The organism is Chryseobacterium sp. CFS15 (assembly GCF_031118795.1).
Taxonomy (GTDB): domain Bacteria; phylum Bacteroidota; class Bacteroidia; order Flavobacteriales; family Weeksellaceae; genus Chryseobacterium; species Chryseobacterium indoltheticum.
Genome location: NZ_JAVHYL010000010.1, coordinates 115,343 through 173,013 on the forward strand (window position 1 = coordinate 115,343; position 57,671 = coordinate 173,013).

The window sequence follows — 57,671 nt, forward strand, 5'->3', positions numbered from 1 at the left end:
TTAAAAGTTTCAATCGTATCTGGTAAAGACGCCATTGATTTTCCACCTGCTGCATTGATGTGACCGCCACCGCTGAAATATTTTCTTGAAAACTGATTTACATCCACATCATCTTTACTTCTGAAAGAAATTTTAATAAAGTCCTCATAAAGATCCTCCATGAAAAACGCAGCCATTTTTACTCCGACAATACTTAATCCGTAATTTACAAAACCTTCCGTATCGCCTTTCTGGAAACCATATTCCTGAAGTTCTTTTCTCGTAAGATATAAAACCGCAACTTTCCCGTCGTTCACCACTTCTATTCTTCCTAAAATCAAGGCTAATAAATGCAAACGTGAAACGGTATTCGTATCCCAGGTACTTGAGGTAATTACAGACGGATCTGCGCCTTTTTCAATTAAATTAGCCACAATTCTATGCGTAGTCGCACTTGTAGAACGGAAACGGAAACCACCTGTATCAGTCATAATTCCGGTATAAAGACATTCTGCAATCTCTTTATTGACTAATTTTTCTTCATCCATTGCTTCTATAAAATGATAAATCATCTGACAAGTTGCAGGAATAATAGTATCTGAATAGACAAAATCGAAATCTTCGGGTTGCTGATGGTGATCGATAAGAATTTTCTTTGCTTTCGCTCTCATTAGCCAATCGCCCAAAATTCCGATTCTCGAAGGAGAATTAAAGTCAAGACAGAAAATGACATCGGCTTCATTAATAATATCAAAAGCTACTTTTCTTTTGTATTCACCAATAATATTTTTCTTTGCTTCCGGCATCCATTTCAGGAATTTTGGAAAATCGTTGGGAACCACAACTTCAGCCTCCAGACCTTTTGCTTTTAAGTAATGTTTTAAGCCTAAACTAGAGCCAATAGCATCTCCATCCGGATTGTAATGGGTAAGAATAACAATTTTATTTTCCGGTACAAGAAGCTGATTGATGTCTAAAAGTTCTGAAGGTGTAAACATTTTCTATAAATTTGAGTTTGCAAAGATAAAGGTTTTTAATCTACACGACATTTACAAATTTCTCAACATTTTCATTATTTTACGATAAACATTACCTACATTCACCAATCTTAATAAAAAAACACAACACAATCCACCAACTAATGATGAAAATTCAAAATTCCAGGATTCAGCTATTCTTTTATACAAATATTCGGTTAGTAAACTAACATTTAGTAATTATTATTTTTCAGCTTAAGTTGAAAAATGCATTTTAAAATTTAGCTAATATACATGTGATTCCAGCACAATATTATATTATTTCATACAATTTAATTCACACCATTCTATTATGATACAATCCCTTACAATTATTCTACTTTTATTTTTCAACAACATATATTCCCAAAATTTCCAAGGTTTTGTATACAATGAGAGATTATCAGGCCTTGAAGATGTAAATATCAGTATTGAAAATGAAATCATATCAAAAACAGATAAAAAAGGACACTTCGTTTTATACAAGCCCAAACAGTCAGAAAGAATTTCTTTTAGTAAACCAGGCTATTTAACGAAAGAAATATCGGTAAAGGATTTACAAGAAAAAAATTACAAAATAGTATTAGAAGAAGTACACGACATTGAAACTGTAACATTCAATGAAAAAGACTATAAAAAAATAAAGTATGATTTCGCTTTAAAAAAACAGGCAAACATTAGGTTTATCCCTTCTCCTAATTGGGAAATGGGTTTGAAATTTAAAAATGATCTAGAAAAAAAAGGTATTGTGAGCACCCTAACTTTATTTTTACACAAAACAGAATCTGATGTAAAAAATACAGATGTAGAAATAAATTTTTATACTGTAGATTCATTGACAGGCAAGCCTTATATCTTACTCAATAAAAACAAAATCATCTATACACCTACAAGCAAGAGCAGAAAACATGCAGTTATAAATGTTGAAAAACTTAAAATCCCATTCCCTCTAAATGGCATTTTTGTAAGTATTAAATGGCTCCCAAATGAATCAAATGACAGGAAAGTAGGACCTTCTATAAGATTAACCACATCTTCTGAGGAAGAACTTACATATAATCGATATAATAATAAAAAATGGAGTTTAAAAGGTGGGCAAAACCATCGAACTAAAAACTTTGTCAACGTGATGATGGGATTAGAAGTTTATATAAAAAAAACGAAGAATGAGTAAAAAATTTTTATACACTATTATAGCAATATTGATTTTTATAATTGTCGGATTTGTTACTCATGAAACAACAACTACTTTAATTATGAAAAAGAAAGAAGACGGTACTACCGTTGATTTTGGAATATTAAAGAAAAAAAATACTATATCTAAAAACTATTCTTTCAAATATATCAACCAAATGCATGATACTCTAAAAGTTTACGGTGTACTTGATGGATGCGATTGTACAACAAGCAAAGTAAAAGAAGGACTTTACTCAAAAAATGACACCATTATTGTAGAAACCAACTATAATCCTAGTAAATACAAGGACAAAGGTCTTATAGTAAAGCAAATCTTTTTAGTAACTAATAAAACCATTTCAAAATATGATACAATTTATCCATTTACTCTTAAAGGTATTGTTGAATAATTTTCAAAAAAAAGAAAGGTAATATTTGTATCTATTAAAAAAATTAATATCTTTGCAACCTGAAAATTAATAGATAATTACGACTTAAACATATAGTAATGAGTAAAAGAACATTCCAGCCATCAGAAAGAAAGAAAAGAAACAAACACGGTTTCAGAGAAAGAATGTCTACGCCAAACGGAAGAAGAGTTTTGGCAGCTAGAAGAGCTAAAGGCAGAAAAAGCCTTACAGTAAGTTCTGCAAGAGCTAAGAGATAATATTCTTTAGTCAAAAATATACAGATCATGCTTGAAAAGTACTTTTTCAGGCATTTTTTGTTGTTAAAATATATTAATTTTTAGGTTTATAGAATATCTTTTTTTATTTTTAAAATCTGAAAAAAGCGCTTTTCTGAAAAGCCTATAAAATTTGAATTTATGCCACATACAAATATCACCGGAGACAGTATTGTAAGTCTGCAACACGCAAAGATTGCTCAAAAAAGTTTCACGGTACTTTCTGACGTTAACCTTAATATAAAGAAAGGAAGGTTCTGCTATCTTATCGGAAAAACAGGTTCAGGGAAAAGTTCTCTTTTGAAGACTCTTTACGGACACATTCCGTTGGTTGCAGGAAAAGCTGAAGTGGTAGGCTTTGATCTGGCAAAATTAAAAGCGTCTGATGTTCCAAATCTCAGAAGAAAACTTGGGATTGTTTTCCAGGATTTCCAATTGCTTTCTGACAGAACAGTTGAGAAAAACTTAAAATTCGTTTTGGAAGCTACCGGATGGAGCGATAAAACAAAAATTGATGACCGTATCAATGAAGTTCTTTCCAGTGTTAACATGAAGGGCAAAAAACATAAAATGCCGCACGAATTATCGGGTGGAGAGCAGCAGCGTATCGCAATTGCAAGAGCACTTTTGAATCATCCTGACTTAATTTTAGCTGATGAGCCGACAGGAAATTTAGATCCTGAAACTTCTAATGAAATTATGACACTTCTGAAAAAAGTAGCTGAAGACAATCACGCCGCTGTTGTAATGGCAACGCACGATTATCATATGATTCAGAATTTTCCGGGAGAAGCAATAAGATGTGAAGATGGAAAGGTTTCTGTGCTAGATACGGCAGAATTGTTTGAATAAATTATAAGATTTAGAAATTACTAACTTCTATCATCTAATTTCCAACTTCTTTTTTAAAGACATGAAACTCTTTGGTGAGTTCAAGATATTGGTCCGAGTATTGTCTCGGACTTTTTTCTATAATAAGCTCAGATTCTATTATTTCTTTTTTGTTTAAAGAAAATTCCATCACCAATCGTTTTGCTTTTGAACTTTCAATTCCTTTGATATTGACTTGCCGAACCAAAAACAATTTGTTTTTATGAGCTGATTGTATAAAATCATTTCCAGCTTCAAACGGAATAACTACAGATAAAATGCCATTTTCAGAAAGTAATTCTGAGGATTTTGAAATCAACTGCAGGAAATTAAGCTCAACAGTCTGGCGCGCCAATTTATCTTTTCCCGAATCAGATTCTTCAAAATAAGGCGGATTTGAAACAACTAAATCATATTTTTCATCAGTTTGAAATGCTTTGAAATCCTGACAAATATTTTTTAACCTTAAATGAAATGGAGAATTCTTAAAATTATTTTGGGTAAGATTAGCAGCTTCTTCATTAATGTCAATTCCTAAAAAAACTGCTTTAGAATTTCTTTGAGCCAGCATTAATGAAATCAAGCCCGTTCCGGTTCCTATTTCCAAAACCTTTGAAGCGTTTTGAACATTTGCCAAAGCCCCCAACAAAACACCATCCGTTCCTACACGAAATACGTCTTTTGACTGCTCAATTTCGAACTGTTTAAACCTAAAAGACTTCACTATAAATTAGTTGGTAGCGTGATGATAAATGTGGAGCCTTTTCCAACTTTTGACTTTACAGAAATTTCCCCTTTGTAGTCTTCAATCATTTTCCTTACCATTGATAAACCAAGCCCCATTCCACTGTTTTTAGACGTGAAATTTGGCTCAAAAATTCTTTCGTACATATCTTCGGGAATTCCGACTCCGTTATCCTGAACCGATATCATAACTCTTCTTTGATGCTGCTCGATATCAACATTTACCAGCAAATCTCTATCATCACTTTTAGCCTGCTTGGCATTGGTTACCAAATTCGTAATAATTCTGGAAAGAAAAACACGATCGATCGTGATCATGATATTGCTTTTATTCGCATGCACAAATATCTGATCGTCGTTGAAAACTCTCAGAATATCTTCTATCTCATTATTAAGATTAATAACTTCATTATTTTTTTCGGGAAGCTTTGCAAATTCTGAGAAAGCTGAAGCCACTGTTGCAATAACATCGATTTGATCTACCATTGTTTTGCTCATCTGCTTCACTCTTTCTGTGACGTTTGGATCTTGTGGATCAAATTTTCTTTCAAAATTCTGAATGGTCAATTTCATGGGAGTCAGCGGGTTTTTAACCTCATGCGCTACCTGTTTTGCCATTTCACGCCAAGCTTCTTCGGACGCCTTAAAACGAAGCCTCTCTTTCTGATCCTGAATCTGAAGAATCATCCTGTTATAAGCCCTAGCCAAAGCATTCAGTTCATCATTTTTATAATACTTGATAGGACGCATTTCATTCTCAAACAAAGTGATACGAGTAATCATATCAGAGAATTTTGTAATATTTTTTGCTAAATTATTTGAAGTCACCCAACTTAGCCAAATACTGAAGGCAATGATCACTAAATCTATTAAAAGAATATAAACGACATACTTGTGAAGCACCTCCATGTAAGCAGATTCGTTATGATACAAGGGAATGTAAATGATCCCGATTGGCTCCCACATATTATTCTTCAGAACGAGATACGAAGAAGTATATACCGCATCTTTGGAAGCATCGTAGCCACGCACATCGTACCGGGTTTCTTTTGAAAGTATCTTATTAACAATATCCAGAGGTACTTTCTTACGGTCGACCAGATTCAGATCTTTATTTGAAAGTAGATAATTTCCTTTCAGATCATAAATAATAATATCGTGTTGATTAATATCTGCAATCTCAAATATTTTATTTCCCAGCACCTTTCTAAGGTCTTCGGTTTGCACAGAACTACGGCTCAGAGCATAATCAAAATATGCCATTACCGCATTGGTTTTTTCCTGCATATCGATCTTGCTTTGTTGCAGCGCATTATTTCGCAACACAAAATAAGGAACAAGAGAAGATGCAGCAACACTTAAAAGACATATTAACAAGAATCCGAAAAACACCCGGTTTCTTAAACTATATCCTTTATATTTATTAAATGCCATTCTGCCTGCTGATTAATTTTGAAATGTATTTACCAATAATATCAAATTCAAGATTGACTTTATCGCCAACCTTAAGTGTATTCATATTGGTAAATTCCCAAGTGTATGGGATAATAGCTACAGAAAACTGAAAATCTTCGCTTTTAGCAACCGTCAAACTAATTCCGTTCATCGTGATAGAGCCTTGAGGAACTGTAACAAAATTACCTTCTGAATTATATTGTACAGTAACAAAATAGCTGCCATCTTTGTTTTCGATGCTCACAATTTCTCCGGTTTTGTCTACATGACCTTGCACAATATGTCCATCAAGCCTTCCATCCATCTTCATACAGCGCTCTAAATTGACCACGCTGCCCTGTTTCCATTTGCCTAAATTTGTTTTTTCTAAAGTTTCATTAATTGCAGTAACTACATATTGATCATTTTTAATCTCTACAACCGTCAAACAACAGCCATTATGTGCAAGACTTTGATCAATCTTTAATTCGTTTGTGAAAGGACAACTTAGTGTAAAGTCTATATTCGTTCCGTTTTCCTGTATTTTCTCAATAACTCCTACTGCTTCAATAATTCCTGTGAACATATTATTTTTTGCTAAATTTGTAAAATTATAATCTTCAAAGATAATCAAAATGAGCCCAAAAAACCATAAAGTACGAGTAGGAATTTCAATTGGTGACTTCAACGGCATTGGCCCGGAAATCATCATGAAATCTCTGATTGACAAAACCATTACAGATTTTTTCACTCCAGTTATTTTTGGATCGGGCAAGCTTTTTACCTATCAAAAAAATCTTTTTAAACTCAATTTAAATTTCAATTACATCACCGAAGCTTCACAAGCCCAAAACGGAAAGCTCAATATGGTGAATCTCGTAAAGGAAAATTCTAATATAGAGCTGGGAAAACCTACCGAAGAATCCACAAAAATGGCAATAGACTCATTAGAAGCTGCAACTGAAGCTTTAATGAAAGGAGAAATTGACGTTTTGGTAACCGCACCGATCAACAAAGACGAAATGGTGAAGATGGGTTTCAAACACGCAGGTCACACCGGTTATTTTGAAGAGAAATTTAATAAAAAAGGATTAATGTTTTTGGTGTCGGAAGATTTGAAGGTAGCTGTATCTACGCATCACATTCCTATTTCTCAGGTTGCTGAAAACATTTCGAAAGAAAAAATAAAAAAACAAATTCGTGCTTTAAACCAGACTTTAATTGAAGACTTTTCGATTGCAAGACCAAAAATTGCTGTTTTAGGTTTAAATCCACATTCAGGCGACGGCGGAGTAATAGGAAACGAAGAAATAGAAATTATTTCTCCTGCTATAAAAGAGCTTGCAGACAACGGAATCCTTACTTTTGGTCCTTTTCCGGCAGACAGTTTTTTTCAGCCCGCAAAATATAAAAACTATGATGCCGTTTTAGCAATGTACCACGATCAGGGATTAGCTCCGTTTAAAACGTTAGCTTATGAAGAAGGCGTAAATTATACTGCCGCTCTACCTTTCATCAGAACATCTCCCGATCATGGTGTAGCCTACGATATTGCGGGACAAAACGTTGCTGATGAGCGCAGTTTTATGGAAGCAATTTTCACGGCGATCAAAATTTTCAATAACAGAAATGACTATAAAGATTTGATGAGCAACCGCCTTCAGCCAAGGAGAATGCCTTCGGATAACGGAATCGATGAAGACCTACCAATAGAAAGTGAAATGTAAAATCTGTAAACGAATTAAAATTAATTTGTTATGAATTTTATTTGTAATATTAAAAAAAATGCATATTTTTGCACACTCATTTTATGGACAAGTTAAGAAACTACGACGTAAGCTTTTCCGGACTAAAAACCGGCAAGCACGAGTTCAAGTTTGAGATAGATAAAGAGTTCTTTCAATTATTTGACACTGATCAGGAATTTACAGATCCTAAAATTGCAGTAGATGTTTTACTTGATAAACACACTACTTTTTTAGAATTTGAAATAAAAGTAAAGGGTACAGTAGAATTGGTTTGTGATATCACCAACGAAGATTTTACCTATCCTATAGAAAACCAAATCGGTATTTTGGTGAAATTCGGGGAAGAATACGATGACAGCGAAGAAGACGTTATCACCATTCCTGCAAACGATCATGCGTTTAATATTTCACAATTGATATATGAAAACGTGGCGCTATCAATACCCATGAAAAAAGTATCACCTAATGTAAGTGATGAAGATTTGGAAATCCTGGAAAAATTCAGTCCAAAAGAAATAGAAGAAGAGCAGGAAGAGAAAAGCGATCCACGATGGGACGCACTAAAAAATTTAAAGAATAAAAATTAAATAGTTTAATGATGAGATGATGAATCTCATCGCTCATCAATTAAAAAAGTTATTACAAAATGGCACATCCAAAGAGAAGACAATCGTCTACAAGAAGAGATAAGAGAAGAACTCATTATAAAGCTGTAGTTCCTCAATTAGCAAAAGATGCAACATCAGGAGAAATGCATTTATACCACAGAGCTCACTGGCATGAAGGAAAACTATATTACAGAGGTAAAATAGTTATGGAAAAAGAAGTAGCTACTACTGAAGAAAACTAAGAGTCGTTTTTCATCGAAAAACACCCGTTTTAATACAGAAACCGCCCAATTTTTATAAAATTTGGCGGTTTTTTGTTGTTTTTTGTGTTTTTTTGGTATCTTTGACGGCAAATCAAATATCAAATTTATGGACATTAAAGACATACAGAATCTTATTAAGTTTGTATCTAAAGCTGAGGTTTCAGAAGTAAAATATAAAACTAAAGATTTCGAAATTACTATTAAAACTCCGCTTGGAGGTAATGAAGTAAGCTATGTTGCTCAGCCTGCAATGTATCAGCAAGCTCCACAACAGGTGGCTCCGGGACATGCTCCGGCTTCGGTTTCTGCATCTCCGGAAAAAACAGAAGCAGCTTCTGACGATAGTAAATATGTAACTATTAAATCTCCAATGATCGGAACTTTCTACAGAAAACCATCTCCTGACAAAGATGTTTTCATCAACGTAGGTGACGAAGTTTCAAACGGAAAAGTAGTTTGTGTAATCGAAGCAATGAAGCTATTCAACCAAATCGAATCTGAAGTAAGCGGTAAAATCGTTAAGATTTTAGTGGACGATGCTACTCCGGTTGAATACGACCAACCATTATTCTTAGTAGATCCATCTTAATTAGAAGTTAGATGTTAGACATTAGATGTTAGATTAAATTCTACATTAAAATAACATTATCTAATTTTCAAATTATCTAATTTTCAAATTGAAGAAGATGTTCAAAAAAATATTAATTGCCAATCGTGGCGAAATTGCAATGCGTATTTTACGTACTTGTAAAGAAATGGGAATCAAAACCGTTGCGGTATATTCTACTGCCGACAAAGACAGTCTTCACGTAAGATTTGCTGACGAGGCTGTTTGTATTGGTCCTGCAATGAGTAAAGATTCCTATCTTAAAATCCCTAATATTATTGCTGCTGCAGAGATTACCAATGCAGATGCAATTCACCCAGGGTATGGTTTCTTATCTGAAAATGCTAATTTCTCAAGAATCTGCCAGAAAAACGGTATCAAATTTATTGGTGCAAGTCCTGAGCAAATCGAAAGAATGGGAGACAAAGCAAACGCTAAAGCAACCATGAAAGCTGCAAACGTACCTTGTGTACCAGGTTCTGAAGGTTTAATTGAATCTTATGAGCACGCAGTAAAAACAGCAGAAGAAACAGGTTATCCCGTAATGATCAAAGCTACCGCAGGTGGTGGAGGTAAAGGGATGAGAGCTGTTTGGAAAGCTGAAGATCTTAAAGAACATTGGGAGTCTGCAATTCAGGAAGCTGTTGCAGCCTTCGGAAACGGAGGTATGTACATGGAAAAACTGATTGAAGAGCCAAGACATATCGAGATTCAGGTTGCAGGTGACCAATTTGGTAAAGCTTGTCACCTTTCTGAAAGAGACTGTTCTGTACAAAGAAGAAATCAGAAATTAACTGAAGAAACTCCTTCTCCATTCATGACTGACGAACTTCGTGAGAAAATGGGTGAAGCAGCGGTAAAAGCAGCTGAATTTATCGGGTACGAAGGTGTAGGTACCATCGAATTCCTTGTAGACAAACACAGAAATTTCTATTTCATGGAAATGAATACGAGAATTCAGGTTGAGCACCCGATTACTGAGCAGGTAATAGATTATGATTTGATCAGAGAACAAATTCTTCTGGCAGCAGGAACTCCTATTTCAGGAATCAACCATTATCCAAAATTACATTCTATTGAGTGTAGAATCAATGCGGAAGATCCTTATGCTGATTTCAGACCTTCACCGGGGAAAATCACTGGATTAAACATTCCTGGCGGACACGGGATCAGAGTTGACACTCATGTATATTCAGGATACACGATTCCTTCGAACTATGATTCTATGATTGCAAAACTTATTACAACGGCTCAAACCCGTGAAGAAGCAATTGCAAAAATGAAACGTGCTTTAGAGGAGTTTTATATTGAAGGAGTAAAAACTACGATTCCTTTCCACAGACAATTAATGGAAGATGAAGATTATCTTTCAGGTAACTATACTACAAAATTCATGGAGAGTTTTGTAATGGATAAAAAATATGATAATCACTAAGATTATTTTAAAATACATATTTAAAACCGCTTCACTTGAGGCGGTTTTTTTATGTAAAATGACTTTTATCATAAAGTAAATTTTCCCGATCTAATGATTTAATTATATTTTAGAGAAATATTTATTATATGAAAAAACTTTTCTTTTTATCATTATCTACAATGATGATGATGTCTGTCATATCTTGTTCAACAGAAACAAATGACGAATTACCAAATGAAAAAACGATAGAAAATGTTGAACACTGGGATCACATTCAGCTTACAATTACAGATTCGTCAAAGCAACTTGGAAAATACAATGCATTAGGTTATGGTTATAATGTTTTAGGTGAATATGCAAACGAAAGCTCTACAACATTAAAAATAATCGATACAGATAAATTTAAAGCAGAACATCACCAGCGTTTATCTGAAGAGGATGTATTGTCTAATGAATATACCGAAAACTATGGAGAAGATGCAGCTGCTTATTTACAAATGATTTCAAAAAAAGTTTCAGCCACTCAGCAATTTAAGGTATATGGCAAAACCATCCCGTTTTCATCAGCTATTTTAAGTAGCAAAAAATATGATCCACATTTCATTTATGGAAATTACAGTCATATCATAAAACAAAAAAGATTTAGATTGAATGAGAGTCATGAACTTTTGAGCAATTATTTAACTGCAAATTTCTCAAAAGATCTTGAGGAAAAAACAGCTGAGCAAATTGTTAAAAAATATGGCACTCATGTGGCAGTAGATATATACACAGGGTCTATTATTGATATGATCTTCCAAGCCAAAACAACCAATCCTGACCGTGCAAGCGCAGCAAGAATTGGAATAAAAACTATTGTTGGTACAGATAACGAAATTGATACTCAAGCGGCTTCAAAAAATTACGAAAAAAAATTATTTTACAAAACAAGAGGAGGAGATAAATCATTGGCTATGGCGGGAATTTTTAATCTCAAAAAAATGACCCCAACCATTAATTTTTATAATTGGCAAAGCACCTCTACAACAGAAAATGCTGTGCTAGTAGATTTCGGTGATAACGGATTAATATTTTTATATGATCTAGTTAAAGATCCCTCTAAGAAAGCTGAACTAAAGTTGTATATTGACCAATATATAAATGAAAATCAAGTTGTTCTAGAATCTTAAATCTATTTTATCATCAAAATTATTTATAGATCCGTCAGTAAAATGGCGGATCATTTTAATGCAAAACATTTAAATTTAATTTCTAAAAGATATAAAAACTGCAAGTCATAATGAGTTTGAGCAATATCTTCTAAATGATTATTTCATATCAACAATACATACTTGAATATACCTAATATTCAGCATCATTATTCTGTTGAACCATCTTATTTATTATACTTAAATTTGTAAAAAAGGAAAAAGATATGTCAACAGCAGAACAAACAAAAAACTCACAATATTTCATAGAATTAGAAGAAAAACACGGTGCTCACAATTATCATCCGCTTCCAGTGGTTTTAGATAAAGGAGAAGGTGTTTTTGTTTGGGATGTTGAAGGTAAAAGATATTACGATTTCCTTTCCGCTTATTCGGCTGTCAACCAAGGACATTCTCATCCAAAAATTGTTGATGCTTTAGTTAATCAGGCTAAAAAGCTAGCTTTAACTTCAAGAGCTTTTTACAATTCAAATTTAGGAGAATACGAGAAAAAAATCACTACACTTTTCGGATTTGATAAGGTTTTACCAATGAATTCCGGAGCTGAAGCTGTGGAAACTGCAGTAAAATTAGCCAGAAAATGGAGCTATGAAGTAAAAGGAATTTCAGAAAATGCAGCAAAAATTGTAGTTTGTGAAAATAATTTCCATGGAAGAACGACAACAATTGTTTCTTTCTCAAACGATCCTGATGCCAATAAAAACTATGGTCCTTTCACACCTGGATTTGTGAAAATTCCTTATAATGACCTTTCAGCTTTAGAAGAAGTTCTAAAAAATGATGCGCAAAATATTGCTGCATTTTTGGTTGAACCCATTCAAGGTGAAGCAGGAGTTTACGTTCCGGATGAAAATTTCTTGAAAAATGCTTTAGAATTATGCAAAAAATACAACGTTCTTTTCATTGCAGACGAAGTACAGACAGGAGTTGCAAGAACAGGTAAGCTGATTGCATGTCATCACGAAGATGTGCAACCCGATATTTTAATTTTAGGAAAAGCACTTTCCGGTGGAATGTATCCCGTGTCAGCGGTTTTGGCGAATGACGAGATTATGAATGTAATCAAGCCAGGTCAGCACGGTTCTACTTTTGGAGGAAATCCTATCGCATGTGCCGTTGCAATTGCTGCACTGGATGTAGTAGAAGAAGAAAAACTTTCTGAAAGAGCTGAAGAATTAGGAAAGTTATTCAGAAGTGAAATTGAAAAGCTTATCGAGAAATCAGATTTGATTACCAAAGTAAGAGGAAAAGGTTTGCTTAATGCAATCTTAATCAATGATACACCTGAAAGTTCTACGGCATGGAATCTTTGTTTACAATTAAAAGAAAACGGTCTTTTAGCTAAACCAACCCACGGAAACATTATCAGGCTGGCACCGCCATTGGTAATCACAGAAGAGCAATTATTAGACTGTGTGAAGATTATCGAAAAGACAATCTTAGAATTCAAAAAATAAAATCAAAATATTTTCATACTAATAACACTCTAAATCAGAGTGTTATTTTTTTATTTAGGAAATAGAACAAACGATTGTTTAACTATTAGGCTTTTTTTTCATCTAATATTAGTTAAAATACAGATGTTATGGAAAATCCGAAAATAAGTGCTTTATTAATTGTCTTTAATGAAGAAAAAAATATTGAAGAGGCTCTCAAATCGGTCGAATTTGCTGACGAGATTATTGTTTTAGATTCTTTTAGTACAGATAAAACTGTTGATATTATAAAAAATAATTATCCAAACATAAAGCTTTATCAAAACAAATTTGAAGATTTCACCAAGCAGCGTAATCTCTGCATTTCATATGCAAAAAATGACTGGATTTTGTTTTTAGATGCAGACGAGAGAATTACTCCGGAATTGAAAAATGAAATTCTAAAAGAAATTAAAAAACCGGTCACCAGAAAAGCATATTTCTTTAAGAGGAAATTCTTTTTTATGGGTGAAAAAGTAAATTATTCTGGAACACAAAATGATAAAAACATTCGTTTATTCAAAAAAGAAGTGGCTCATTATGACGAAAACAAAAGAGTTCATGAAGGATTAAGCAATCTTGACAATCCTGGAACTTTACAAAATTATCTTCTTCATTTTTCTTTTGATTCTTATGAAGCTTATTACAAAAAAGTAATTCATTACTCAAAACTCAAAGCAAAAGATTTACATGAAAAAGGAATTCCATATCAATTGATAAAACAATTATCAAAAAGTGCCTTCAGCTTCTTCAAAATGTATATTTTAAAACTTGGGATCTTAGATGGTAGAAAAGGCTTAACACTCTCCTACTTAAGTGCTTTAAGCTCTTTTAAAACTTATGAATTTTTAAAAGAAAAATATTCATAATAATTTATTTTTATCAAATATAGAATTCTGAAAATAAACTGTATTTTTGCAGCAGTAAGTCACTAATTTATGAAGCTTTCTGTAGCAATAATTACTTTTAACGAAGAAAGGATAATTGAAAAAAACCTGAATGCTGTTCACGACTTAGCCGACGAAATTATTATTGTCGACAGTTTCTCTATAGACAGTACAAAAGAAATTTGTCTAAAATTTCCCAAAGTGAAATTTATTAAGCAGAAATTCTTAGGCTTTGGCAAACAAAAAAATTTAGCGATTGAACAATGTCAATCAGAATGGATTTTATTTTTAGATTCTGATGAAATTCCTAACGAAGAACTCATCGATTCCATTCGAAGAATCGTTTCTGAACCAAAATCGCCTTTTAATGTTTACGATGTAGAATTCAACAATATTTTTTTGGGTGAAACATTGAAATACGGAGGTTGGGGAAATATAAAAAGAGAAAGACTCTTCAAAAAAGGTCACGGAAAATACTCTGAAGACATTGTACATGAAGCCTTTGTGACAACAGAAACAAAAGGCAAACTACAAGGAAAAATAAATCATTACACATACAAAGACATTTATCATCACATCGAAAAATCTAATAAATACACTTCGATGATGGCAGAAAAGATGTATAAAAATGGTAAAAAATCGAATATTTTTAAAATTCTTTTTAAGCCTTTGTTTCAATTTTTCAAATCATATTTTTTACGTTTAGGCTTTCTTGACGGTTTAGTTGGTTATTATGCAGCGGCAACAGCGGCTTTTTATACCTTTCTTAAATATAAAAAACTTCACGAAATCTATAAATTCAAATAGATATTATGATTTCGGTTCTTAAACGAATTTTAGGCTTTTCAAAAAAAGAAAGCATTCGCATCTTAATGTATCATCAGGTTTTACCACAATCAATTGCTTATAAAAATGATCTGATTGTAACTGTAGAAAATCTTGAAGAGCAACTTACTTACATCAAAAACAATTTCACAACAGTATTTTTCAAGAATTTGGAAGCCTCAAAATCGGTTGAAAACAAAATCATATTAACCTTTGATGACGGGTATCACAATAATTTGCAATATCTCATGCCGTTGCTCGAAAAACACCAATTGAAAGCGACAATTTTCATTCCTACAGAGCTTATTCAGAATAATATAAATGGAAAAGAAAGGGTATACATGAATTTTGATGAGATAAGATCTTTAAATTCAAAATTAATTGAAATAGCTCTACACAGTCATTCACATCGGAATTTTTCTCAATTAACACTACAAGAAGCCGAAACCGATCTTTTAAAAAATATTGAAATTTTAGAACAGAGTAGAATCAATTTTACAAAAGTTCTGGCATATCCTTACGGGAAATTTCCGAAAGAAAAAGAGCGTAGAAAAGAATTCTTTGAAATGCTCGAAAAAATCGGGATTACTTCTGCCATGAGAATTGGCAATAACATTGCAGCTTACCCATTTAAAAACAGATTTGAGGTTAACCGTATCGACATCAAATATGGAGACACTTTAAAAACTTTTAAAAGGAAACTTAAATTTGGTAAAACGAAACTTTAATTTAAAAGCCTTTCATACAACTTTTCGTAAGATTCAGCCATTTGTTTATAACTAAATTGCGAGGCTTTTTCTTTCAATTTTGCTTGATAATTTTCCTGATCAGCATAAAATTTTTCAATTCCTTCATTATATGTTTTTCGCATCGAGTCACCAGAAAAGTTATTAAAGTAAAAAGCCAAGTCACCACCAATTTCCGGAAGGCTGGTTAAATTGCTTAGAAAAATAGGCTTCCCAAAATACATGGCTTCAACCGGAGGAATCCCAAAACCTTCCGCCAATGAAGGATGACAATAAGATTCGCAATGTTGAAGCAAAAAGTACTTTTCGTTATTTTCAACATTTTCTAAAATATGAACTCTTTTTTCAAAACCTAGACTTTTAACTTTCTCTAGGAAACTCTCTTTATAAGCTGATTTAGCAGACGAAGTTATCAGAACCAAATCTCGATCATTATCTTTGAGAAGTTCTAATAAAACTTCCTGATTTTTTTTAGGAAAAAGCACGCCGATATTGAGTAAAAATTTTCGGTCGATAAATTCATATTTTTTTTCAGAACTAAATTTTTCGTTTTTGGGAAAAATCAGCCCGTTGTAAATAACTTCTACTTCAACGTCATTTTTCAAGGAAAATAAATGTTTATTTTTAAGGAAATCATTTTTTACAAACTCCGAAATACAAACAATAGCATCCGCATTTCCTATATTTTTCTGAACTAATTTTTTAGATTTTTCAATTTTTCTGGCAGAACTTTTATCATGCAGAAAGTTCAAATCGTGTAGCGTCACTACTTTTTTCTGGTTTGATTTTTTAGAATGAAAATAATCTGACAATTGATGCGTTACATGTATTAAGGAAAAAGACGAAGTATTTACTTTAATTTTTTTATGCCAAAATTTCCAGTTAATGATCTTAAAATCAGATTGTATTGCCGGAATATTCGTTGCCGGACCATAAAAGGTGTAATTGAAATGGCACAATTTTTCGTCTAAACCCTTGATTAAGGAAATACAGACATTTGCAATTCCCGATCTTGGGTATTTGAGTCGCTCAACATCGATGAGAATATTTTTTTTCATGAAAAAAGTGGGCATTTCCTCAAAAATAGAAATTTAAATTTTAAAATCTTTACTTTTGTTTTATGAAAATTTGTTTAATCAGTTTTGATTTTTGGCATTATGATGAACATATCGTAAATAAACTAAAAGAAAAAGGTGTAGAAGCTTACCATATCAATATTGGAGCCTTTACACACAAAAATTTTGGCGCAAGGGTAAAGAATGCGATGAGCAAAGTTTTTATCGGCAAAAATCTGAAACACGAGAAAAGACAAAATTTTATCATCGATTCTCTTAAAAATATAGGAAAACAGGATCAAATTCTGGTCATTAACCCTGAAAGCATAGAAGAGCATGTGCATGAAGTGATCAGAAAATACGCAGATCGAAATATTGCATATTTATACGACAGCATGTCGAGAAATCCGGCTCAGCATATTTTACATTTTTTTGATACCGTTTTTTCTTTTGATGATGAAGATGTGAAAGAACATGGGTTTAAAAAAATAACCAACTATAATTATCTTAAATATTGCCCTAAAGAGGAGCAAAACCCGCATCTTGATCTTTTTTACATTACCTCTTACGATACGCAGAGATTACAGAAACTCAATTTCTTAATTAATAAGATTAATGATCTAAATATCAATTTTAAAACAATTGTAGCCGGTAAGAAAAGTTGGAAAAATAAAATCACACAAATTGTTGACTCGAAAAATATTAATATCATTAAATTCAGAACCAAAAACATTCCTCAACAATCATTACCTAAATTATATAAAAATACAAAAGTAATTCTTGATCTTCAACGAGATAATCAGATGGGGCTAAGTTTCCGTATATTTGAAGCAATGGCTTTAGAAAAAAAGTTTATCACAGATAATCAAACGATTAAAAATTACGATTTTTATAATCCTGAAAATATTTTGATTCTCAATGATGATTTCAGTAATATTGAAAAGTCATTTTTTGAAACTGAATATCAAAAAGTTCCAGACGAAGTTTATCATAAATACACTTTGGACAATTGGGTGAATACTGTTTTTAATCTGAGCTAAATGACAAAAATTTCTGTTGCACTTTGTACTTATAACGGTGAAAATTTTATCCGTGAGCAGATTGATTCTATTCTTGACCAGTCATTGAAAGTAGATGAAATTGTAGTCTGCGACGACGGCTCAACAGATCAAACCAAAAACATTTTAGCTGAATACGAACAGAAGTTTCCAAATATTTTCAAAATTCATCTTAATAAAAAAAATTTGCGAAGTGTAAAAAACTTTGAAAAAGCGATCTCAATTTGTACCGGCGAAATTATATTTTTGAGCGATCAGGATGATGTTTGGGGAAAAGATAAGGTGAAAATTTTCGCTAATTTTTTCGAAAATAATAAAAACATCGATGTTGTATGCTCAAACGGATTTATTATTGATGAAAACAGTGTACAAAAAAAACATTATACAGTTTGGGACGTTCCAAAATTTTTAAGCGAAAATAAAAAAGAAATCAATTATTTTAAAATTTTTGCAACCATCGGAAATTTTGCAACAGGTGCGTCAATGGCAATCAGAAAATCATTTACTAATCAGGTTTTGCCTTTTCCAACTGTTGAAGGTTTACATCACGACGAGTGGATTGCATTGGTTTCTGCCGAACAAAAAAAGTTTGCCTTTTTAAATGAAAAACTCTTTTCCTACCGTATTCACAGCGAACAACAAGTTGGAGGAATTTGCTATTCTAAAGATGAGGCTTCTAAAAAGAAACTTATCAGCCGTTTTGATTATGATAAAAAGATTGAAATATTCAGAGATTTTAAAATAAAATTGAGAACACTTAATGATAAAGAAAGAAAGTTTTCGGCTTATCTTGAAAAAGATTTTAATGAAGATGCAAAAAGATTTTTGAAAGAAGTGCAGGATGAAAAAAACGCTTTATACCAAAAATTAAAATCTGAACATTTTATTCTTTTCCTATTCTTTAAATATTTTTACCGATGAACAGAATCCTCATCATTATGCATAACTATGCAGGAATTTCAGACCTCATCAAAAAAAACCTGGAATATCTGAATTATAACAATGTAGATTTTTTACTGTATTCTGATGAGAAATTCAGATATAAAAACTGGCGGGAGCAACTTAATAATATTTACCGAAAAACAGTTTTAGGAGACAAAAAGTATAAAGAAATTCTGAGGAAAGCCTTTATAGAAAATACTTTGAGAAAAAAGGCTAAAAGATTGCCCGAATATGAAACGATTTTGGTGATGACAACAGATTTTTTTTCGGAAGAGTTTTTGAGCATCATCAGAACCAAAACTAAAAAACTAGTCGGAAATCATTGGGACGGACTCAGCAGAACGCCAGATGTTTATCCCAAACTAAAATTCTTTGACAAGTTTTTCGTATTTGATAAAAACGATGTTGATGAAAAGAAAAATATCTTCTTCCTCACCAATTTCTTTTTTAATTTTGAGGAAAATAAAACTCAACCAATCATTAAAAATGATGTTTTCTATATCGGAACGTATGTGGAAGAGCGATTTAAAACATTAAAAGAGTTTTCAGCAATTTTAAGTCTGAAAAAAATCAGTCAAAAAATACTTCTTTTCAGTTGGGACAAAAGAGAACCTGAAGGAGAAATCAATTTCACCAATCAATTTCTAACGTACGATGAGAATATGAGCTGGGTTAAAAGTTCAAAAGCACTTTTAGATTTAAAATTAAAAGAGCATAATGGATTGTCTTTCCGGTTTTTTGAAGCGTTGAAATACGAAAAGAAATTAATTACCGATAACCCGGATGTGAAAAATTACGATTTTTACAGACAAGAAAATATATTCATCATCGGTGAAGATTCTGAAGAAAATCTGAATAATTTTATTGAAGATCCTTATCAGGAAATTCCTGCAGAAATCAAAAACAAATATAGTTTTGAAAGCTGGTTTAAAACACTTATTTCTTAAGACATGAACGAAAAAATCTCTATCATTATTCCTTATTACAAAGGTGAAAACTATATTCATGAAACTCTGCAAAGTGTTTATGATCAAACGTATCAGGATTTTGAAGTTATTATTGTAAATGATGGTTCCGAAAGATCTGCTTTAGATTTAATTGAAAAAAATATCGATTTCAAAAATTTAAAAATCATTCATCAGGACAATCAAGGCCAATCTTCTGCCCGAAATAACGGTGTAAAATCGGCTACAGGAAAATATATTCTTTTTTTGGATTGTGATGATCTTATCGACAAAAAATTTTTAGATAAAACACATCAGATTCTTTCAAAAGACAATCAAACAAGAATCTGCTACACCAAAGGAAAATTCTTCGAAAAAACAGACAAAGAATGGGTTCTTCAGCCTTTCAACACCTTTGATTTCTTAATTGAAAACTGTATTCCGATTACCGCTCTTATTTACAAAGAAGATTTTGAAAAAGTGGGTGGTTTTGATACTCAATTAAACTATTACGAAGATTGGGATTTCTGGATTTCTTTAGTTGAAATTGGTGCAAAAGTTCACAAAATTGATGAGTTTTTATTCTTTTACAGAATCAGAAATACCACAGATTCGCTTACCAATACAAGCATTGATAACAGTTCGAGGCTTTCTGATAATTTCTTTGAAATTTATAAGAAACATTATATTTTTTACAAACAAAAAGGGCTTGATTTTCACAGCATTATGAGCTTAATTCGTGAGAATAAAAAGTATAAAGCCAAATATTATGATGAATGGTACAGAAAATTGATTTACAAATTTTTTAAGCCTAAAAAATATCAGAAAATTTATAAAAATTAATTTCTGAACCCTAAATACTGAAGCATATTTTTAATATTCTGCTCTTGAGTTTCTATAGAAAATTTTGAAAGCGGTAAAAGACTGTTTTCGTGCAACGTCTGCCAAAGATTTTCATTATCGTATAACTCAAGAATTTTATCTGCAAAGTTTTGAGGATTTTCATCTGAAATTAACGCCGTTTTTGCATTTTCTAAGCTCATTCCTTCTGCACCAATTCCGGTAGTAATTACAGGTAATTTGAATTCTAAAGCCTGTCCGATTTTTCCTTTTACTCCGGCTCCGTAACGAAGTGGTGCAACAAAAACTCTGGAATTTTCAAACCAAAAATCTACGGTTTCCTGATATCCTAAAATCTGAAAGCGATCAGAATGATATTTTTCTTTCAAATCAGCAGGAAAATCTGGTCCCAAAATAAAGATTTTAATCTGATTATTTTTTGCCCAAACTAAAGGTAGAATCTGATCATGTAAAAACTTCACAGCATCAATATTTGGCAAATGATTGTAACCGCCAATGAAAAGCAAACCTTCTCTTTCAGAAAAACTCAAAGGAATATTTTCTACAGGTTTGTGAATATTACTCACCGTGAAAATTTTATCTTTTTTGACTCCGTTTTCAGAAACTGTATTTTTTTCTTCATCGCTTATAGAAATCACCGCATCTGAGATATTCATTCCCGCATATTCTTTTTCTTTGAAGAAACTTATTTCCCGTTCTCTTTCTTTGGTGACCACATCAATATAATTATTTTCGCGCTCCAATCTCAGATAATGAAGATCAACCATATCGTAAATGATTTTTTGTCCGCTTATCTTATCCTTAATTAGATTGTACCAATGATTAAATCCTAAAGGTCTGAAAATCCAGATCACATCGACGTACGACAAAGCATCCACAACCTGGTTTTCTACTTTTACAATCTTATTTTGAGCATTTACATAATCTTTGCAAATCTCAACTCCTGCGTTTTGAAAATAAGTGATATAATCGGAATCTTTAGTTTCATCAAAATGTTTAACTGCTAAAACAATATGATGTCCGTTTCTCTGAAGGATTTTTATAATTTCCATAAACCTCCTTGATCCGGAATCCTGATCTGGTTTTGGCATATTTTCTTCCAGAAAAAGAAAATTTGGAGTTTTGTAATGAGCATTATAATTGATTTTCTCGCTCTTTACATATTTTTTATTGGTAAAATAAGAATTCCAATGATCACCCAAAACTTTTCGATCAGTATTATTTTCCGCTTTAAAAGAATTATTAAAGCAAACAACTTCTGAAAGTGGATGATAATAGATGTCTTTATTTTCTTCTTTTTCCAGCTTCAAACAAAAATCAGCTTCTGCAAAATAGGGCGAAGAAAAAGTTTCGTTCAGTAGATTTAAATCTCCGTTTTCTTTGGTTTTCCTGAACAATAAACTTCCAGCGCAAAAATCTACTTTTCTTAAAAAATTAAATTGAGGAGCATCAATTGCTTCAGATTTACCAAATTCAACAATTTCAGAATTTTCACAAACCAAATTTCCTGCCTCGATTATAGTATTGTCGGTAGAAATCATTTTAGAACCAACTGAACCTACATTTTCTTTGATATTAAAAACTTCTATCAAACTTGACAAATAATTTTCCTGAACCAAAACATGAGATTCTAAAAGATAAATAAATTTCCCTTTTGCTTTTTCAATGGCAAGATTTACAGTTTGAGTTAAACCAATACTTTCTTCATGTCCGATTATAATTATTCCCTTTATTTTTTCTAAATAGTTCTGGGTTTCATCGTTACTTTTACTATTAATAACAATAATTTCTTTGAGAATATTTCGGTCAAATTTTTCAATATAATAAAGACAATTGAGCAACAGTTTCACATCATTTACATTATGAATAATAATTGAAACTTCAGAGTTTGCATCTTTGGAAAAATTAAATGGGTGACTTTTAAAAAAATCAAGATTAAGAAGATTGATGGTTAACTTTCTTCTATTTTTGATGAATTGATAATCTTTGATTTTATTTTTAAAAAATCTTTTAATTCCCATTTTAAATTTATTATTTTGTCTAAGCTTTTGCGAAAACGAATTTAAGCATTTATTTCCTCAACTTTCAAAAGACGCTCATTCTAAACAAAAATCATTAATGAATTTTTCTAATAAGAACTTATTATTTTTCTTTCCCGAAAGTCCTTTCTCCAAAAGAGCCGGAAATGTTTTGCGTACGAACACCAATCTGAAACAATTGAAGTCTTTAGGCTTGAATATTGACCTTGTAGGAGTAGAAGATTATTACAACAGTTTTGGAGATTCTCCTCAAGACATTGATTCTGCAATTATTAATGACGTTTTTGTTCTAAAAACCCAACCGCCAAAGAAAAAACTGACTTTAGAATATTGGAAATATAAAATTCAGAAAAAATTCACCAAAGAAAATTCCAATCAATACCTTACTCAATATCTGAAAGATAATTTCACTGCTCTTCTTGCTCAGAAAAAGTACGATTATATTTTTATCAATTATGAATTCTGGACAGATCTCATCCGGGATCAGGATTTAAAAGGAGCAAAAACAATTGTTGACACTCACGACTGGATTACGTTGAATGAATTTTACAACAATAAAAACCTAGATTTGGGCAAAAGATTTGGTGAAGAAATCTACAATCTTTCGCTTTATGATAAGGTCGTTACCATTTCGCAGGATGAGTATTTTATTTTCAAAAGTTTTTTGGGAGATAATGTGATTAATATTCCGCCAAGTTTTCCTGAAAATTTTGAAGACACAAACACCGAAAAAAAATATGATCTTATCTTTGTTGGCAGCGACAATCCTTTTAATATATTATCGATTAACTGGTTTATCGAAAAAGTCTTGCCTCTTCTTCCTAAAGAAATAAAAATTTGTATTATTGGAAGAATCTGTAAATACGTTCCGGATCATGAAAACATTGAAAAAGTCTTTTTTGCAGACGATTTAAACATTTATTATCATGCAAGCAAAATTGCAATTTGCCCAATGCTGAAAGGAACCGGTATTAAAATAAAAGTAGTGGAAGCAATGTCTTACGGATTACCCGTTGTTGGAACCGAAAAAGCAGTGGACGGTTTTTCAGACAAAAAAAATAACGGCTGTTTGGTAAGTGATGATGAAAAAGAATTTGCTGATATTATCAAAAGTCTTTTAAACAATTCATCAGATTACAAGAAACAAAAAGATGAAGCCATTCTTTTTTTCAAGAATAATTTCTCTGAAAAAAAATCGGTTGAGCTTTGGGAAAAAACCTTAAATTTTTAATGACATTATGCAATCACTTATTTTATTCATTAAAACATATAAACCCGATTTCGAAAGGGTACAAAAACTTCTTACGTCTATAGAAAAGTACAATAAAGAGAATATTCCGGTCGTTATATCTGTGAACGATAATGATTTTGAGTTTTTCAAAAATAATATTGCAAATTATAACGTTATTAGAGATTCAGATATCATTGAAGCCGATAGTTCGGATGGATGGAGATACCAGCAAATCATAAAAGCGCACGTTTACAAACTTAATCTCTGTAAAAATTATTTGTGTATTGATTCTGATTCAGAATTTATCCGTGATTTTTATTATTTGGACTTTCTATATGATGAAAATACGCCTTACACGATAATGCATGAATCTAAACCATTTTTGGAAACGATGGAAAATATTGGTTTAGATTCTGAAAACATTTTCTTTAAGGAAGCATTACGAGCGACTCGTCCTCTGTTTGGAAACAAAGGTAAAGAGTGGGATTACGGCCCGTCTCCATACCTTTGGAGCTGTAAAGTTTGGGAACACTTTGTAGAAGTTTATTTAAAAAATGAAAACAAAACTTTTTTAGATTTCTTCCAGGAAATAGACAAAGTTACCCCACCATCGGAATGTGTGATATATGGTGAATACCTTCTTAAAACCAGACTTATAGATCTGTATCCTATAGAAGGTTTTTTTAAAGTATATCATTATGAAAAGCAATATCAAATTGAAAAAAAATTCCATGATATTGAAAAATTTAAAAAAGTGTATTTAGGGATTATCTTCCAAAGTAATTGGCAGATAAAAAAGAAAAAATTCTTATTATTTAAATGAAAATATCAATAGTAACAGCATATTACAACCGAAAAAAACTCTTTGACACTACTCTATTAAGTATTTCAAAACAAATTGAAAATCACAAATTAGACATTGAAGTAATTGCTGTAGATGACGGTAGTGATGAAGACGAAAGACTAGAAGAACTTGCAAACAGGTATCCGTTTTTAAAAATAATCCGATTAGAAAAAAAAGACAAGTGGTATTCTAATTCTTGCATCCCATTTAATATCGGATTCAAAGAAGCAAAAGGAGATATTATTATACTACAAAACCCTGAATGTACTCATTATGGAGACATTTTAAAGTATACCTTAGCAAATATCACTAATGAAAACTATATAAGTTTTGCCTGTTTCTCTCTTGGTATAGACAGCACAGATAATATTGAAGTTTTTTTGAATGATTCAGAAAAAATGAATGCTCTTATGCAAAAAAATAGTGTAGGATATATTGGTGACGGACTAGATTGCTGGTACAATCATCCTTTTATAAATCCCAAAGGATATCATTTCTGCGCTGCAATTACAAAGGAAAACCTGCACGATCTGGGAGGATTTGATGAAAGGTTTGCGAAAGGTATAGCGTTTGATGATAACGAATTTTTATATAGAGTACGTTTAAAAGGTCTTGAAATACAAATTGTAGGAGATCCCATTGTGCTCCACCAAAATCATTACTCCAAAATATCTTATACCACAGATAAAAATCTTTTGGATGATGAGACCTATCAGGAAAGATTAAAATTAGCCGAAAGAAATCGCATCTTATTCGAATTGGTTACCAAATCTGAAAAACCCTGGCGAGCCAATTACTTTTTCGACGTTGAAAAGCATAAGGTTGAAAAAAAAATCTTAGAAAAAATAAAATCAGAAGTAAAGAAACTTTTTTAAGCTTCTTACGATAAAAATTTGAACAACAAAGCCAAAAATAAAACAAACATTTTATTTTTGGCTTTGTTTATTGATAGGAATTATTTAGAAAGACACGCATCTAATTTTTCCTTATTAAGCTGAAATTCTCTGTACTTAAACACGCCGGATTTATTGGCAATAATAGCTCCGAAATCAATTGTTTCATCATCTGTCTTCATCGGAAAAATACTAGATCTGTAGATATTCTGTTCAGCAAATGGTTTAGATAATACTTTAAAATTAAGCCCGTCTTTCGAAAATGCAAGATAAAGACTATCTGAAGTAAATTTTCTCACTTCACCTGCAGCGATGCATAAAAAATAATATCCATCTATATAAGTAGCTTGTATATGCCACGGAGCATATTCTGAATTTACTTTCGTCCAGGGCTTAGTAATGAAATTAACCACTTTACTTTGATGGAAATTTGAAAAATCTAATCCGTTTTTTGATGTTCTTCGAATAATATACGAAGGATCATCTCCCGGAAAATTTGCACTGATATTATTTTCTACCTCAAAACTTACATATTCTTGGCCATTGTAAACAATACTGGGCGACAGGATATGGTTATTTTTCGGTGAATAAGGAGGATTACTGGTGTAAACCGCTTCTAAAGGAGTCCAGGATATTCCGTTTGTAGAAGTTTGCCTTACGATAGTTCGCTGAGCATTATGTATTAATTTTTTTGAATTATTTGAGCTTTTAGCGCCTCTATTCTTCAATGCAGTTGCTTTTATAAAACATCCTCTGTAATATAACGAAAACTTACCGTTTTCAAACGTCCAATCCACATCCGACCAAAAACCATATTTAGCAGCATCTTTCTTTTCAGGGAAAATTTCATTCTTTGAAGGGGTTCTCTGTAACGGAGTTTTAACACCATTTGGACTGCTCCAGTTTATACCATCATTCGATACAACAATTGTCGGATTTTCATATCTTTCAGATTCACGAGTATTTCCCAATACCCCAAAAAAGGGAGTAAAGACCATCCAATATTTATATCCATTGAAACCATTAGGAAAATATTGTACATCAGGATGACAATATGCAAAACTAGGAGTATTAATATCTTTTATAAATGCAGCATCGTTTATTCCCGGATAATTCCCGTTGGCTGCTACATTAATATTGAGAGTTTCAATATCAGTAAGATAATTGACCAACCCACCATATTCTTTATTATTATCAGCAACGGCAGGAACATTTTCAGCAAACAAACTTTCTTCCTCTTGAGAACAACTTACAAAAAACATAAGCAAAAGCAACAAAGGCTTCAGCTTATCAATAGAGCGAGACATCTTTAGTTTAAAGTATTTTATGCTCTCTCATACTCATCATCCAGCCTCACAATATCATCTTCCCCAAAGTAAGTTCCCGTCTGTACTTCTATGAAGACAACTGGTTTTTCTGAAAGATTCATGATTCTGTGTTTAGCTCCCAAAGGGATAAAAATACTTTCACCGTAAGATAATTTTATTTCTTTATCATCCAAAATTATGGTAGCATCTCCTTCAATGATCGTCCACTGTTCCTGTCTTTTGTGGTGATACTGATATGACAGCTTTTGTCCCGGATTTACCTCAATTCTTTTCAGTTTATAATTGGGTTCGTCTGCCAATACGTAATATTTACCCCAAGGTCTTTCGCCGATTTCTAGCATAATTGATGAATTCTAAATTTATACAAATGTAAATATTAAGATTAAAAATCCCAATATAGAAAACATTAAACATCATTAAAACATTTAATTTTAAGTAAATTTGCAAAAATTTTATTTAAAATGGAGAAAGTAAGAGTCCGTTTTGCACCAAGTCCTACAGGACCTTTGCATTTGGGAGGCGTAAGAACCGCATTGTATGATTATCTTTTTGCTAAAAATCAGGGCGGCGAATTTGTATTGAGAATAGAAGACACCGATACTGCAAGATACGTTGAGGGCGCTGAAGAATACATTGAAGAAGCCTTGGAATGGTGCGGAATCATCCCCGATGAAAGCCCAAAAAAAGGCGGAAAATTTGCTCCATACAGACAATCTGAAAGAAGAGATATTTACGATAAATACACAGAGCAGATCCTAAAAACAGATTATGCTTATATCGCTTTCGACACTGCGGAAGAATTAGATGCAATCCGTGCTGAATATGAGGCTAAAGGTGATGTTTTCTCTTATGACAATAAAACCAGAAACCGCTTAAGAAACAGTCTTGCTCTTTCTGAAGAGGAAGTTCAAAAATTGTTGGATGCAAAAACACCTTACGTTGTAAGATTTAAAATGCCTGTTGACAGAACTTTAGGTTTGGTAGACATCATCAGAGGAAACTCTGCGGTAAATACAGATACTTTAGACGATAAAGTTTTGGTAAAAAACGACGGAATGCCTACTTACCATTTTGCTAATATTATCGATGATCACGAGATGGAAATTTCTCACGTTATTCGTGGTGAAGAATGGTTGCCATCTTTAGGTTTGCACACTTTATTATATGAAGCAATGGGTTGGGAAGCGCCTCAGTTCGCGCATCTTTCTTTGATTTTAAAACCTGATATTTCGACTTTAATCAATAAAGAAAACATTGATAGCATTACAAAATCTTTCACGGAAGAATTTGTAGCCAAAAACAATCAATTCTCTTTTGATGAATCGGCTACGATTATTAAATCTCTTTTCTCAGAAGTGAAAAGTCCAAGATTTAAATCTATGTTGAATGAAAATGATAAGGATAATGAAATCACTGCTTCTGTAAAACAATTTTTAAAGAAAGGACTTTCTGGAAAATTAAGCAAAAGAGACGGTGACAAATTCGGATTCCCGGTATTTCCATTAAACTTTACAGATCCTAAAACAGGAAATGTTTCAAAAGGTTATAGAGAAAGTGGTTATCTTCCTGAGGCATTTATTAATATGATTTCGCTTTTAGGCTGGTCTCCTGCTGACGATAAAGAAAATCTAACTTTGGAAGAAATGATTAAAGAATTTGATTTACATAAAGTTCATAAAGCCGGAGCTAGATTTAGTAAAGAGAAATCTGAATCACTGAATCATTATTATATCCAATTGAAATCTAATGAAGAATTATTAAATATTCTTAAAAATTCAGATTTAAATTTAAATATGGATGATGAAAAATTGTTAAAGATTATTCATCTGATGAAAGAAAGAGCAACGTTCCCGAAAGATATTTATGAAAACGGAAAGTTTTTCTTTGAAGCACCAACTTCTTACGATGAAAAAGCATCGAAAAAAGCTTGGAATGCTGAAACTTCAAATCTTTTGACAGAATTTGCTGAAAATTTAAATTCAATTGATGATTTCGTTTCTGAAAACATCAAACAGAACTTACACGATTTCGCTGAAAACAAAGGTTTAGGCATGGGTAAAGTAATGATGCCGCTTCGTTTAGCTTTGGTAGGAGAACTGAAAGGACCAGATGTTCCGGATATTTTGGAACTCATTGGAAAAGAGGAAAGTGTCGCCAGAATAAGCAATGCTGTAAATAATTTTAAATAGGTTTTCATAATTTTTCATACATTTGAAAGATTTAATTTACTTCAAGAATGGAATATTTAAGTTTCGAACTTCCTATAAAAGAGCTGATGGATCAATATCAAACATGTTCTTTGGTAGGAGAAGAAAGTGGTGTTGATGTAAAATTAGCATGCAGCCAGATCGAAGACAAGATCAGAGATACAAAAAAAGAGATCTACGGAAATCTTACACCTTGGCAAAGAGTACAGTTATCGCGTCACCCGGATCGCCCATATACTTTAGATTACATCAAAGGTATGGTAGATAAAGGAAGCTTTCTGGAGCTTCACGGTGACAGAAACTTTGCAGATGATCCTGCATTGATTGGTGGTTTGGCTACATTGGACGGTCAACGAATCATGATTTTGGGAACGCAAAAAGGGAGAACAACCAAAGAAAGACAATACAGAAGATTCGGAATGCCAAATCCTGAAGGATACAGAAAAGCTTTAAGACTAATGAAGCTTGCTGAAAAATTCAGAATTCCTGTGGTTACTTTAGTAGACACGCCGGGAGCTTATCCTGGTCTGGAAGCTGAAGAAAGAGGACAAGGTGAAGCGATTGCCAGAAATATTTTTGAAATGACGATGCTTAAAACTCCTATTTTCACTTACATTATTGGTGAAGGAGCAAGTGGCGGAGCATTGGGAATTGGTGTTGGTAACAAAGTGTATATGCTAGAAAACACTTGGTATACTGTAATTGCACCAGAAAGCTGTTCTTCAATCCTTTGGAGAAACTGGGATCACAAAGAAGATGCTGCAAATGCATTAAATCTTACTCCCGCAGATGCTTTGAGAGAAAAATTCATCGACGGAATTGTAGAAGAGCCACTTGGTGGAGCTCATTATGATCCTGAAGTTGCTTATTTAAATTTGAAAACTTCTATTTTACAGAATATTAAAGCTTTCTCAAAATTTACAGGTAAGGAACTTGAAACACACAGACAAGACAAATTTATTGCGATGGGGCAATTTAAAGGATAAAAAAAAGCGGTTAAGAATTTCTTAACCGCTTTTTTTATTTTCTATTCTCTATTCAGCAACATTCAACTGAATTTCAATATCTCTTGTTACTTTTTTGAGCGAAGAATATTTTGCATCACACACCATCGTTGTTAAAACATATTCACCTTTTTCAACCATTACAAAGTTTTGTCCGTTTGGCGGCACATCCAGGTTATAATATTTTTTACCGTTTATTTTTACAATAAGTCTGCACTTCGATTTATTTTTAATATTAATATACGCTTCATTATCGTTGGGATCATTATTGAAAAGATGAGTCAAGTAAGAAGCTGTTTTCTTGGCATCTTCGCTAGGTCCCGCTTTTTTATTCGAGCTTCCTACCGATGCATAATTCACCGTACGTGCAGGTGTTGTAGTTTTGGTATTGGAAGCTAAATCTTTATTTTTATTAAGCTCATTATTGCTTACAATTTTTTCAATTTTATTTTTGCTTAATGGTTTTATGGTAGGTTTTGCTTCTGCAGAATTATCGGCCATAATAATATCAATAAGTCTTCTTTTTAGCTTATCGTTTTTTTCATGTCCCGGATTTTGCTTAATAAACCCTGCTATAATTCTTGCTTCTGCGGTAGATTCTGCTTCTTCAATGGTGTAAATAATAACCGTTTCTTTTTCTGCAACGACTTTAGTTTTGGCTTTTTTCTTCTTTTGAGCAATGCCGAGGCTGAAAACGGAAAGGAATATGATTAGAAATAATTTTTTCATGTAAAATCTTTAAAAATTTATTAAATAAATACTATAACGTTAAAAGTCATTTTTTAGTTTATCATTAAAATCATTATCTTTGCACTGCTCAAAAATAAACTATTAAAGTTAATTACAATTTTAAATAAAAAAATAACAAATATTATGTCTTATTCACCAGCTGCTGCAGACGTAGCAAAATTAAGAAACCAAACAGGTGCAGGTATGATGGACTGCAAAAAAGCTTTAGTTGAAGCAGAAGGAGACTTCGAAAAAGCAGTTGATATCCTTAGAAAAAAAGGACAGAAAGTTGCTGCTAACAGAGCTGACAGAGATTCTTCTGAAGGTGCAGTAATCGCTAGAGTAAACGAAGATAACACATTGGGTGTTATTATTTCTTTAAACTGCGAAACTGACTTTGTTGCTAAAAACGAAGCGTTCATCGAGCTAGCTTACGAATTAGCTGAAATGGCTATTTTCGCTGCTACTAAAGAAGAATTATTGGCTACAGATTTCCACGGATTGACTGTTGCTGATAAATTGATCGAGCAAACTGGAGTTATCGGTGAGAAAATCGAGATCGGTGCATTCGAAAGAATTACAGGACCTTTCTTGGGAGCTTACATCCACGCTGGAAACAAAATCGCTGCAATCACTTCTCTTTCTGCAAAAGTAGACGGAGCTGACGAAGCTGCTAAATCTGTTTCTATGCAAGCTGCTGCTATGAACCCAATCGCTCTTGACGAAACTTCTGTTTCTCAGGAAACTATTGATAAAGAATTGGAAATCGAAAGACACAAACTTACTGAAGAAGGTAAGCCTGCAAACATTATCGATAACATCTTGAAAGGTAAAATGCAGAGATTCTACAAAGACAATACTTTGGTACACCAGGATTTCATCAAAGACAGCTCTATTTCAGTTGCTGATTACGTAAAATCTGTAAACGGAGATCTTAAGGTAACAGGATTTGTAAGAGTTAGCTTATAATAGCTTTTCAAATTTTAAAATATTAATCCCGATGAATTTTTCATCGGGATTTTTTTGTGCCTATATTTCACATTACAATATTAACAATATATGACGCTAATTTTAAGTTTTCAACATTTTACAGAATATTGAAGAAAGGTAAAAAAACTGCCGTAAAAATATGATTATTAATACCTATTTTTGTCGCCCCTTAAGCTTAAGAATGAAAAAATATTTACTAATTATCTGCACTTTTTTTTGTTTATTATTCAATGCTCAGCTAGATACAGAACATTGGTTTGCTCCGATGTCTGCAAAAGCGGGAACTGGTGGTCTTGAAGGATATTTATATCTATCAACTGATGTAGCAACACCTTTCCCGGTACAGATCTTCAACAACAACACCCTGTATACAACTGTTCAGGTAAGTAAAAACAATCCTGCGCAGGTAATTATTCCTAATAGTTTTTTAATTGCTTCATCACAAAACCAGTTGTTTGTACCGAATAACATGGGATTGAATGTAAAAGGTTCAAAAAAATTCTTTGCCAATTACAGATTTGCAATGCCAAATCATGCTGAAATTCTTACTTCAAAAGGAACTGCAGGTTTAGGGACAACATTTTTTGCGGGTGTAGCTCCTATTTCAGGATCTGAAGACCACATGAATGCAACCATCGGAGTTACGGCCACTGAAGACAACACTGTTGTTACAATTTCCGGTTACAATCCGAATATTACTTTTTCAGATGGCATATCTTCACCTACAAGAACTTTTACACTTAATAAAGGTAAATCTTACATTTTGGATGTTGTAAGCTCGTGGTCAAATGCAAATAAAATAGGATTAGTAGGCGCAAAGATTGTTGCAACAAAAGCAATTTCAGTCACTAACGGAAACTTTAATGCAGCTTATACTACTCAAAACCTTACCAACAATGATATTTTGATGGATCAGGCAGTTCCTGTAGATCGTTTAGGCAAAGATTTCGTTGTTGTAAAAGGAAACGGAACGGTAACTTCTCAAATGGAAACCGCTTTGATTATTGCTACGGAAAACAATACGCAAATTACATTTAACGGAAGCGGAGCTACAACGACTCTTAATGAAGGACAATATTACTTAGTTCCGAGTGGAATATATCAAAATCAGGGAAATGGTCATTACAACATGAGTATTTCTGCAACTAAAAATGTATATGTTTACCAACTACTTTCCGGAGCAACCAATGGAAATGAATATGCGTCCGGAGGAATGAATTTTATCCCGCCACTGAGCTGTTTTATGCCAAATAAAATTGATGAAATAGGATTTATCAACAGAATTGGAGGTCAAACCTTTGCTACAAGATTAAATATCATCACTCAAACCGGAGCAACGGTAACTTTAAACGGGAATAACATTGCAGCAGCAAATGGTCCTTATCCTGTTACCGGAAACCCAAATTGGGTAAGCTACTCTATTCAGAATGTTACAGGAAATGTAACGTTAAATTCTACAAAAGCAATGACGGCAGGAATTGCTGCAGGAAGTGGTGCCGTAGGTTACGGAGGATATTTTGCGGGGTTCTCATCGGTGCCGGCAATTACTAAAACAGGTGACTGCTACGCCGGAATTATTTTGCAGGTTGACAATAATTACGATTCTTACCAATGGTATTTAAATGGAGTTGCTATTTCCGGAGCAACTACTTTTTCCATTAATCCTGAATTGTACGGAGCAGGAGCTTATACTTGCTCAATCACTAAAAATAATTGCGAAACAAAATTGACTTCGGTATATAATTACACCGTTTGTCCACCAATCTCAACAACAACTTATACAATAGGATCTTGTAACACAAAAGTGATTTCTCCTGTATTTACCAGCTCTGCACAAACCATTGTTCCTTCATTAACTGCAATTATTTCTCAGCCAACTAACGGAACTGCAACAGTAAACTCAACCACAGGACAAATTACTTATACACCCAATGCGACGACTGTAAATACAACAGACCAGTTTATTTATTATATCCAGGGAAGTGGAAATCCTTTTGCTTTTGAATATTTTAAAATTATCATTAATACTGATGTTCTTCAGGTAAACAATGCATCATTAACAGCTTGCAGCAACATTACAGGAAATGGAACTTACGATCTGACAACAGCAAATATCTCTTCAAATACAGGAAATACCGTTACCTATTATACAAACCAAAATTTAACAGGTCAAATTGCTACACCTGCAACTTATACAGGACCTGCAGGAATTATTTATGCTAATGTAACCTCAGCATACGGATGCACAAAAACGGCACAAATTACATTAACTGTGAATGCATCACCGAACATTAACACTGCAAATTACAATGCTGTACTTTGTGATGATAATTTTGATGGAATTATCAATGTAAACTTCAACAACGTGAGTCCACAAATTGTAACCAACTCAGGGAATTTTACGATAAGATATTATTTAAATCAAACAGATGCCAACGCTGGAAACAACAACACGTTGCCTGTAAACTGGACTTACACCACAAATACTACCGTTTATGTAAGAGTAGACGGATCAAGCACTATTTGTCCTTCATCTTTCGGGCAAATCGATTTTAAAATCGCTAATAAAATCACATTATTGACTTCAAATGTTACCACTGATGTTTGTGATAACGACTTAAACGGTTCAGAAAATGTCAACCTTAATGATTATAAAAACCAGTTTACTACAGATCCTTCTGTAACACTTACGTTTCATTCTACATTAGCAGATGCTCAATCAGGAAACAATACAATAGCTGCCAACCAAATAATTACTGCACCTGCAACATTTTATATCAGATTCATAAGTGGTAACGGATGTCCAAATACTGCAACTTTGAAGATCAGTTTAAGGTCTCCAAAAAAATCTGATGTCTTGAAAGATCAGGTAATATGCTCAAGTAACAAAGCATTTTTGAATGCCGGAGATGGCTTTACGTCTTATTTATGGAGCACAGGAGCTACTACTTCTAGCATTACAGTTGGCACAGGAACTTACTATGTAGATTTAGGTTTTAATGGCTGCATCTACAGACAAACCGTCACTGTAACAGCAGCACAGGCTCCCACTATTACAAGCGTCGTGGTCACAGGAACAAGTGCGACAATTAATGTTACTGGAGGCACAGCGCCTTATCAATATTCATTAAATGGTTCTGATTATCAAAGCTCTAATGTATTTACAGGATTATCCAGAGGACCTTACAAAGCGTATGTCATTGGAAAAGATGGTTGTCAACCCGTTATTAAAGATTTTTTAATTTTAAATTTAATAAATACCATCACGCCAAACGGAGACGGGAGAAATGATGTTTTAGATTATTCCGATTTAAAGATAAAAGACCAAGTCAGCATCGAAGTTGTTGACCGTTATGGAGCAGCAGTTTACAAATCTTCAGGCAAAAATTACAAATGGGACGGAAAATCTGGTGGAAGAAGCCTCTCCACAGGAACTTATTGGTATATTATAAAATGGATTGAGCCTGACACAAAATTACCCGTTTCTCATTCGGGATGGTTATTAATAAAGAATCGAGAATAGATATTCGATTTGTAGATGACATTATAAACTCTACATAAATTGGCAGATGCTGATCAAAATAATCTAATCAAGAATCTGCAGTTTCTGCAAAAGCAGTTAAACTATTTCCAAACCGAACAATAAGGTTTTTAACATTTATAAAGAGAGCACTAGAAATAGTCTCTCTTTTTTTAGCAATACATCCAAAAATCATTATAAGTTTGTTATTTAGAATTATTTTTAATAAATAACAAAGAATAATATATTAATTTTTATAATAATTTATTAATAATATATTAAATATTATTTTAATTTTGTAGGAATCCTAATTCCATATTTATGAAAAGATTTCTATTAAGTCTCGTATTGATATTTATAACATCTACTTCTTTGTTTGCACAGAGAGATACGGAGCACTGGATTGCGCCTTTCTATGCATCCTCTTCAACCACCCAAGCGGTTTATCTATCGACAGATTCAGTAACACCTTTTGATGTTACTGTCACCAGCAAAAGTTCAACAGCACCGGGCAATGTGGTAGGAGTTGTTACCATAAGTAAAGGAGATCCAAAAATACTTACGATTCCTTCAGCAAATATCTCGGTAAATACCGCAGCAAATGCATTTAATATTATCGACAGAGGTCTTTACCTGAAGGGTGCTAAACCATTTTTTTGTACACTAAGACTGGTAAGTAGTACAACCCACGGTGAGATCCTTACCAGCAAAGGAAAAGCCGGAACGGGTAAAGAATTTTTTGTAGTGGCTACACCATCTACGGCTACTTCAAGCAATTTTACCGCAGGAGTTTTGGCAACTGAAGACAATACAGTAGTTACAGCTACCTGGAATACTGCTGTTACTTTTATAGGTGGAGCCCCAACTACAACAACCAATACTGTCACATTAAATAAAGGAGACTCGTTTGTGTATGCGGGTTTGGCAGGAGCCAGTGGACAAAACATCAACAACTTCATAGGAGCAAAGATCGTAGCCAATAAACCCATTACATTAACCAACGGAAATGTGAATGGTAACTTTGGAAGTGTTACCAGCGGCGGATCTGATATTATATTAGACCAGTCGGTACCGGTAGAAAGATTGGGAAGTACTTTTGCTATGGTAAGAACCCGATCTTCTTCTGCAGATTTGGAAGGAGGTATCATTGTAGCTACAGAAAATAACACACAGGTATTCCTTAACGGATCAGGAACCTCAGTTGCAACGCTCAACCAAGGCCAAATGTACAGAATATCAGGTAATGATTATGTAGCGCAAGGAGCTTCAGGGCACTTTAATATGCTTGTTACTACCTCAAAAAATGTGTATTTATACCAATTGGTTTCTATTTTAAATCAAAATGAAACGGGTGGATTCAATTATATTCCGCCATTAAATTGTTTTTTACCAAGAAAAATTGATGAATTGCCCAAAATTGACGAGATGCCTACAGGAACTGGTGGCACAAGTGTCGTTCCAATGACATCACAAAATATAAAATTAAACATAATCACAGAAGCAGGTGCTACTGTTACGTATACTACCAATGGTGGCGCTCCAATAACTCCTACAGCTGCACAAGGTCCGTTTCCTCTTAATGGGAGTACCGCCTGGGTAACTTATGGGATAGAACAGGTATCCGGAAATTTAACAATTATATCGAACAAAGCGGTTACAGCAGGTATCAATGGAGGATATAATACTTCCGGATATGGAGGATATTTTGCAGGGTTTTCTTCAATACCTATCATTGCAAAGCAGATTGGCGACTGTATTCCGGGAATTATCCTGGAAGTTGACGACAGTTACGAGACCTATCAATGGTATCTGAACAATTCGCCAATTACAGGAGCCACTACTCATACGATAACACCTACAGCCGCCGGAAACTATACTGTAAAGGTAACTATGGGAACTTGCCCACCGGTGACAACACCAATTTATAAGGTATTTGCATGTCTGCAGCAAACGACTCAAACCATAAATATCTGTGGTACTAAAGCAATTGTTCCGACCTTTACGAACTCAACCCAGACGCCAGTACCGGGAACCGTGGTAATCATCACACAACCCACAAAAGGAACAGCAACGCTTAATCCGGCTACAGGAGTAATTACTTATATTCCAAATCCTGGATATTTAGGACCAGATAAAATTGTTTATAAATTCTGCGGTAACGCCACTGAATTTATAGATTGCGAACAGGTTACTTTAAACTTAAATGTAGTTCCTTTTGTATTGACCGACAGAACAATCAGAGCTTGTCAATATGCAGGAAACGGATTTTTTGATTTAACGACTGCCAACGTAACCGACAACGCGATCCCAACTACAAAAAAATTCTATCCTACTCTTGCAGACTTAAATGCAAATACAAATCAGATTACTAATCCTACCAACTATTTCTCAGGATTGGGATCAGTATACGTAAGAGTTTTAACCGCTGAAGGTTGTGTAGGAAATGCTAAAATCACTTTAGATTTCTTCCCTACTCCGGTTGTTAAAGAAGCTACTTTAACAGAATGTTTCTTAGAAAATAATGAGACTCAAGCAAGATTTAATCTTGTAAGTGCCAATGTAACGGCTGAAACACCGGTTACAAAAAAATTCTACCCTACATCTACGGATGCAAGCAACGGAACAAACGAAATTATAGGCGTTGATGCTTATCTATCAGGAAACGGCTCTGTATATGCAAGAGTTTTCAACTCAAATGGCTGTTATGCGATCGCTAAAATCAATCTGAAAGTGACACCTCCGAAAAGGTCTCCAATCTTGGTTGATAAATACATTTGTATTGATGACAGAACAACGCTGGATCCAGGTTCCGGTTATCAGTCTTATCGTTGGAGCACCGGCGCAACTACACAGTCTATAACAGAAGTTGCAGTAGGTGATTATTGGGTAATCCTTCAGGATGCAGGATGTTCTGTGAAGCAGTTTGTAAGTGTAAAGAAAGCACAAGATCCTGTGATTACTTCAATTGAAATAGCTAACAATACAGCGACAGTAATGGTAAGCGGAGGAATAGCACCATACCAGTATTCTGTAGACGGAATAACAAACTGGCAGGATTCTAATGTATTTACCAATCTTACAAGAGGTCAGCATACATTCTATGTAAAAGATTCTTTCAACTGTACCCCTGTTTCTGTGGAAGTTACCGTACCAAATTTAGTAAATGCAATAACACCTAATGGAGACAACGTAAACGACTACATAGACTACAGAGAATTAGCTTATAAGGATAATCTTACTTTTGTAATTTATGACAGATATGGAAACAAGATCTTCACAGGCGACAAGTCTAACAATTACAGATGGGACGGAACCCATTCGAATAAAAAGATCTTAACAGGAACTTATTGGTATCACATCAACTGGAATGAGCCAAACGAAGCAAAAACCCCAATTAAATACACGGGTTGGATTTTAGTTAAGAACAGAGAATAAAATATAAAACTTAATACCAAGCCACAACGTAAAGGTTGTGGCTTTTTATTACTTATTTTTGACACTTTTTGACTTATTTTCACAATACTTTTAAAATATTCTATTATTTTTGTATAAATCCTAATTCTACATTATGAGAAAACTTTTACTCACCTTTTTATTGATGATTTTTAGCATCAATATACTATTTGCCCAGAGAGATACAGAGCACTGGATAGCACCATACTTTGACAGCTCAAATACGACCTACAATCATGGGCTATATTTTTCAACAGACTCTACAACTCCATTTGATGTTACGATCTATAGTAACGGAACTGCAATAGGAACTGTTAATATTCAGAAAGGAAATCCCAAGGTATTTCAGATTCCTCCTGGATCCAGTAATATAATTCAGTTAGCTAATGATTCTGATGCATCTGCGGTTATCAATAAAGGGATCTACACAAAAGGAGATAAACCCTATTTTTTAACCTTAAGAATATACAACGGTTCTCATGGCGAGATTTTAACATCTAAAGGAAAGGCAGGGATCGGAACAACATTTTATGCTGCCGCTGCACCAATAACAAATACAACAGCCACGTCTTATAATTTCACAACCGGAATTATGGCAACGGAAGATGGTACTACAGTAACAGTTTCCGGGTATGATGCAAACATACAATTCATCAATAATTTGACTCCACCTTTAACGACTACTTTCACTTTAAACAAGGGCCAGTCGTATGTGTTAGCTGGTGAAGCAAATGCTCCCGCCAACTTAACAGGTTTTATTGGATCCAAAATTACATCCAATAAACCAATTTCTGTAACAAATGGAAATTCAAACGGATTCTACGCCAACGGAACAGGAACAGACGGATCTGATTTAATTTTAGATCAATCCGTTCCCACAAATCGTTTAGGGAAAGAATTTGGAATGATCAGAACCTTAGCTACTTTAAATACCGGATACAATATGGAAGGCGGTATTATTATAGCAACCGAAAACAATACCGAAATTTATTTAAACAATGGCGCCACACCTGTTGCGACCATCAATGAAGGAGATTTCTACAGAATATTAGATAATGCATACATTAATCAGGGTAACTCGCATTACAACGTTTATGTAAGAACAACAAAAAATGTATACCTCTATCAATTGGTAGCAGGAAACCAGGCAAACGCAAGAAACAACGGAGGATACAACTATATTCCACCTTTAAACTGTTTTCTTCCTAGAAAAATTGATGAAATTGGTAAAATTTCTGAAATGCCTACCACTGCTACAACTAGCGGACAGCCTACAAGTACTTTCTTATTTAAACTAAATATTATAACTGAAGCAGGAGCTACTGTTACTTATACGGTAAATGGTGGTGCACCAATTACTCCCACTGCTGCACAGGGCCCGTTTACTTTGACAGGTAATACAAACTGGGTAACGTATGCTATTTCCGGAATATCTGGAAATGTTGCAGTTCAGTCTAATAAAGCAGTTACCGCAGGAGCTAATGGAGGATATAGCTCAGCAGGATATGGAGGATATTTTGCAGGATTCTCATCTATTCCGCTTATTGCAAAACAAACAGGAGAATGTATACCGGGACTTGTTTTAGAAGTTGACGACAGTTATGATACCTATCAATGGTTCAGAAACGATGTTGCAATTCCGGGAGCCAACGGTAATATTTATACACCAACAATTGCAGGAAACTATACGGTAAGAATTACTGTAGGATCGTGTTTGCCGGCAATCACTCCTGTATTTAAAGTATTTACCTGTCTTCAGGAAACTGCTCAAACCAAAACAGTGTGTGAGGGATATTTAAATATAGTTCCACAATTTACTACATCCGGTCAAACATTTTCTCCAAGTAGTGTTCAGATCATTACACCACCTGCTAACGGTACAGCAATCATCAATCCTACAACGGGTGTTATTGGATATACTCCAAACAACGGTTTTGTAGGTACAGATACAATTGTTTATAAATTCTGCGGAAACGATCCCGAATTCGTAGACTGTGAACAGATCACTCTTACGCTTACCGTAGCAGAAAGCCCGGTCGTAAATGATGCAACATTAAGAACCTGCTTCCTTGAAGACAATATCGCAACAGGATTATTTGATCTTACAGACGCTACTGTAACGACCCAACTTGGGGCTACAAAAAAATATTATCCATCGTTAACTGATGCCAACAATCAGACGAATGAGATCTTGACTCCAGATAATTATATTGCACCAAACGGTGTGGCATATGTAAGAGTAAGCAATGCAAACGGATGCTACCGTGTTGCCAAAATAACCTTGGTCGTTTTGCCACCTGTAGAATCTGCAGTATTGGTAGATAAAGTAATTTGTATAGAAGACAAAACAGTACTGGATGCAGGACCAGGATTTGACGGATACGAATGGAGCACAGGAGATACTACCCAAACGATCAGCGACGTAGGAGTAGGAACATATTGGGTAAAACTGAAAACAGGAGACTGTATTACCAAGCAAGCTGTAAAAGTATATGCTTCTGAGCAGCCAGTTATTACAAACATTGAAGTTTCTACCACAAACATTACAGTATATGTTACAGGAGGTGTTGCCCCTTACGAATATTCAATTAACAATATCAATTGGCAGTCTTCAAACGTATTTACAGATCTTCCTAGAGGTGACGTTAAGGTATATGTAAGAGATACATTCAGCTGTGTACCGATTGAAGTAACGATTACAATTCCTAATATCATTAATGTAATTACTCCAAATTCAGACGGAATTAATGATGTTTTAGATTATTCTGCCCTTGCCAATAAACCAAATTTAGTATTAGGTATCTTTGATCGTTATGGCATAAAAATCTTCGAAGGAAACAAAGACACCGGTTATATATGGGACGGAACAATTAATAAAACTAAAAAAGTTTCTACAGGAAATTATTGGTTTAGCATTACTTGGAATGAAACAAAAACCAAAACTCCAATCAAATTCTCAGGCTGGATTTTAGTGAAAAACAGAGAATAATTATTTTTTAAATTTAATATTATCAAAAAACCACGATATCAAATCGTGGTTTTTGTTTATTTTTAAAACAATTAACGCATTTTATTATTAAATTTGTGCTAAACTCAAGTTCAAAATGAAGAAAATTTTATCTTTTTTCCTTATTTTTTATATATTCTCTACTTCACTTGCTCAATTGGATAGAGAACACTGGTTTGCGCCTATGGTAGATCGTACCGGAAACCCAAACCCATATCAAAAACTTTATCTTTCAACAAACCGTACAACTCCGTTTGCGGTTACCATATACAATAACAATATCGTTATTGGCACCGTCACTATCAGCAAAAACAATCCCCAGAAATTTGACGTCTTGCGAGATTATATCATTACGACTCAGCAGACAGATCTTTTTACACCCACATCAAAAGGGCTGTATGTAAAGGCCGATTTTCCTTTTTACGCCAATCTGAGATTTTCGGTTTTTAATCATGCCGAAATTATTACCTCAAAAGGAATTGCTTCCACCGGAACAACTTTTCACGCAGCCACCGCTCCTATTACTGTTAATAACGTTATTCTTAATTTTATGACGAGTGTTTTGGCAACTGAAGACAATACAACAGTTACCGTATCCGGCTACAAAAATACAGTACAGTTTTCGAACGGTACAACAGGTGCAACCAACCCTACACTTACTTTCACACTAAACAAAGGGCAATCATATATTATTGACGGTATTGGAGATATTGCCGGAAATTCTGACGGCTTTATAGGTGCTAAAATTGTCGCCACCAAACCTGTAAACATCACCAACGGAAATTTCAACGGGCAATATTCCGGAAATAATCCTAACAGCTCAGATATTTTAATGGATCAGTCGATACCGGTCAGCCAGCTTGGGAGCACATTTGCTCTTGTAAAAGGTAACGGAAATATTGGAAGTAATATGGAAGGTGCGTTGGTAATTGCCACTCAAGACAATACGGCTGTATATGTAAATAATGAATTGATACCTATTGCCAACCTGAATACCGGACAGTATTTTGTGATACCGGATACAAAATATCAGCTTCAGGGAACCGCACATTACAACCTTTATATCGTAACTAGCAAAAACGCTTACGTTTATCAAATGCTTGCCGGTGCCGCCACCACAGGAAATGAAGTAGCAACAGGTGGTTTTAATTTTATTCCGGGTCTCAATTGTTACCTGCCGAAACAGATTGATGAAATAGGATTAATTAATGAAAACTTTGTACATACCAACAACAATCCTACAGGAATTCTTGCTATTCCAACAAAATTAAATCTTATTACCGAAAAAGGAGCTACCGTTTTGGTAAACGGAAACCCGCCGCCCGCAGGCACAGGACCGTTTGATATGACCGGTACAACCAATTGGGTAACGTATGGCATCCCCAACACTACAGGAACAATTACCGTTAATTCTACAAAGGCAATTACTGCAGGAATTACCGCAGGAAGCGACGCTGTAGGATATGGTGGATTCTTCGCAGGATTCTCAACACAGCCAGTGATCTTAAAATCCGGCGGAGACTGTGTGCCGGGAATTATACTCACCGTAGATCCTATTATCTATGATTCTTATCAATGGTATGTTGGCGGAGTACTTATTCCGGGAGCTACATCGTCTACTTATACGCCTACCGGATCAGGAAATTACACTTGTTCCGTAACTATGGGAACCTGTGCCCCACTTGTTACAGCACCTTTTAAAGTTTTAAATTGTATGAAACAAACTGCTGTGACGTACAACATTTGCGACACAAAAGTTATTACTCCTACCTTCACTACTTCTACGCAGACTCCGGTAGCCTCGACTGTTGCTATTACCACGGCGCCAACGTTAGGAACAGCAACCATTAATGCTGCCACTGGAGTTATTACCTACACGTCGACCAATCCTGCAGCTGCAGGAACAGATACTTTTGTGTATACTTTCTGCGGAAACGACCCGAACTTTACAGATTGCGAAACCGTTACGGTAACCCTTAATATTCAACCTGTAACTGTAAACAATGCAACGTTAAACGCCTGTAATATCAACGGCAACGGAACTTTTAACCTTACATCGGCCATTGTTACTACAAATACTCCGGTAACGATTACTTATTATCCTACTTTATTTGATGCACAAAACGAAAATTTAGCAGCATTAATTACTGTTCCAAATACCTATTCTGCACCCAACGGAACCATTGTTTATGCTGTTGTAAAAAACCCTACAGGATGTAAAAACATTGCACAGATTACTCTAAATCTGTTTCCTTTGGCAGTCGTCACTCCGGCAATTATGGGAAATCAGTGTGATGAAAATCTGGACGGAACTGTAAATATTGTTCTTTCTGACATTACACAGTTAATACTGAATAATCCAGCTTATTTTACCAATGTAAGATATTATGCTCAGCTCGCAGATGCCAATGTAGGAAATGCCAATACGCTTCCAAACAACTGGAGCTACAACACCAATACGACTATTTTTATTAGAGTAGAATCTCCGGATGGATGCGCACCAGTGATTCAGCAGATCAATTTTACGGTTGGCACAAAACTGACTTTACTCAAAAATACGCTCACTACTACTTTTTGTGATGATGATTTAGATGGAATAAAACCGATGAATTTATCATTTTTCGTCAATCAGTTTACTTTAGATCCGCTTGTTACCGTTAGTTATCATGCAACTCTTGCAGATGCACAGAACGATGTTTCGCCAATAAGCTCAGCAGTAACCCTTACCGGATCTCATACATATTACTTAAGATTTGAGAAAAGTGGTTTCTGTCCGGATGTAGCAACAATAAGAATCAATCTTAAAGTTCCGAAAAAGTCGGATGTATTAGTAGATAAAGTAGTTTGTCCTAAAACTAAAACAAACTTAGATGCCGGCCCGGGATTTGACGCTTATCTTTGGAGTACAGGCGCTGCAACGCCTGAAATTTCTAATGTTCCGGCAGGAAATTATTGGGTTGAGCTTACTTTTGACGGCTGTGTTTACAGACAATTTGTAAACGTTTCAGAATCTACTTTACCGGTGATTACATCAATCGAAATCAACGGTTCTACAGTGACTATCGGTGTAAGTGGCGGTACACCCGCTTATGAATATTCGCTTGACGGCTTCATTTGGCAGACCTCAAATATATTTACCAATGTAGGACGAGGAACTTACACGATCTATGTAAGAGATTCGCAGAATTGCGATATTGTGAAAAAAGACTTTGTGATCATTAATTTAATTAATACCATAACCCCAAATGGCGACGGCAGAAATGACGAAATAGATTATTCAGCGTTGATGAACAAAGAGAATCTTGAATTTAGAATTTTTGACAGGTACGGTGCCGAAGTTTTCCGTGGAACGCCTTCGAATAAATTTACATGGGATGGAAACATGAAAGGAAGACCGGTTTCTACCGCAACGTATTGGTATTTTATAAGCTGGACAGAACTCGGTAATGTTACCACCGTGAAATTTTCGAGCTGGTTATTGGTGAAACACCGAAACAACAGTCTTTGGGATAAATAATCATTAATTTTTAATCTAAAATTATTTTCTATAACATACATTAACAGTTTGGTATAAAGTTTAATATAATTTTAACCACATATTGATAAATCTCACGTAAAAACTGACCTATTTCTTATGTAATTTTGCACGACATATGAAGAAACTCTTTTTAATTATATTGTTGGTTTTTATAAGTAAAATTAATGCACAGAATTTTTCCGGTGAAGTATTTTTACGAGACAATTCTGTGCTTTATCTTAATCAGGTTTATGTCACCAACCTTACAACGCTCAAAACTGTGCTTACGTCGTATAGTGGCGAATTTAATATAAAAGCAGATCCCGGAGATATCATTCGCTTTACATCAATTATTACAGAAAGAAAAGATGTAAAGCTTACGCCACAAATGTTTGATTCTAAAAATCTGGTTGAACTAAAAGTTGCGTATTACGACATTCAGGAAGTAGTGATCAGCAGATTCCGGCCTACAGGAAATTTAAGATATGATGTAAATTCTATCCGTAAAGAAGATAAGGCGCTTGCCCTGAAAAAAGTAATTGGTCTTCCCGAGCCGAAAGGTGACGGCACATCGCCCGAACTTCCTGTGGCTGGCTTTAGAGACGGCGGCCTTACTTTCAGCTTAGAAAGCATATTTGATATTCTTTCTGGCGATCGTAAGAAAAAACAGCGTTTGGTGGCTTATGAAAGAATGAACAGCTCGGTAACCAACATCAAAAATTATTTGGGTAAAGATTATTTCACACGACTGAAGATTCCTGAAAACCTTATCGACAACTTTTTACAATTTGTCTATACTTCCGAAAATATCGAAGTGTATATACAAAGCGGAAATTTTGATGCTGTAAAATTACCTATCGAAAAATATCTTCCGATTTATCAAAGAAGATTAAAAAATTCACATCTTCAGGAGGTTGTTAAATAATCATTCGTCGATTTTTAGCTGAAAAAATTCGTTAAAAAATTAAATCTTGACACTTTAAACAATATTATCTTTTGAAATTTGTTTAATTTTAATGAAATCAATACTTCACCAAGGGTTTAAATAATTTTCAGAAAGTTAGTTTAGACCGCATCACCAAATATATTATTCAATGAAAAAGTTAGTTTTACTTTTCACCACTTTACTATTTGTATCATTTTCTGCGCAGAGGCAAGGCAAAGACTACAGCAATATTCTTAAAAGCAAGAATATCTATGAAATAAATGCCTTCCTGAGAGACGCACATCCTGATGACCCACGAAGATCTGTTCTGAAACCTAGAGTAATGGATTTCATGAAAGATTATATCAAAAACGCTCCGCCGGGTGATAAAAAAGTACGGGAAATGCAGGAAAATCTGGCGAGGCTGAGAAGAGGACCATCTACAAAAGTTTCTTTTGAGGAGATGAATGCGATGATTAAGCAAAAACAAATCCTAAAATACCAAAAGCAATTACAAGTGGGTCAGTCTGCTGTTGTTTATACGCCAAGTACAGCACAAAATGTATATGTAACCGCTTCTGCTGCTGCAAAAAACACCAAAGTAATTGCAGATACAGAAGCTTCAGAATTTAATATGCTGATGGGAGAAAATCCTATTGAGCATAAAAATAAAACAGTAAAAATCCTGAACTCTTTATTTGACAACGATCCTAACGCAAAAGAATGCATCGTGATGATTGAGAATAAGTCTGACTGTAACATTATCGTACGAATAGAAGGTGTTGGGAATACAAAATACAGGCTTCCTGTTCCGGCTCATGGCGACAATTCTATTGTGGTACAAAAAGGAGATTATCTGTTTTCAAGTATTGTTTGCGGCGCACAGTATGCATCACAGAAAACTATTCAAAAACCATTAATGGTGGCTCTCGGAAGCTCATCAAAATAGGTTCCCGAATCTCTTATTTTTCGTTTCGATTTAAAAATTTAAATGCTGCATAATTTTCGTAATTTTGCGGCATTTCATATATAATTCATGGGCAAAAATAAATTAAGAAGATTCGCAGAAAATAAAACATTACCAAACGTTGTACAACCTACAAGAGAAGAAGCCCTCAATGGTTTTGAACTGAAAGGAAACTGGAGGAAAGATTTCTTTAAAAACGATCAACCCATCGTTTTAGAATTAGGTTGTGGAAAAGGTGAATACACGGTAGGTCTGGCAAAAACTTTCACTGATAAAAACTTTATCGGAATTGATATAAAAGGAGCAAGATTCTGGTTCGGTGCCAAAGAAGCTGTAGAAAACGGAATGCAAAATGTTGGTTTTCTAAGATCACAGATCGAATTGGTAGAATATTATTTTGCCGAAAACGAAGTTGATGAAATCTGGATTACTTTTCCTGATCCGCAGATTAAATATAAGCGAACCAAACACAGATTAACGCATCCTGATTTCCTTGAAAGATATAAGAAATTCTTAAAGCCGGGTGGAATTGTACATTTAAAAACCGATTCAGAATTTTTGCACGGTTATACTTTGGGTTATCTTCAAGGTGCCGGCTACGAAATCATTTCTGCACATCACGACATCTACGGAGCTTTAGAATATGATCCGAATACGCCTCATTTGAGAGACATCAGAACATATTATGAAGAATTGTTTTCAGCAAAAGGGAAAACAATTACCTATATAAAATTCAGGATTAATTAAATCTGTTTTTAAGCTGTAAATAATTTGCAGCTTTTTTTATGGCAATAAAGTAGGAAATTCTGAGTTTAATATAAAGCCTAAATTGAAATCTAAATAGTAACATGAAAACATTTCTTATCGTCTCTCTTTTTATTACGCTGTTTCTTAACAGTTGCGGCAACAATAATCATACGGTTAAACAACCCGTGAGAAAACCTCAACCTCATGTTTCGACTTCAAATACAGGAACAAAAATTAGCCCTGCTGCCCAAACTGAAAGAGAATATCAAGCCTTAATAAAAACGTATAAACCGGAAACGACAGATGTTTTAAACAGTCTATTGAATGATTCGTCAAACAGCCCAAACGTATCTGTTTCTGTGGAAAATAAGTCGAATTGTAATATGGTTTTAACAATCAGTGGTAATAACTACTTCAAAAAAATTCCTATTGCCGCCAATAAAACCGGATCGGCAATGGTACCGAAAAATCAGAATTACAACCTGTCGGGGATGCTTTGCAATTCAGTTTATCAAAAAACAAAATATGTTGCAGGTTCTTTTAGCATAAAATTATCAAACTAAACAACTTAAGCCTTAATTGTTTATCTTTGTAAGAATGAAATTTCTGAATAGCATTCAGAAATAATTTAAAACACAATTTGATGAAGAAAAAAACATTTACTTTTTTCTTCTTCGGTCTCATTTTTTTATCCTGTGCCAGTAATACTGGCAAAGGCGATATTATTAAAAGCACAAATATCGAAGAGATTGAAGAATATCTTGGGAAAGCACATCCCGAAGATCCTAAAAACAGAATTCTAAAACAGCGCATCATTGCATTGAAAAATGCTGCATGGACGAGAGGCGCAAAAAATGCAAAACCTATGGAAGCACGACCTGTTTTCATAGATTTACCTGATCCTTTAAGCAATAAAAAAAATACAGAAGCCAATCAGGCAGTTTTTAAAAAGCTGATGTCCGAAAGCTCTGAAGAGCATAAAGAAAAAACTAAAAAGCTTTTGAATAATATGTTTAATGAAGATATTAATCACAACGAAGCCATTGTTTTACTTAAAAATAATTCTGATTGTGATTTGGTTTTAGAAATATCCGGAAAGCAATTTTACAATCTTGCAGTTCCTGCAAAAGGTGAAAATTTCATTGTTTTGAATAAAGATTCTTATACGTTTTCGGGAAATGTGTGTGATGTAAAATATCGGAGTTCGAAAGATATTAGCAAAAGTCTGGTTATAGTTTTACAAAATCCGGGATTTAAAGCAAGCGATACAAAAGTTTTAATCGCAGAAAACAAATCAGAGAAAGATTCAGAAAAAACAAAAACAAAGCAAATCATTTCTCCTAAAAAGAAGAAGAAAAAATAATATTCTTACACATAAAAAGCAAAAACCGCCGAATCACTTCAGCGGTTTTTATTATTTTAAAGATAATCTTCAGATTATTCAGCAGAATCGAAATCTGCATCTTTATCAGCAGACACTACTTCACCTTCTTCTTTAGATTTTTCTTTATCAGCTTTTCTCTGAGACTGACCTTCTTTGATAGAATCTGAAACTACGTTTAAGATCATATCGATAGATTTTGAAGCATCATCGTTTCCTGGGATAACGAAGTCTACTTTTCTTGGGTCAGAGTTTGTATCAACAATACCGAAAACTGGAATACCTAATTTCTTAGCTTCAGTTACAGCGATGTGTTCTCTCATGATATCTACAACGAAGATTGCAGAAGGAAGACGCACCATGTCAGAGATAGAACCTAAGTTTTTCTCTAAATTAGCTCTTTGTCTGTCAACTTGTAATCTTTCTTTTTTAGATAAAGTTTCGAACGTACCGTCTTTTTTCATTTTGTCGATATGGTTCATTTTCTTTACCGCCTTTCTGATAGTAACAAAGTTTGTTAACATACCACCCGGCCATCTTTCTGTAATATAAGGCATATTAAGTTCAGCAGCGTGCTTAGCAACCACCTCTTTCGCTTGCTTCTTAGTAGCTACGAAAAGAACTTTTTTACCTGCAGAAGTTAATTTTTCTAAAGCGCTGCACGCTTCATCCAACTTAACTGCTGTTTTATGTAAGTCTACAATGTGAATACCGTTTTTCTCCATAAAAATGTACGGAGCCATATTTGGATTCCACTTTCTAGTCATGTGACCGAAGTGTACACCAGCCTCTAGAAGGTCTTTTACATTTGCTTTTGCCATGTTTTCTGTTTTTGTTAGTTTACTTTCCGTTTCTTAAACAATCAACAACTTCTTTAGATGGGAGAAGTGTTTGGATGCTAAACGTAACGGGCAATTTTTTTGTTTTGATAAATAGTTTTCAGATATAAGAGAACAGATTGAAAAAATTCTGAAATCTGATACCTTCGATCTGAAGTCTGAAAATTAACGTTTTGAGAACTGGAATCTCTTTCTTGCTTTTTTCTGACCTGGTTTCTTTCTTTCTACCATTCTTGCGTCTCTCGTAAGTAAACCTGCAGGCTTCAATGCTAATCTGAATTCAGCATTGATCTCGCAAAGTGCTCTAGAAATACCTAATCTGATAGCTTCTGCCTGACCTGTATTACCACCACCGAAAACATTTACGGTAACGTCGTACTGACCAACAGTTTCAGAAAGGATGAACGGCTGGTTTAATTTGTAAACCATCACGTCTGTAGAGAAATAAGTTGCAGCCTCTTTACCGTTTACTGTAATAACTCCAGAACCTGGTCTTACATAAACTCTCGCTACAGAAGTTTTTCTTCTTCCGATTTTGTGAACTATAGACATAATTAATTATTTAAATTCGTTAACATTAATTGTTTTAGGCTGTTGAGCTTCATGCTTGTGCTCAGTTCCTTCATATAAATAAAGGTTTTTAAGCAATGCAGATCCTAATCTAGTTTTTGGAAGCATACCTTTTACAGATTTTTCCAATACTTTTAAAGAGTCTTTTTTCTGAAGTTCAAGAGCTGTCATAGACTTCTGTCCACCAGGATAACCTGTATGCCAGATGTAAGTCTTATCGTTCCACTTATTTCCTGAAAGAGTAACTTTCCCAGCATTCAAAACAATAACATTATCACCACAATCTACGTGAGGTGTAAAGTTTGCTTTGTGCTTACCTCTCAAAATCTTTGCAACCGTAGAAGCTAGTCTTCCTAACGGCTGTCCTTCAGCGTCTACCACAACCCATTCTTTATTCGCAGTAGCTTTGTTCGCTGAAACAGTTTTGTAACTTAATGTATTCACACGTTTTAGTTAAAGATTAAACATAATTTACCCCTAAAAGGGTGTGCAAAGGTACAAATATTTTTCTAATCTGAAAATATATTTTAAACTAAAGTAAAAACAATGACAATTAATAAGTTAACTATTTTAGAAAGATTCGAAAACATCATTGCACATAAAGTGAAAGAAAGATTAACTTAAATAAATTGAAAAATCCATAATGCCTATTCCTCTTTAATCTTTGTTTTTTTTTAAAAAATAGGTGAAATACCTTTGTTTAAAATTCTTTAAAAATAAAATTCTCAAGGCATTTTTCTTTTACCTAACCATAAAGGGTGAGAAGACCTCTTGAAAATTTCATTAAAATTACTCCCTTTAGGGTCGGGGAAATAATTTTGATGAAACTTAAACAAGCCTTTACAGTATACCGCTTTGTAATTTCAAGATTAATTGCGCAACGACTTACTTCCTCTGAAACTTGCAAATAGATAATAAGCCACAAAAACAGTAGAAAACTTAATAATAGAAGGAATTGCCAGTTCTAAACTAAAAATAAGAGCACCAACAGCAACCAAAAGCGCCATCGCTCCAAAAGACAATCCCATTTTTTGGAAAAGAGAAAATTTAGCATCATCTAAAAAATAAGCCAATCCCCATGCTAAACCAAAAGCAATAGCATAATAAAGTTCTAAACCAAGATCCTGAACATCCATAAACAAATAGTTAATCAGAAAAATAATTCCGGTTCCCAACACAAAATAAATCAACGCTCTTTTCATACTATAATATATAATGCAAAAATAAAGAATTAAATTTTGCAATTATTTTTAAACTTATCAGCGCAGATTATAATTTTTAATTGATGTAAAATAAAACACTTGTATCAAATTTCTAAAATTAATAAGAGCTCATCAATCCCTAAACATCAGAACGAATGCTTGTTAACTAGGAGAAAGCCAGCTAACAGGAAACAATTCAACTAATTAAATATCAACATCTTAACCTTGGAATAATGGTTTTTAATTTATTGTTATATTTGGAATTCAGAAATTTTCTAGATTTTTATGGAAACCCAAAAATATACTCCAACAAACAAAGTAAGAATTGTAACCGCGGCTTCGTTATTCGACGGGCACGATGCGGCGATCAATATCATGCGTCGTGTAATTCAGGGAACAGGATGCGAAGTTATTCACCTTGGTCACGACAAATCAGCTGAAGAAGTTGTAAACACAGCCATTCAGGAAGATGCCAACGCGATTGCCCTGACTTCATATCAAGGCGGTCACAACGAATATTTCAAATATATCTACGACCTTTTAAGAGAGAAAAACTCTCCGCAAATCAAGATTTTTGGTGGCGGTGGCGGTGTAATCTTGCCAGAAGAAATCGAAGATATTATGGCTTACGGAATCGACAGAATTTATTCTCCGGACGATGGTCGTGAACTTGGACTTCAAGGAATGATCGATGATTTAGTGAAAAGATCAGATTTTCCAACTGGAAAAGATGTGACGGCTGAAGATTTAGATTCAATCAGTTTTGAAAATTCTACAAGCATTGCTAAAATCATTTCTGCGGTTGAAAACTTCTCAGAAGAAAAACCGGATTTGGTAAAAGCGATAGACGAAAAATCAAAAGATTTAAATATTCCAATTATCGGTATCACAGGAACCGGTGGTGCCGGAAAATCTTCCTTGACGGACGAATTGGTAAGACGTTTCTTACGTTCAAATCCTGGTAAAAAAATTGCCATCATCTCAATTGACCCTTCGAAAAAGAAAACCGGAGGTGCGCTTTTGGGTGATAGAATCCGTATGAATGCGATCAATGATCCTCGAGTTTATATGCGTTCGATGGCGACGAGAGAGAATAACGTTTCGGTTTCTCCATTTATTCATTCAGCTTTAAATGTATTGAAATTGGCTCATCCAGATGTAATCATCTTGGAAACTTCAGGTATCGGACAATCTGGTTCGGAAGTTTCGGATTTCGCGGATGTTTCAATGTACGTAATGACTCCTGAATATGGAGCTTCAACGCAATTGGAAAAAATCGATATGTTAGATTACGCAGATTTAGTGGCGCTAAATAAATCTGATAAAAGAGGTGCCTTAGACGCACTTCAAGCCGTAAGAAAACAGTTCCAAAGAAATCATTTGTTGTGGGAAAGTCCTTTGGATGATATGCCTGTTTATGCAACAAAAGCATCTCAGTTCAACGACCACGGAACGACCGACTTATACAATAGATTAATTGAAAAAGTTAACGAGAAATATTCTGATTTAAACTTGCAAGGTTTCGTTGAACAAGAAGTTTCTGAAGACATCACAATCATTCCTCCAAAAAGAGTTCGTTATTTATCTGAAATTGTTGAAAATAATAGAATTTACGACGCGAATGTTGAAAAACAAGCTGAATTAGCCAGAAAAATGTATCATATTGAAGGCGTTAAAAAATTCCTTTCCAATGAAACTTTAGATACAGAATATCAAAAAGCTGAAAAAGATCTTCAACAAGAGAATATCGATTTCCTGAAAAATTGGGATGATACGAAAGAGGCTTTCAAAGCTGAGTTTTACTCGTATTTTGTAAGAGGAAAAGAAATTAAAGTTGAAACCTCAACAGAATCTTTATCACATTTAAAAATTCCAAAAATATCTTTACCAAAATACACCGATTGGGGTGATTTAATTAAATGGAAAGGTCAGGAAAATCTTCCTGGAGGATTCCCTTACACAGCCGGAATTTATCCTTTCAAAAGAACAGGTGAAGACCCAACGAGAATGTTTGCCGGAGAAGGAGGCCCTGAAAGAACCAACAGAAGATTCCACTACGTTTCTGCGGAAATGGATGCAAAACGTTTATCAACAGCGTTTGACTCTGTAACTTTATACGGTCAGGATCCAGCTTTACCACCGGATATTTATGGTAAAATCGGAAATGCAGGAGTTTCTATCGCAACATTAGATGATGCGAAAAAATTGTATTCCGGTTTTGATTTGGTGAATGCAATGACTTCTGTTTCAATGACGATCAACGGACCTGCGCCGATGTTGTTGGCTTTCTTTATGAATGCTGCAATCGACCAAAATGTTGAAAAATATATCGCTGAACACAAGCTTGAGGCAAATGTTGAAAAAGCTTTAAAAGCAAAATTCGATGATAAAGGTTTGGAAAGACCAAAATACAACGGAGAATTACCTCCTTCCAATAATGGTTTAGGTTTAAAATTATTAGGTTTAACGGGAGACGAAGTGATTCCGGCAGAAGCTTATGCTGAAATTAAGGCTAAAACGATCGCGACAGTTCGTGGTACCGTTCAGGCTGATATTTTAAAAGAAGACCAGGCCCAGAATACGTGTATTTTCTCTACTGAATTTGCCTTAAGATTGATGGGTGACGTTCAGGAATATTTTATTACAGAAAAAGTAAGAAACTTCTACTCGGTTTCAATTTCCGGTTATCACATTGCAGAAGCAGGAGCAAATCCGGTTTCTCAATTGGCATTTACTTTGGCAAATGGTTTCACATATGTTGAATATTATTTGTCAAGAGGAATGGATATCAATGATTTTGCTCCTAACTTATCTTTCTTCTTCTCCAACGGTATTGATCCTGAATATTCAGTGATCGGACGTGTAGCAAGAAGAATCTGGGCGAAAGCAATGAAACTGAAATACGGAGCCGACGAAAGAAGCCAGATGTTGAAATACCACATTCAAACTTCAGGACGTTCGCTTCACGCTCAGGAAATTGATTTTAATGATATCAGAACGACTTTACAGGCACTTTATGCAATTTATGATAACTGTAATTCACTGCACACCAATGCTTATGACGAGGCGATTACAACGCCGACTGAGCAATCTGTAAGAAGAGCAATGGCGATTCAGTTGATTATCAATAAAGAATTAGGTTTAGCTAAAAATGAAAATCCGCTTCAAGGCTCATTTATTATTGAAGAATTGACAGATCTAGTTGAAGAAGCTGTTTACACAGAATTCGACAGAATTACAGAAAGAGGTGGAGTTCTTGGTGCAATGGAAACCATGTACCAACGTTCGAAAATCCAGGAAGAGTCAATGCATTACGAATGGTTGAAACACACAGGAGAATATCCAATCATTGGGGTAAACACTTTCCTTGGAAAAGACGGTTCGCCAACGGTTCGTCCGGGAGAAGTTATCCGTTCGACTGAGGAAGAAAAGCAGGTTCAGATCGAAACCCTTCATAATTTCCAAAAATCGAATGAAGATAAGTCTGAAGCCGCTCTAAAAACATTACAACACGCAGCTATTAATCAGCAGAATTTATTCAATGTGATGATGGATGCCGTGAAATACTGTTCGCTTGGACAGATTACCAATGCTTTGTTTGAAGTGGGCGGTAAGTATAGAAGAAACATGTAACGGCAGGGCCGTAGCCAATTATTGACTACTAACTGTTTTAATAATTATAAAGTAAACCTCAAGGAATTTTCTTTGAGGTTTTTTGTACTTTTACTTTAAGAAAAATATTAAAAATGAAAAGTTTTATCAGAACAATTTTAGCAATTTACTTAATGGGATCTGCTGTCTCGTGTAAATCTTATCCGATGGAGGTTCCTCAAAAAAGCGATGTCGATAGAAATTCTGAAGAACTACAAAAAAGACAAGCTGCGGAACGTGAAAAAACAGAGGCTAGTCATCTAAATAATTTTGGAAAACCACCAGGCAAATAGCTTAATTTAAGCTTTGCCACTGCAAAAAATCTTCAAGAAATTTCTTTGAGGTTTTTTTGTAATTTAGATGAAATAAAACTTTAATGATGAATATAATACAAATAGAAACCCCTTGTGAAGAAAAATGGGACAATATGCAGAATATTCCTGAAGGGAAATTCTGTGATTTATGCTCAAAAAAGGTATTGGATTTGACTGAAAAAACAGATGATGAAATTTCTCAGCTTTTAGATGCATCGAATGGAAAGATTTGTGGCAAAATTTTCAGGCATCAATCAAATAGACATTTTGTGAGTTCTGAAAAAACGATCTCTAATCAAGAAAATAAGAAAGGATATTCTCGTCTTGTCGCAGGATTGGCAATTGCAGCAAGTTTAACCGGAATTCAAACATATGCTGGAACTTTTGAAAAACCATTGATTCAAATCTCAGAAAACAACGATTCCCGAGAAAAAGATTTAGATAAAGAAAAAATATCAGATAACGATTTTATCATTTCCGGAAAATTGATCAACTCAGATACAAAAAAACCTTTACCGAATGTTGAAGTTACTTTCATTACAGTAGAAAAAATTTTCAAAGTAAAAACCGATCAAGACGGAACATATAAAATGATTGTTCCTGATTTCCATATTCGCAAAAACAACAATATCTTACACTTTGATTTTGGTGGTTATAACGATAAAGATTATATTCTTACTAAAGATGAATTAAAGAATAAAGAGTTTTCTTTTGAAAGCTCTGAAATTGGAGAGCTTGCAATTATTACAGGTGGTATCTCCTCCAGAAAACTCGAACCTACAATATTTTTAGATGGCAATGAGATTGAGGAAGAAGAATTATATAAATTGGGCATAGAAAATTACAAATCATTTCATTTTTCTGGAAAAACAGCACAAGCTTTATACAAAGATGTTTCAAAAGACGGTTTATATTTGTTCTATTCAAAATAACATGAAACCAAAAGCCATTTTCAACTGGAGCAGCGGAAAAGATTCTGCGCTTGCTTTATATAAAACCTTAAAAGAAGATAAATTTAAAGTTGCTTCTTTGCTGACAAGCATCAATAAAGGATTCCAAAGAATTTCTATGCACGGTGTTCATGTTTCGTTATTGGAAAAACAGGCTGAAAGTTTAGGATTTCCATTAATAAAAATGGAAATTCCCAAGGAACCTTCAATGGAAGAATACAGTGAGATCATGTCTAAAACCATGAATGATATAAAGTCTCAAGGCGTTACTCATTCTATATTTGGAGATATTTTTCTGGAAGATTTAAGGAAATACAGAGAAGATCAATTACAATCCGTCGGGATGAAGGCCGTTTTTCCACTTTGGAAACAAAATACAGCAGATCTCATCAACGAGTTTTTAAGTTTAGGTTTCAAAACAATTGTTACCTGCATCAACGAAACTTATTTGGATAAAAGTTTTGCGGGAAGAATTATTGATCAGGATTTTATTAATGATCTGCCGGAAAATGTAGATCCGTGCGGAGAAAACGGAGAATTTCATACGTTCACTTTTGACGGCCCTATTTTTAAAAATCCTATTGCATTTGAAATCGGAGAAACGGTAAAAAAAACGTACCCCAAACCAAAGTCTGATGAAAATGAGAATGATGGAGAATATGTTTTCTGGTTTTGCGATTTAGTTGCTAAATAGTTTTACAAAAAATGCCTTTCACCTTGAGCGAAAGGCAAATATTTTAAAATGATAATGTTTTAATATTTAAAGCGCGTCGATATATTTTCTCCATACTTGATAATATAAACGCCTTTTTGCA

At 34.1% G+C, this 57,671-nt stretch carries 51 protein-coding genes (2 of these 51 running past the window's edge); 37 read left to right on the forward strand and 14 right to left on the reverse strand.

Features of this window, described 5'->3' with window-relative positions; translation table 11 throughout:
- A protein-coding gene (locus tag OH814_RS15755; protein WP_308828815.1) for a bifunctional oligoribonuclease/PAP phosphatase NrnA crosses the window boundary here: on the reverse strand, positions 1–977 show its 5' portion. It extends 28 nt beyond the left edge of the window; 977 of the gene's 1,005 nt are visible here — the first part of the coding sequence; it begins with the start codon at positions 975–977; its stop codon lies beyond the left edge, outside the window.
- A gap of 331 nt (positions 978–1,308) precedes the next feature.
- On the opposite strand from OH814_RS15755, the gene OH814_RS15760 reads away from it, so the two are divergent.
- The 4 genes from OH814_RS15760 (at position 1,309) to OH814_RS15775 (ending at position 3,708) form a co-directional block, all read left to right on the forward strand.
- A complete protein-coding gene (locus OH814_RS15760) occupies positions 1,309–2,169 on the forward strand; it encodes a hypothetical protein (RefSeq protein WP_308828816.1) in 861 nt (286 codons plus the stop codon).
- Positions 2,162–2,581: a DUF1573 domain-containing protein gene (locus OH814_RS15765; protein ID WP_308828817.1), complete on the forward strand. Its 420-nt coding sequence runs from the start codon at positions 2,162–2,164 to the stop codon at positions 2,579–2,581. The genes OH814_RS15760 and OH814_RS15765 overlap by 8 nt, the downstream gene beginning before the upstream one ends.
- A gap of 98 nt (positions 2,582–2,679) precedes the next feature.
- Positions 2,680–2,838, forward strand: coding sequence for a 50S ribosomal protein L34 (gene rpmH / locus OH814_RS15770; protein ID WP_034679005.1), 159 nt, complete (start codon positions 2,680–2,682; stop codon positions 2,836–2,838).
- A gap of 159 nt (positions 2,839–2,997) precedes the next feature.
- A complete protein-coding gene (locus tag OH814_RS15775) occupies positions 2,998–3,708 on the forward strand; it encodes a cell division ATP-binding protein FtsE (protein WP_076560309.1) in 711 nt (236 codons plus the stop codon).
- A gap of 34 nt (positions 3,709–3,742) precedes the next feature.
- Here OH814_RS15775 and OH814_RS15780 read toward each other — a convergent pair whose 3' ends face one another.
- Genes OH814_RS15780 through OH814_RS15790 form a run of 3 tightly spaced genes read right to left on the reverse strand, consistent with a single transcriptional unit; the run spans position 3,743 to position 6,490 of the window.
- Positions 3,743–4,450, reverse strand: coding sequence for a methyltransferase (locus OH814_RS15780; RefSeq protein WP_308828818.1), 708 nt, complete (start codon positions 4,448–4,450; stop codon positions 3,743–3,745).
- Positions 4,450–5,904: a HAMP domain-containing sensor histidine kinase gene (locus tag OH814_RS15785; RefSeq protein ID WP_076560313.1), complete on the reverse strand. Its 1,455-nt coding sequence runs from the start codon at positions 5,902–5,904 to the stop codon at positions 4,450–4,452. The genes OH814_RS15780 and OH814_RS15785 overlap by 1 nt, the downstream gene beginning before the upstream one ends.
- A complete protein-coding gene (locus OH814_RS15790) occupies positions 5,894–6,490 on the reverse strand; it encodes a riboflavin synthase (protein ID WP_076560483.1) in 597 nt (198 codons plus the stop codon). Before OH814_RS15790 ends, OH814_RS15785 begins: the two co-directional genes overlap by 11 nt.
- A 49-nt stretch (positions 6,491–6,539) precedes the next feature.
- Between OH814_RS15790 and pdxA the strand changes: the two genes are divergently transcribed.
- The 10 genes from pdxA (at position 6,540) to OH814_RS15840 (ending at position 15,670) form a co-directional block, all read left to right on the forward strand.
- Positions 6,540–7,631 carry a 4-hydroxythreonine-4-phosphate dehydrogenase PdxA gene (gene pdxA / locus OH814_RS15795; protein WP_308828819.1) on the forward strand — a complete coding sequence of 364 codons (1,092 nt, stop codon included), beginning with the start codon at positions 6,540–6,542 and terminating at the stop codon, positions 7,629–7,631.
- Between the two features lie 83 nt (positions 7,632–7,714).
- Positions 7,715–8,239 (forward strand): DUF177 domain-containing protein, encoded by a 525-nt coding sequence (locus OH814_RS15800; protein ID WP_076560317.1) that lies wholly within the window; start codon positions 7,715–7,717, stop codon positions 8,237–8,239.
- A gap of 59 nt (positions 8,240–8,298) precedes the next feature.
- The gene (rpmF, locus tag OH814_RS15805) at positions 8,299–8,502 is read left to right on the forward strand and encodes a 50S ribosomal protein L32 (RefSeq protein ID WP_076560319.1); all 204 of its coding nucleotides are present in this window, start codon (positions 8,299–8,301) and stop codon (positions 8,500–8,502) included.
- A gap of 127 nt (positions 8,503–8,629) precedes the next feature.
- A complete protein-coding gene (gene accB, locus OH814_RS15810) occupies positions 8,630–9,112 on the forward strand; it encodes an acetyl-CoA carboxylase biotin carboxyl carrier protein (protein WP_115621059.1) in 483 nt (160 codons plus the stop codon).
- A 97-nt stretch (positions 9,113–9,209) separates the two neighbouring features.
- Positions 9,210–10,565, forward strand: coding sequence for an acetyl-CoA carboxylase biotin carboxylase subunit (gene accC, locus OH814_RS15815; RefSeq protein WP_076560323.1), 1,356 nt, complete (start codon positions 9,210–9,212; stop codon positions 10,563–10,565).
- A 128-nt stretch (positions 10,566–10,693) separates the two neighbouring features.
- Complete coding sequence (locus OH814_RS15820; protein ID WP_308828820.1) at positions 10,694–11,716, forward strand: MAC/perforin domain-containing protein; 1,023 nt, start codon at positions 10,694–10,696, stop codon at positions 11,714–11,716.
- 245 nt (positions 11,717–11,961) lie between these two features.
- Positions 11,962–13,212, forward strand: a complete 1,251-nt coding sequence (gene rocD / locus OH814_RS15825; protein WP_308828821.1) for an ornithine--oxo-acid transaminase — start codon at positions 11,962–11,964, stop codon at positions 13,210–13,212.
- A 128-nt stretch (positions 13,213–13,340) separates the two neighbouring features.
- Positions 13,341–14,099 carry a glycosyltransferase family 2 protein gene (locus OH814_RS15830; RefSeq protein ID WP_308828822.1) on the forward strand — a complete coding sequence of 253 codons (759 nt, stop codon included), beginning with the start codon at positions 13,341–13,343 and terminating at the stop codon, positions 14,097–14,099.
- Between the two features lie 69 nt (positions 14,100–14,168).
- The gene (locus OH814_RS15835) at positions 14,169–14,924 is read left to right on the forward strand and encodes a glycosyltransferase family 2 protein (RefSeq protein WP_308828823.1); all 756 of its coding nucleotides are present in this window, start codon (positions 14,169–14,171) and stop codon (positions 14,922–14,924) included.
- Positions 14,925–14,929: 5 nt separating this feature from the next.
- The gene (locus OH814_RS15840) at positions 14,930–15,670 is read left to right on the forward strand and encodes a polysaccharide deacetylase family protein (RefSeq protein WP_308828824.1); all 741 of its coding nucleotides are present in this window, start codon (positions 14,930–14,932) and stop codon (positions 15,668–15,670) included.
- Here OH814_RS15840 and OH814_RS15845 read toward each other — a convergent pair.
- Complete coding sequence (locus OH814_RS15845) at positions 15,667–16,746, reverse strand: glycosyltransferase family 1 protein (RefSeq protein WP_308828825.1); 1,080 nt, start codon at positions 16,744–16,746, stop codon at positions 15,667–15,669. The two genes, OH814_RS15840 and OH814_RS15845, sit on opposite strands and share 4 nt — an antisense overlap.
- 62 nt (positions 16,747–16,808) lie before the next feature.
- Here OH814_RS15845 and OH814_RS15850 point away from each other — a divergent pair, with 62 nt between their 5' ends.
- From OH814_RS15850 to OH814_RS15865, 4 genes are read left to right on the forward strand one after another with little or no spacing between them, the layout of a single operon-like run.
- On the forward strand, positions 16,809–17,783 hold the full coding sequence (locus tag OH814_RS15850; protein WP_308828826.1) for a hypothetical protein: 975 nt from the start codon (positions 16,809–16,811) through the stop codon (positions 17,781–17,783).
- Positions 17,784–18,722, forward strand: coding sequence for a glycosyltransferase family 2 protein (locus OH814_RS15855; RefSeq protein ID WP_308828827.1), 939 nt, complete (start codon positions 17,784–17,786; stop codon positions 18,720–18,722).
- A complete protein-coding gene (locus OH814_RS15860) occupies positions 18,719–19,690 on the forward strand; it encodes a hypothetical protein (protein WP_308828828.1) in 972 nt (323 codons plus the stop codon). Before OH814_RS15855 ends, OH814_RS15860 begins: the two co-directional genes overlap by 4 nt.
- 3 nt (positions 19,691–19,693) lie before the next feature.
- On the forward strand, positions 19,694–20,530 hold the full coding sequence (locus tag OH814_RS15865; protein ID WP_308828829.1) for a glycosyltransferase: 837 nt from the start codon (positions 19,694–19,696) through the stop codon (positions 20,528–20,530).
- Here the strand turns inward: OH814_RS15865 and OH814_RS15870 are convergent.
- Positions 20,527–22,569 carry a glycosyltransferase gene (locus OH814_RS15870; protein ID WP_308828830.1) on the reverse strand — a complete coding sequence of 681 codons (2,043 nt, stop codon included), beginning with the start codon at positions 22,567–22,569 and terminating at the stop codon, positions 20,527–20,529. The two genes, OH814_RS15865 and OH814_RS15870, sit on opposite strands and share 4 nt — an antisense overlap.
- A 97-nt stretch (positions 22,570–22,666) precedes the next feature.
- Here OH814_RS15870 and OH814_RS15875 point away from each other — a divergent pair, with 97 nt between their 5' ends.
- From OH814_RS15875 to OH814_RS15885, 3 genes are read left to right on the forward strand one after another with little or no spacing between them, the layout of a single operon-like run.
- Positions 22,667–23,818, forward strand: a complete 1,152-nt coding sequence (locus tag OH814_RS15875) for a glycosyltransferase (protein ID WP_308828831.1) — start codon at positions 22,667–22,669, stop codon at positions 23,816–23,818.
- Positions 23,819–23,825: 7 nt separating this feature from the next.
- A complete protein-coding gene (locus tag OH814_RS15880) occupies positions 23,826–24,641 on the forward strand; it encodes a DUF6492 family protein (protein WP_308828832.1) in 816 nt (271 codons plus the stop codon).
- A complete protein-coding gene (locus tag OH814_RS15885; RefSeq protein ID WP_308828833.1) occupies positions 24,638–25,537 on the forward strand; it encodes a glycosyltransferase in 900 nt (299 codons plus the stop codon). Before OH814_RS15880 ends, OH814_RS15885 begins: the two co-directional genes overlap by 4 nt.
- Before the next feature lie 80 nt (positions 25,538–25,617).
- Here the strand turns inward: OH814_RS15885 and OH814_RS15890 are convergent, their stop codons facing one another.
- Both OH814_RS15890 and OH814_RS15895 read right to left on the reverse strand, forming a co-directional pair.
- Entirely contained in the window at positions 25,618–26,862 is a 1,245-nt protein-coding gene (locus tag OH814_RS15890) for a hypothetical protein (protein WP_308828834.1), read from the reverse strand.
- 17 nt (positions 26,863–26,879) lie between these two features.
- Positions 26,880–27,224 carry a phosphomannose isomerase type II C-terminal cupin domain gene (locus OH814_RS15895; protein WP_123886749.1) on the reverse strand — a complete coding sequence of 115 codons (345 nt, stop codon included), beginning with the start codon at positions 27,222–27,224 and terminating at the stop codon, positions 26,880–26,882.
- A 120-nt stretch (positions 27,225–27,344) separates the two neighbouring features.
- On the opposite strand from OH814_RS15895, the gene gltX reads away from it, so the two are divergent.
- Both gltX and OH814_RS15905 read left to right on the forward strand, forming a co-directional pair.
- Complete coding sequence (gene gltX / locus OH814_RS15900; protein ID WP_308828835.1) at positions 27,345–29,072, forward strand: glutamate--tRNA ligase; 1,728 nt, start codon at positions 27,345–27,347, stop codon at positions 29,070–29,072.
- Between the two features lie 47 nt (positions 29,073–29,119).
- Complete coding sequence (locus OH814_RS15905) at positions 29,120–30,076, forward strand: acetyl-CoA carboxylase carboxyltransferase subunit alpha (RefSeq protein WP_076560357.1); 957 nt, start codon at positions 29,120–29,122, stop codon at positions 30,074–30,076.
- Positions 30,077–30,124: 48 nt separating this feature from the next.
- On the opposite strand, the gene OH814_RS15910 is transcribed toward OH814_RS15905, so the two are convergent.
- A complete protein-coding gene (locus tag OH814_RS15910) occupies positions 30,125–30,823 on the reverse strand; it encodes a DUF6759 domain-containing protein (RefSeq protein ID WP_308828836.1) in 699 nt (232 codons plus the stop codon).
- 144 nt (positions 30,824–30,967) lie between these two features.
- Between OH814_RS15910 and tsf the strand changes: the two genes are divergently transcribed.
- The 10 genes from tsf to OH814_RS15960 all read left to right on the forward strand — a co-directional run bounded on the left by tsf (position 30,968) and on the right by OH814_RS15960 (position 49,312).
- Positions 30,968–31,792 (forward strand): translation elongation factor Ts, encoded by an 825-nt coding sequence (gene tsf / locus OH814_RS15915; protein ID WP_076560361.1) that lies wholly within the window; start codon positions 30,968–30,970, stop codon positions 31,790–31,792.
- Positions 31,793–31,994: 202 nt separating this feature from the next.
- On the forward strand, positions 31,995–35,336 hold the full coding sequence (locus OH814_RS15920) for a gliding motility-associated C-terminal domain-containing protein (protein ID WP_308828837.1): 3,342 nt from the start codon (positions 31,995–31,997) through the stop codon (positions 35,334–35,336).
- Positions 35,337–35,654: 318 nt separating this feature from the next.
- Positions 35,655–38,768: a gliding motility-associated C-terminal domain-containing protein gene (locus tag OH814_RS15925; protein WP_308828838.1), complete on the forward strand. Its 3,114-nt coding sequence runs from the start codon at positions 35,655–35,657 to the stop codon at positions 38,766–38,768.
- A 133-nt stretch (positions 38,769–38,901) separates the two neighbouring features.
- Positions 38,902–41,775: a gliding motility-associated C-terminal domain-containing protein gene (locus tag OH814_RS15930; RefSeq protein WP_201133209.1), complete on the forward strand. Its 2,874-nt coding sequence runs from the start codon at positions 38,902–38,904 to the stop codon at positions 41,773–41,775.
- 115 nt (positions 41,776–41,890) lie between these two features.
- A complete protein-coding gene (locus OH814_RS15935; protein WP_308828839.1) occupies positions 41,891–45,310 on the forward strand; it encodes a T9SS type B sorting domain-containing protein in 3,420 nt (1,139 codons plus the stop codon).
- A 136-nt stretch (positions 45,311–45,446) separates the two neighbouring features.
- Entirely contained in the window at positions 45,447–46,235 is a 789-nt protein-coding gene (locus OH814_RS15940) for a hypothetical protein (protein ID WP_083677031.1), read from the forward strand.
- A gap of 169 nt (positions 46,236–46,404) precedes the next feature.
- The gene (locus tag OH814_RS15945; protein ID WP_308828840.1) at positions 46,405–47,184 is read left to right on the forward strand and encodes a DUF6759 domain-containing protein; all 780 of its coding nucleotides are present in this window, start codon (positions 46,405–46,407) and stop codon (positions 47,182–47,184) included.
- 87 nt (positions 47,185–47,271) lie between these two features.
- Positions 47,272–47,949 carry a tRNA (guanosine(46)-N7)-methyltransferase TrmB gene (gene trmB, locus OH814_RS15950; protein ID WP_201133206.1) on the forward strand — a complete coding sequence of 226 codons (678 nt, stop codon included), beginning with the start codon at positions 47,272–47,274 and terminating at the stop codon, positions 47,947–47,949.
- Positions 47,950–48,050: 101 nt separating this feature from the next.
- Positions 48,051–48,512, forward strand: a complete 462-nt coding sequence (locus OH814_RS15955; RefSeq protein WP_308828841.1) for a DUF6759 domain-containing protein — start codon at positions 48,051–48,053, stop codon at positions 48,510–48,512.
- Between the two features lie 80 nt (positions 48,513–48,592).
- Positions 48,593–49,312 (forward strand): DUF6759 domain-containing protein, encoded by a 720-nt coding sequence (locus tag OH814_RS15960; protein WP_308828842.1) that lies wholly within the window; start codon positions 48,593–48,595, stop codon positions 49,310–49,312.
- A 74-nt stretch (positions 49,313–49,386) separates the two neighbouring features.
- Here the strand turns inward: OH814_RS15960 and rpsB are convergent, their stop codons facing one another.
- From rpsB to OH814_RS15980, 4 genes are all read right to left on the reverse strand, one after another.
- Positions 49,387–50,151, reverse strand: coding sequence for a 30S ribosomal protein S2 (rpsB, locus tag OH814_RS15965; RefSeq protein ID WP_076560380.1), 765 nt, complete (start codon positions 50,149–50,151; stop codon positions 49,387–49,389).
- A gap of 183 nt (positions 50,152–50,334) precedes the next feature.
- Positions 50,335–50,721, reverse strand: a complete 387-nt coding sequence (gene rpsI / locus OH814_RS15970) for a 30S ribosomal protein S9 (RefSeq protein ID WP_076560382.1) — start codon at positions 50,719–50,721, stop codon at positions 50,335–50,337.
- 6 nt (positions 50,722–50,727) lie between these two features.
- A complete protein-coding gene (gene rplM, locus OH814_RS15975) occupies positions 50,728–51,183 on the reverse strand; it encodes a 50S ribosomal protein L13 (protein WP_076560384.1) in 456 nt (151 codons plus the stop codon).
- A 425-nt stretch (positions 51,184–51,608) separates the two neighbouring features.
- Complete coding sequence (locus tag OH814_RS15980) at positions 51,609–51,941, reverse strand: hypothetical protein (RefSeq protein WP_201133203.1); 333 nt, start codon at positions 51,939–51,941, stop codon at positions 51,609–51,611.
- A gap of 285 nt (positions 51,942–52,226) precedes the next feature.
- Here OH814_RS15980 and OH814_RS15985 point away from each other — a divergent pair, with 285 nt between their 5' ends.
- The 4 genes from OH814_RS15985 to OH814_RS16000 all read left to right on the forward strand — a co-directional run bounded on the left by OH814_RS15985 (position 52,227) and on the right by OH814_RS16000 (position 57,550).
- Complete coding sequence (locus OH814_RS15985) at positions 52,227–55,574, forward strand: methylmalonyl-CoA mutase family protein (protein WP_308828843.1); 3,348 nt, start codon at positions 52,227–52,229, stop codon at positions 55,572–55,574.
- A gap of 113 nt (positions 55,575–55,687) precedes the next feature.
- Positions 55,688–55,885, forward strand: a complete 198-nt coding sequence (locus tag OH814_RS15990) for a hypothetical protein (RefSeq protein ID WP_308828844.1) — start codon at positions 55,688–55,690, stop codon at positions 55,883–55,885.
- 86 nt (positions 55,886–55,971) lie between these two features.
- Positions 55,972–56,838 carry a hypothetical protein gene (locus OH814_RS15995; protein WP_308828845.1) on the forward strand — a complete coding sequence of 289 codons (867 nt, stop codon included), beginning with the start codon at positions 55,972–55,974 and terminating at the stop codon, positions 56,836–56,838.
- A gap of 1 nt (position 56,839) precedes the next feature.
- Positions 56,840–57,550 carry a diphthine--ammonia ligase gene (locus OH814_RS16000; RefSeq protein WP_308828846.1) on the forward strand — a complete coding sequence of 237 codons (711 nt, stop codon included), beginning with the start codon at positions 56,840–56,842 and terminating at the stop codon, positions 57,548–57,550.
- Between the two features lie 59 nt (positions 57,551–57,609).
- On the opposite strand, the gene OH814_RS16005 is transcribed toward OH814_RS16000, so the two are convergent.
- Positions 57,610–57,671: the final stretch of a LamG-like jellyroll fold domain-containing protein gene (locus tag OH814_RS16005; RefSeq protein ID WP_308828847.1), read on the reverse strand. The gene runs 877 nt beyond the window's last position; the window shows 62 of its 939 coding nt (coding positions 878–939); its start codon lies off the right edge, out of view; the stop codon is at positions 57,610–57,612.

Bases quoted from the DNA above. Each gene is read 5' to 3' on its own strand.
- OH814_RS15760 (WP_308828816.1), top strand. From the start codon at position 1,309: ATGATACAATCCCTTACAATTATTCTACTTTTATTTTTCAACAACATA.
- OH814_RS15765 (WP_308828817.1), top strand. From the start codon at position 2,162: ATGAGTAAAAAATTTTTATACACTATTATAGCAATATTGATTTTTATA.
- rpmH (WP_034679005.1), top strand. From the start codon at position 2,680: ATGAGTAAAAGAACATTCCAGCCATCAGAAAGAAAGAAAAGAAACAAA.
- OH814_RS15775 (WP_076560309.1), top strand. From the start codon at position 2,998: ATGCCACATACAAATATCACCGGAGACAGTATTGTAAGTCTGCAACAC.
- OH814_RS15785 (WP_076560313.1), bottom strand. From the start codon at position 5,904: ATGGCATTTAATAAATATAAAGGATATAGTTTAAGAAACCGGGTGTTT.
- OH814_RS15790 (WP_076560483.1), bottom strand. From the start codon at position 6,490: ATGTTCACAGGAATTATTGAAGCAGTAGGAGTTATTGAGAAAATACAG.
- pdxA (WP_308828819.1), top strand. From the start codon at position 6,540: ATGAGCCCAAAAAACCATAAAGTACGAGTAGGAATTTCAATTGGTGAC.
- OH814_RS15800 (WP_076560317.1), top strand. From the start codon at position 7,715: ATGGACAAGTTAAGAAACTACGACGTAAGCTTTTCCGGACTAAAAACC.
- rpmF (WP_076560319.1), top strand. From the start codon at position 8,299: ATGGCACATCCAAAGAGAAGACAATCGTCTACAAGAAGAGATAAGAGA.
- accB (WP_115621059.1), top strand. From the start codon at position 8,630: ATGGACATTAAAGACATACAGAATCTTATTAAGTTTGTATCTAAAGCT.
- accC (WP_076560323.1), top strand. From the start codon at position 9,210: ATGTTCAAAAAAATATTAATTGCCAATCGTGGCGAAATTGCAATGCGT.
- OH814_RS15820 (WP_308828820.1), top strand. From the start codon at position 10,694: ATGAAAAAACTTTTCTTTTTATCATTATCTACAATGATGATGATGTCT.
- rocD (WP_308828821.1), top strand. From the start codon at position 11,962: ATGTCAACAGCAGAACAAACAAAAAACTCACAATATTTCATAGAATTA.
- OH814_RS15830 (WP_308828822.1), top strand. From the start codon at position 13,341: ATGGAAAATCCGAAAATAAGTGCTTTATTAATTGTCTTTAATGAAGAA.
- OH814_RS15835 (WP_308828823.1), top strand. From the start codon at position 14,169: ATGAAGCTTTCTGTAGCAATAATTACTTTTAACGAAGAAAGGATAATT.
- OH814_RS15840 (WP_308828824.1), top strand. From the start codon at position 14,930: ATGATTTCGGTTCTTAAACGAATTTTAGGCTTTTCAAAAAAAGAAAGC.
- OH814_RS15845 (WP_308828825.1), bottom strand. From the start codon at position 16,746: ATGAAAAAAAATATTCTCATCGATGTTGAGCGACTCAAATACCCAAGA.
- OH814_RS15850 (WP_308828826.1), top strand. From the start codon at position 16,809: ATGAAAATTTGTTTAATCAGTTTTGATTTTTGGCATTATGATGAACAT.
- OH814_RS15855 (WP_308828827.1), top strand. From the start codon at position 17,784: ATGACAAAAATTTCTGTTGCACTTTGTACTTATAACGGTGAAAATTTT.
- OH814_RS15860 (WP_308828828.1), top strand. From the start codon at position 18,719: ATGAACAGAATCCTCATCATTATGCATAACTATGCAGGAATTTCAGAC.
- OH814_RS15865 (WP_308828829.1), top strand. From the start codon at position 19,694: ATGAACGAAAAAATCTCTATCATTATTCCTTATTACAAAGGTGAAAAC.
- OH814_RS15870 (WP_308828830.1), bottom strand. From the start codon at position 22,569: ATGGGAATTAAAAGATTTTTTAAAAATAAAATCAAAGATTATCAATTC.
- OH814_RS15875 (WP_308828831.1), top strand. From the start codon at position 22,667: ATGAATTTTTCTAATAAGAACTTATTATTTTTCTTTCCCGAAAGTCCT.
- OH814_RS15880 (WP_308828832.1), top strand. From the start codon at position 23,826: ATGCAATCACTTATTTTATTCATTAAAACATATAAACCCGATTTCGAA.
- OH814_RS15885 (WP_308828833.1), top strand. From the start codon at position 24,638: ATGAAAATATCAATAGTAACAGCATATTACAACCGAAAAAAACTCTTT.
- OH814_RS15890 (WP_308828834.1), bottom strand. From the start codon at position 26,862: ATGTCTCGCTCTATTGATAAGCTGAAGCCTTTGTTGCTTTTGCTTATG.
- OH814_RS15895 (WP_123886749.1), bottom strand. From the start codon at position 27,224: ATGCTAGAAATCGGCGAAAGACCTTGGGGTAAATATTACGTATTGGCA.
- gltX (WP_308828835.1), top strand. From the start codon at position 27,345: ATGGAGAAAGTAAGAGTCCGTTTTGCACCAAGTCCTACAGGACCTTTG.
- OH814_RS15905 (WP_076560357.1), top strand. From the start codon at position 29,120: ATGGAATATTTAAGTTTCGAACTTCCTATAAAAGAGCTGATGGATCAA.
- OH814_RS15910 (WP_308828836.1), bottom strand. From the start codon at position 30,823: ATGAAAAAATTATTTCTAATCATATTCCTTTCCGTTTTCAGCCTCGGC.
- tsf (WP_076560361.1), top strand. From the start codon at position 30,968: ATGTCTTATTCACCAGCTGCTGCAGACGTAGCAAAATTAAGAAACCAA.
- OH814_RS15920 (WP_308828837.1), top strand. From the start codon at position 31,995: ATGAAAAAATATTTACTAATTATCTGCACTTTTTTTTGTTTATTATTC.
- OH814_RS15925 (WP_308828838.1), top strand. From the start codon at position 35,655: ATGAAAAGATTTCTATTAAGTCTCGTATTGATATTTATAACATCTACT.
- OH814_RS15930 (WP_201133209.1), top strand. From the start codon at position 38,902: ATGAGAAAACTTTTACTCACCTTTTTATTGATGATTTTTAGCATCAAT.
- OH814_RS15935 (WP_308828839.1), top strand. From the start codon at position 41,891: ATGAAGAAAATTTTATCTTTTTTCCTTATTTTTTATATATTCTCTACT.
- OH814_RS15940 (WP_083677031.1), top strand. From the start codon at position 45,447: ATGAAGAAACTCTTTTTAATTATATTGTTGGTTTTTATAAGTAAAATT.
- OH814_RS15945 (WP_308828840.1), top strand. From the start codon at position 46,405: ATGAAAAAGTTAGTTTTACTTTTCACCACTTTACTATTTGTATCATTT.
- trmB (WP_201133206.1), top strand. From the start codon at position 47,272: ATGGGCAAAAATAAATTAAGAAGATTCGCAGAAAATAAAACATTACCA.
- OH814_RS15955 (WP_308828841.1), top strand. From the start codon at position 48,051: ATGAAAACATTTCTTATCGTCTCTCTTTTTATTACGCTGTTTCTTAAC.
- OH814_RS15960 (WP_308828842.1), top strand. From the start codon at position 48,593: ATGAAGAAAAAAACATTTACTTTTTTCTTCTTCGGTCTCATTTTTTTA.
- rpsB (WP_076560380.1), bottom strand. From the start codon at position 50,151: ATGGCAAAAGCAAATGTAAAAGACCTTCTAGAGGCTGGTGTACACTTC.
- rpsI (WP_076560382.1), bottom strand. From the start codon at position 50,721: ATGTCTATAGTTCACAAAATCGGAAGAAGAAAAACTTCTGTAGCGAGA.
- OH814_RS15980 (WP_201133203.1), bottom strand. From the start codon at position 51,941: ATGAAAAGAGCGTTGATTTATTTTGTGTTGGGAACCGGAATTATTTTT.
- OH814_RS15985 (WP_308828843.1), top strand. From the start codon at position 52,227: ATGGAAACCCAAAAATATACTCCAACAAACAAAGTAAGAATTGTAACC.
- OH814_RS15990 (WP_308828844.1), top strand. From the start codon at position 55,688: ATGAAAAGTTTTATCAGAACAATTTTAGCAATTTACTTAATGGGATCT.
- OH814_RS15995 (WP_308828845.1), top strand. From the start codon at position 55,972: ATGAATATAATACAAATAGAAACCCCTTGTGAAGAAAAATGGGACAAT.
- OH814_RS16000 (WP_308828846.1), top strand. From the start codon at position 56,840: ATGAAACCAAAAGCCATTTTCAACTGGAGCAGCGGAAAAGATTCTGCG.